This window comes from Sphingomonas montana, from assembly GCF_001956315.1.
GTDB classification, from domain to species: Bacteria; Pseudomonadota; Alphaproteobacteria; order Sphingomonadales; family Sphingomonadaceae; genus Sphingomonas_R; species Sphingomonas_R montana.
In genome coordinates, this window is record NZ_MOLY01000029.1 from 1 (window position 1) to 57,671 (window position 57,671).

The 57,671-nt window shown below is 66.1% G+C and carries 50 protein-coding genes and 1 riboswitch (1 of these 51 running past the window's edge); of the genes, 30 read left to right on the forward strand and 20 right to left on the reverse strand.

All coding sequences use genetic code 11. The annotated features are described in order from the left end of the window. Positions 1-1,082 precede the first annotated feature (1,082 nt). From cobO to cobS, 8 genes are all read left to right on the forward strand, one after another. Positions 1,083-1,718 carry a cob(I)yrinic acid a,c-diamide adenosyltransferase gene (gene cobO, locus BKY59_RS08140; RefSeq protein WP_276205490.1) on the forward strand — a complete coding sequence of 212 codons (636 nt, stop codon included), beginning with the start codon at positions 1,083-1,085 and terminating at the stop codon, positions 1,716-1,718. Between the two features lie 5 nt (positions 1,719-1,723). Continuing rightward, on the forward strand, positions 1,724-3,022 hold the full coding sequence (locus BKY59_RS08145) for a cobyrinic acid a,c-diamide synthase CobB (RefSeq protein WP_129586294.1): 1,299 nt from the start codon (positions 1,724-1,726) through the stop codon (positions 3,020-3,022). Positions 3,023-3,066: 44 nt separating this feature from the next. Next, positions 3,067-3,297, forward strand: a riboswitch (cobalamin riboswitch). Positions 3,298-3,431: 134 nt separating this feature from the next. Then, the gene (locus tag BKY59_RS08150) at positions 3,432-5,411 is read left to right on the forward strand and encodes a TonB-dependent receptor plug domain-containing protein (protein WP_076070494.1); all 1,980 of its coding nucleotides are present in this window, start codon (positions 3,432-3,434) and stop codon (positions 5,409-5,411) included. Between the two features lie 11 nt (positions 5,412-5,422). Further along, positions 5,423-5,986, forward strand: a complete 564-nt coding sequence (locus BKY59_RS08155; RefSeq protein ID WP_129586295.1) for a hypothetical protein — start codon at positions 5,423-5,425, stop codon at positions 5,984-5,986. Between the two features lie 13 nt (positions 5,987-5,999). After that, positions 6,000-6,407 carry a DUF1636 domain-containing protein gene (locus BKY59_RS08160; RefSeq protein ID WP_076070498.1) on the forward strand — a complete coding sequence of 136 codons (408 nt, stop codon included), beginning with the start codon at positions 6,000-6,002 and terminating at the stop codon, positions 6,405-6,407. Then, positions 6,404-7,417: a nicotinate-nucleotide--dimethylbenzimidazole phosphoribosyltransferase gene (cobT, locus tag BKY59_RS08165; protein ID WP_076070499.1), complete on the forward strand. Its 1,014-nt coding sequence runs from the start codon at positions 6,404-6,406 to the stop codon at positions 7,415-7,417. Before BKY59_RS08160 ends, cobT begins: the two co-directional genes overlap by 4 nt. A 23-nt stretch (positions 7,418-7,440) precedes the next feature. Continuing rightward, positions 7,441-7,974, forward strand: coding sequence for a histidine phosphatase family protein (locus BKY59_RS08170; RefSeq protein ID WP_076070501.1), 534 nt, complete (start codon positions 7,441-7,443; stop codon positions 7,972-7,974). Next, positions 7,971-8,684: an adenosylcobinamide-GDP ribazoletransferase gene (cobS, locus tag BKY59_RS08175; RefSeq protein WP_076070503.1), complete on the forward strand. Its 714-nt coding sequence runs from the start codon at positions 7,971-7,973 to the stop codon at positions 8,682-8,684. The genes BKY59_RS08170 and cobS overlap by 4 nt, the downstream gene beginning before the upstream one ends. On the opposite strand, the gene BKY59_RS08180 is transcribed toward cobS, so the two are convergent. Genes BKY59_RS08180 through BKY59_RS08190 form a run of 3 tightly spaced genes read right to left on the reverse strand, consistent with a single transcriptional unit; the run spans position 8,661 to position 11,882 of the window. Beyond that, the gene (locus tag BKY59_RS08180; protein WP_076070505.1) at positions 8,661-10,124 is read right to left on the reverse strand and encodes a cobyric acid synthase; all 1,464 of its coding nucleotides are present in this window, start codon (positions 10,122-10,124) and stop codon (positions 8,661-8,663) included. The genes cobS and BKY59_RS08180 overlap by 24 nt on opposite strands. Beyond that, a complete protein-coding gene (gene cbiB, locus BKY59_RS08185; protein ID WP_076070507.1) occupies positions 10,112-11,047 on the reverse strand; it encodes an adenosylcobinamide-phosphate synthase CbiB in 936 nt (311 codons plus the stop codon). The genes BKY59_RS08180 and cbiB overlap by 13 nt, the downstream gene beginning before the upstream one ends. Next, positions 11,040-11,882 (reverse strand): aminotransferase class I/II-fold pyridoxal phosphate-dependent enzyme, encoded by an 843-nt coding sequence (locus tag BKY59_RS08190; protein ID WP_240500025.1) that lies wholly within the window; start codon positions 11,880-11,882, stop codon positions 11,040-11,042. The genes cbiB and BKY59_RS08190 overlap by 8 nt, the downstream gene beginning before the upstream one ends. A 126-nt stretch (positions 11,883-12,008) precedes the next feature. Here BKY59_RS08190 and cobU point away from each other — a divergent pair, with 126 nt between their 5' ends. Both cobU and BKY59_RS08200 read left to right on the forward strand, forming a co-directional pair. Further along, on the forward strand, positions 12,009-12,650 hold the full coding sequence (gene cobU, locus BKY59_RS08195) for a bifunctional adenosylcobinamide kinase/adenosylcobinamide-phosphate guanylyltransferase (protein WP_240500026.1): 642 nt from the start codon (positions 12,009-12,011) through the stop codon (positions 12,648-12,650). A 303-nt stretch (positions 12,651-12,953) separates the two neighbouring features. Then, positions 12,954-14,567 (forward strand): DUF5597 domain-containing protein, encoded by a 1,614-nt coding sequence (locus tag BKY59_RS08200; RefSeq protein WP_076070512.1) that lies wholly within the window; start codon positions 12,954-12,956, stop codon positions 14,565-14,567. 106 nt (positions 14,568-14,673) lie between these two features. Here BKY59_RS08200 and BKY59_RS08205 read toward each other — a convergent pair whose 3' ends face one another. The 3 genes from BKY59_RS08205 to BKY59_RS08215 all read right to left on the reverse strand — a co-directional run bounded on the left by BKY59_RS08205 (position 14,674) and on the right by BKY59_RS08215 (position 17,932). After that, the gene (locus BKY59_RS08205) at positions 14,674-16,296 is read right to left on the reverse strand and encodes an alpha-L-fucosidase (RefSeq protein ID WP_076070514.1); all 1,623 of its coding nucleotides are present in this window, start codon (positions 16,294-16,296) and stop codon (positions 14,674-14,676) included. Continuing rightward, positions 16,293-17,075, reverse strand: coding sequence for an SGNH/GDSL hydrolase family protein (locus tag BKY59_RS08210; protein ID WP_076070516.1), 783 nt, complete (start codon positions 17,073-17,075; stop codon positions 16,293-16,295). The genes BKY59_RS08205 and BKY59_RS08210 overlap by 4 nt, the downstream gene beginning before the upstream one ends. Before the next feature lie 62 nt (positions 17,076-17,137). Further along, on the reverse strand, positions 17,138-17,932 hold the full coding sequence (locus tag BKY59_RS08215) for an IclR family transcriptional regulator (RefSeq protein WP_076070517.1): 795 nt from the start codon (positions 17,930-17,932) through the stop codon (positions 17,138-17,140). Positions 17,933-18,139: 207 nt separating this feature from the next. Between BKY59_RS08215 and BKY59_RS08220 the strand changes: the two genes are divergently transcribed. The 9 genes from BKY59_RS08220 to BKY59_RS18220 all read left to right on the forward strand — a co-directional run bounded on the left by BKY59_RS08220 (position 18,140) and on the right by BKY59_RS18220 (position 27,087). After that, positions 18,140-20,944, forward strand: coding sequence for a TonB-dependent receptor (locus BKY59_RS08220; protein WP_240500027.1), 2,805 nt, complete (start codon positions 18,140-18,142; stop codon positions 20,942-20,944). 83 nt (positions 20,945-21,027) lie between these two features. Beyond that, entirely contained in the window at positions 21,028-22,254 is a 1,227-nt protein-coding gene (locus BKY59_RS08225; RefSeq protein WP_076070620.1) for a sugar MFS transporter, read from the forward strand. Then, positions 22,251-23,051, forward strand: coding sequence for an amidohydrolase family protein (locus BKY59_RS08230; RefSeq protein ID WP_076070521.1), 801 nt, complete (start codon positions 22,251-22,253; stop codon positions 23,049-23,051). Before BKY59_RS08225 ends, BKY59_RS08230 begins: the two co-directional genes overlap by 4 nt. Next, entirely contained in the window at positions 23,048-24,313 is a 1,266-nt protein-coding gene (locus tag BKY59_RS08235) for an aldo/keto reductase (RefSeq protein ID WP_076070523.1), read from the forward strand. The genes BKY59_RS08230 and BKY59_RS08235 overlap by 4 nt, the downstream gene beginning before the upstream one ends. Continuing rightward, positions 24,310-25,518 carry a UxaA family hydrolase gene (locus BKY59_RS08240; protein WP_076070525.1) on the forward strand — a complete coding sequence of 403 codons (1,209 nt, stop codon included), beginning with the start codon at positions 24,310-24,312 and terminating at the stop codon, positions 25,516-25,518. Before BKY59_RS08235 ends, BKY59_RS08240 begins: the two co-directional genes overlap by 4 nt. Next, positions 25,515-26,246: an SDR family oxidoreductase gene (locus tag BKY59_RS08245; RefSeq protein ID WP_076070527.1), complete on the forward strand. Its 732-nt coding sequence runs from the start codon at positions 25,515-25,517 to the stop codon at positions 26,244-26,246. The genes BKY59_RS08240 and BKY59_RS08245 overlap by 4 nt, the downstream gene beginning before the upstream one ends. 1 nt (position 26,247) lies before the next feature. Further along, on the forward strand, positions 26,248-26,592 hold the full coding sequence (locus BKY59_RS08250) for an L-rhamnose mutarotase (protein ID WP_076070529.1): 345 nt from the start codon (positions 26,248-26,250) through the stop codon (positions 26,590-26,592). Between the two features lie 77 nt (positions 26,593-26,669). Beyond that, a complete protein-coding gene (locus tag BKY59_RS08255; protein ID WP_076070531.1) occupies positions 26,670-26,906 on the forward strand; it encodes a DUF3617 domain-containing protein in 237 nt (78 codons plus the stop codon). Positions 26,907-26,952: 46 nt separating this feature from the next. Continuing rightward, on the forward strand, positions 26,953-27,087 hold the full coding sequence (locus BKY59_RS18220) for a hypothetical protein (RefSeq protein ID WP_276205491.1): 135 nt from the start codon (positions 26,953-26,955) through the stop codon (positions 27,085-27,087). 521 nt (positions 27,088-27,608) lie between these two features. Here BKY59_RS18220 and BKY59_RS08260 read toward each other — a convergent pair. From BKY59_RS08260 to BKY59_RS08275, 4 genes are all read right to left on the reverse strand, one after another. After that, positions 27,609-29,048 (reverse strand): TolC family protein, encoded by a 1,440-nt coding sequence (locus tag BKY59_RS08260; protein ID WP_076070533.1) that lies wholly within the window; start codon positions 29,046-29,048, stop codon positions 27,609-27,611. Further along, positions 29,045-30,076: an efflux RND transporter periplasmic adaptor subunit gene (locus tag BKY59_RS08265; RefSeq protein ID WP_420822086.1), complete on the reverse strand. Its 1,032-nt coding sequence runs from the start codon at positions 30,074-30,076 to the stop codon at positions 29,045-29,047. The genes BKY59_RS08260 and BKY59_RS08265 overlap by 4 nt, the downstream gene beginning before the upstream one ends. Positions 30,077-30,107: 31 nt before the next feature. Then, the gene (locus tag BKY59_RS08270) at positions 30,108-31,799 is read right to left on the reverse strand and encodes an ABC transporter transmembrane domain-containing protein (RefSeq protein ID WP_076070622.1); all 1,692 of its coding nucleotides are present in this window, start codon (positions 31,797-31,799) and stop codon (positions 30,108-30,110) included. 94 nt (positions 31,800-31,893) lie between these two features. Further along, entirely contained in the window at positions 31,894-32,793 is a 900-nt protein-coding gene (locus BKY59_RS08275; protein WP_076070537.1) for a hydrogen peroxide-inducible genes activator, read from the reverse strand. Positions 32,794-33,005: 212 nt separating this feature from the next. Here BKY59_RS08275 and BKY59_RS08280 point away from each other — a divergent pair, with 212 nt between their 5' ends. The 4 genes from BKY59_RS08280 to BKY59_RS08295 all read left to right on the forward strand — a co-directional run bounded on the left by BKY59_RS08280 (position 33,006) and on the right by BKY59_RS08295 (position 38,410). Next, positions 33,006-33,563, forward strand: a complete 558-nt coding sequence (locus BKY59_RS08280) for a DUF2946 family protein (protein WP_240500029.1) — start codon at positions 33,006-33,008, stop codon at positions 33,561-33,563. An 86-nt stretch (positions 33,564-33,649) separates the two neighbouring features. Then, positions 33,650-35,863, forward strand: coding sequence for a TonB-dependent receptor (locus BKY59_RS08285; RefSeq protein WP_076070538.1), 2,214 nt, complete (start codon positions 33,650-33,652; stop codon positions 35,861-35,863). Between the two features lie 2 nt (positions 35,864-35,865). Next, the gene (locus BKY59_RS08290) at positions 35,866-36,987 is read left to right on the forward strand and encodes a PepSY-associated TM helix domain-containing protein (RefSeq protein ID WP_076070540.1); all 1,122 of its coding nucleotides are present in this window, start codon (positions 35,866-35,868) and stop codon (positions 36,985-36,987) included. 205 nt (positions 36,988-37,192) lie between these two features. Beyond that, positions 37,193-38,410: an acyltransferase family protein gene (locus tag BKY59_RS08295; protein ID WP_129586297.1), complete on the forward strand. Its 1,218-nt coding sequence runs from the start codon at positions 37,193-37,195 to the stop codon at positions 38,408-38,410. A gap of 157 nt (positions 38,411-38,567) precedes the next feature. On the opposite strand, the gene BKY59_RS08300 is transcribed toward BKY59_RS08295, so the two are convergent. The 5 genes from BKY59_RS08300 to BKY59_RS08320 all read right to left on the reverse strand — a co-directional run bounded on the left by BKY59_RS08300 (position 38,568) and on the right by BKY59_RS08320 (position 44,264). Beyond that, the gene (locus BKY59_RS08300; protein WP_076070544.1) at positions 38,568-39,737 is read right to left on the reverse strand and encodes a VWA domain-containing protein; all 1,170 of its coding nucleotides are present in this window, start codon (positions 39,735-39,737) and stop codon (positions 38,568-38,570) included. Next, positions 39,734-41,218 (reverse strand): DUF5682 family protein, encoded by a 1,485-nt coding sequence (locus BKY59_RS08305; protein WP_276205494.1) that lies wholly within the window; start codon positions 41,216-41,218, stop codon positions 39,734-39,736. The genes BKY59_RS08300 and BKY59_RS08305 overlap by 4 nt, the downstream gene beginning before the upstream one ends. 354 nt (positions 41,219-41,572) lie before the next feature. Continuing rightward, positions 41,573-42,823 (reverse strand): arsenic transporter, encoded by a 1,251-nt coding sequence (locus BKY59_RS08310; RefSeq protein WP_076070546.1) that lies wholly within the window; start codon positions 42,821-42,823, stop codon positions 41,573-41,575. Further along, entirely contained in the window at positions 42,820-43,017 is a 198-nt protein-coding gene (locus BKY59_RS08315; RefSeq protein WP_076070547.1) for a hypothetical protein, read from the reverse strand. The genes BKY59_RS08310 and BKY59_RS08315 overlap by 4 nt, the downstream gene beginning before the upstream one ends. Beyond that, a complete protein-coding gene (locus BKY59_RS08320) occupies positions 43,014-44,264 on the reverse strand; it encodes an MFS transporter (RefSeq protein WP_083671980.1) in 1,251 nt (416 codons plus the stop codon). The genes BKY59_RS08315 and BKY59_RS08320 overlap by 4 nt, the downstream gene beginning before the upstream one ends. 403 nt (positions 44,265-44,667) lie before the next feature. Between BKY59_RS08320 and BKY59_RS08325 the strand changes: the two genes are divergently transcribed. Beyond that, entirely contained in the window at positions 44,668-45,948 is a 1,281-nt protein-coding gene (locus BKY59_RS08325) for a glycoside hydrolase family 130 protein (protein ID WP_076070549.1), read from the forward strand. Positions 45,949-45,980: 32 nt separating this feature from the next. Here the strand turns inward: BKY59_RS08325 and BKY59_RS08330 are convergent, their stop codons facing one another. The 4 genes from BKY59_RS08330 to BKY59_RS08345 form a co-directional block, all read right to left on the reverse strand. Further along, positions 45,981-46,445: a DUF4174 domain-containing protein gene (locus BKY59_RS08330; protein ID WP_240500030.1), complete on the reverse strand. Its 465-nt coding sequence runs from the start codon at positions 46,443-46,445 to the stop codon at positions 45,981-45,983. 11 nt (positions 46,446-46,456) lie between these two features. After that, positions 46,457-47,245: a sulfite exporter TauE/SafE family protein gene (locus BKY59_RS08335; RefSeq protein ID WP_076070551.1), complete on the reverse strand. Its 789-nt coding sequence runs from the start codon at positions 47,243-47,245 to the stop codon at positions 46,457-46,459. Positions 47,246-47,247: 2 nt separating this feature from the next. Then, a complete protein-coding gene (locus tag BKY59_RS08340; RefSeq protein ID WP_076070553.1) occupies positions 47,248-48,936 on the reverse strand; it encodes a bifunctional protein tyrosine phosphatase family protein/NAD(P)/FAD-dependent oxidoreductase in 1,689 nt (562 codons plus the stop codon). 153 nt (positions 48,937-49,089) lie between these two features. Continuing rightward, entirely contained in the window at positions 49,090-49,959 is an 870-nt protein-coding gene (locus tag BKY59_RS08345; protein WP_240500031.1) for an MBL fold metallo-hydrolase, read from the reverse strand. A gap of 170 nt (positions 49,960-50,129) precedes the next feature. Here BKY59_RS08345 and BKY59_RS08350 point away from each other — a divergent pair, with 170 nt between their 5' ends. From BKY59_RS08350 to BKY59_RS08375, 6 genes are all read left to right on the forward strand, one after another. After that, positions 50,130-50,774 carry a peroxiredoxin gene (locus BKY59_RS08350; RefSeq protein WP_076070556.1) on the forward strand — a complete coding sequence of 215 codons (645 nt, stop codon included), beginning with the start codon at positions 50,130-50,132 and terminating at the stop codon, positions 50,772-50,774. A gap of 3 nt (positions 50,775-50,777) precedes the next feature. Continuing rightward, the gene (locus tag BKY59_RS08355) at positions 50,778-51,164 is read left to right on the forward strand and encodes an ArsR/SmtB family transcription factor (RefSeq protein WP_076070558.1); all 387 of its coding nucleotides are present in this window, start codon (positions 50,778-50,780) and stop codon (positions 51,162-51,164) included. Positions 51,165-51,311: 147 nt separating this feature from the next. Beyond that, positions 51,312-52,295, forward strand: coding sequence for a thioredoxin-disulfide reductase (gene trxB / locus BKY59_RS08360; protein WP_129586298.1), 984 nt, complete (start codon positions 51,312-51,314; stop codon positions 52,293-52,295). Between the two features lie 61 nt (positions 52,296-52,356). Continuing rightward, on the forward strand, positions 52,357-53,763 hold the full coding sequence (locus BKY59_RS08365) for an L-serine ammonia-lyase (RefSeq protein ID WP_076070560.1): 1,407 nt from the start codon (positions 52,357-52,359) through the stop codon (positions 53,761-53,763). Between the two features lie 11 nt (positions 53,764-53,774). Beyond that, a complete protein-coding gene (locus BKY59_RS08370) occupies positions 53,775-55,820 on the forward strand; it encodes a M3 family metallopeptidase (RefSeq protein WP_076070631.1) in 2,046 nt (681 codons plus the stop codon). A 1-nt stretch (position 55,821) separates the two neighbouring features. Further along, the gene (locus tag BKY59_RS08375) at positions 55,822-56,910 is read left to right on the forward strand and encodes a PLP-dependent cysteine synthase family protein (protein ID WP_276205492.1); all 1,089 of its coding nucleotides are present in this window, start codon (positions 55,822-55,824) and stop codon (positions 56,908-56,910) included. A gap of 77 nt (positions 56,911-56,987) precedes the next feature. On the opposite strand, the gene BKY59_RS08380 is transcribed toward BKY59_RS08375, so the two are convergent. Beyond that, on the reverse strand, positions 56,988-57,671 hold the 3' portion of the coding sequence (locus tag BKY59_RS08380) for an arginine N-succinyltransferase (RefSeq protein WP_076070564.1). Its footprint extends 243 nt past the window's final position; only the last 684 of its 927 coding nucleotides appear in the window; its start codon lies beyond the right edge, outside the window — the gene reads right to left on this strand; the stop codon is at positions 56,988-56,990.

Sequence of the window (57,671 nt, forward strand, 5' to 3'; positions counted from 1 at the left end):
CCGCAAAAGCCTCCTCGGTCACCGCCGTGGAGGCTTTCGCGCGTCCAACCTCAGTGCAAAACCACAGGCAAAAGCCAAGGCCTCCACAAGTTTCTGAATGCGGCGCGATATTCTGTGATTTCGTAGGTTTTAACCAAGCTGGCTGTCGACCATCAAATCCACTCCGCGTCCGTTTTTCTTGGTTCTTCCGTGAGAAACTCGATGAGGTTGCGCAGTTCTTCGCGCACGTCGACGAGTTCAATCCCCGGCGCGTTCAGTGCGTTAGTCAATCTTCGACAGTGCATCAGTACGTTTCGGCAAGTTTGGGATGTAGCGCTAGTGCTAGCGCCACGTCGGCTTCGTCAAGCGGGGCATCAAGAGCAACACGCTCGGTCAGCGCTGAAGCAATCTTTACCTTCATATCGAGGCAATCACCGATACCATCAGCTATGTCGATAAGCTGCCTGATGCGACTTGTGAGCTTGGCGTGTACGCTCCGTCGCCACTGATCTTCGGGCAACCTCGCCCTTACGGCGATACTCCTCGACAAAAGTTTCTACGAGCTCGAGAGCAAGCAACCGCTCGCACAGCGTGCCAAGAACGCGGTACTTCAACTATCGCGTGCAGGTGGTCCGCCCGTTGGCGAAGGTGTCGTTGCGCCTCGCCGTGCTGCTGCCCCAACGTTCGGCGCTGACTACGATAAACGACCCGGCACAAACACCGCAGCCGATCAGATTAAACAAAATATGCGTAATCTTTGTGGGGAAGGGACAAACTAACTTACGAGAACACTAGGGAAACTGCTGAGTGTGACGGAATAAAGTCCGACCGGCGGTAGAACTGTTTTTTTTGGGGCAGCCCGGATATTCGTCGTGGAAAGCTACGCAGCCACCAGGCGCTTCGTATTCTTTCAGGGCCACAGCCGTCGGGAAGCGGGCCGCCTTGGCGCGACGAATGTCGTGCAGGTCCTGGTCAACCGCGCGGGTGCGGTGTCGAGCAGGGCCACGCCGGCGATCCGGTCAGGTGCCAGCGAGGCAATCTGTCATCCGCTACGTTGACCATTGCCCGTTGACGTCTCGGAGCGGCTACAGAAAAGGCATTTCGTGGATCGGACCAGACGGATCGCGAAGGGGCAGGCGGTGCAGGACGACGCGAGACATAATGAGCGCATGAAGAAGAAGCAGGTGGCACAGCAGGCTAAGCTGGCGACCAAGACCGTCGAGAAGGGCCTGCTGATCGTCCATACCGGAGCGGGCAAGGGCAAGACGACCGCGGCGCTGGGCATGGTCGCGCGTGCGATGGGCCACGGCATGAAGGTTGGCGTTGTCCAGTTCGTGAAAGGCGCGATGACCACCGGCGAAAAGATCATCTTCGATGCGTTCCCCGATCTGGTCGAATTCAAGCCGATGGGCGAGGGCTTCACCTGGGACACGCAGGACCGCGCCCGGGACGTCGCGACCACGCGGACCGCCTGGGACGAGGTCCGGCGCATGATCGCGGACCCAAGCTATGCGATGGTGGTCGCCGACGAGCTTAACGTCGTGTTGCGCTACGATTATCTGCCGCTGGACGAGGTGCTGGCCGCCGTTTCCGCGCGCGCCGCAATGAAGCATGTCGTGATCACCGGCCGCAACGCGCCGCAAGGGCTGATCGACATCGCCGACCTCGTCACCGAGATGACGGTGGTCAAACATCCGTTCCGGTCCGGCGTGAAGGCGCAGGCCGGAATCGAATTTTGAGCCCGATGCTCGGTCGGGGTCTTCTCGTTGCCGCCGCGCGGTCGGGGGCGGGCAAGACCGTCATCACGGTAGGGCTGCAACGTGCGCTGGCGCGGACCGGGCGGCGCGTGGCCGGGGCCAAGGCAGGTCCCGACTATATCGACCCCGGCTTCCACGCGGCCGCGACCGGGCGATCATCGTTCAACCTCGACGGCTTCGCTCTGGGACCGGAAGGCGTGAAAGGGGCCGCAGCCTCGGTGGCGCGGGGTGTCGATCTGGTCGTCGCGGAAGGCGCGATGGGTCTTTATGACGGACTGACCATCGCGGAACGATCCGGTACCAGTGCGTCGGTTGCAACGATGCTCGGCTGGCCGATAATACTCGTGCTGGACGCGGGGGGCGCCGCGCAGACGGTTGCTGCGGTCGCACATGGGCTTGCGTTATATCCTGCTGCTCCGCCCATCGCGGGGGCGATCGTCAACCGGGTCGCGAGTCCTCGCCACCGTGTGATGATCGAAGCGGGGTTCGCGCGCATCGACGTGCCGCTGCTGGGCGTCGTTGCGGCCGACGATCGCATGACGCTGCCGTCGCGGCACCTGGGGCTGGTGCAGGCGCGTGAGCGCACGGACCTTGCGGAGCGGATCGATGCGATGGCCGATGTGATCGCGGCCGGTTGCGACCTCGATGCGATCGCGGCCGCCGCGGGCGGCACGTTCGACGCACCGCGCGCGCCCGCGACCATTCGGCCACCGGGTCAGCGGATCGCCATCGCCCGCGACGACGCCTTTGCCTTCCTCTACCCGCACATAGTCCAGGGCTGGCGCGATGCTGGGGCCGAACTCACATGGTTCTCCCCGCTTGCCGATGAGGCACCGCCGCGCGGCTGCGATGCCTGTTGGCTTCCCGGGGGATATCCCGAACTTCATGCCGGACGGTTGGCGAGCAATCGCGACTTCCTGGACGGGCTGCGCGCGTTCGCGCTGCATGGGCGGGTCCACGGCGAATGCGGGGGCTATATGGTGTTGGGGCGCGGGCTCGAGGACGCGGATGGACAGCGGCACGCGATGGCCGACCTGCTACCGGTCGAGACCAGCTTTGCCCGCCGCAAGCTGCATCTGGGCTATCGCCGTGCGACGTGGCGCCGCGATCTCGGCTTCGTGTCCGCCGGCACGACGTCCTGGGGCCATGAATATCACTACGCGTCGCAGACCGACGGCGCGCCGGCAACGCTGGCGGACATGGCGGACGGCACCGGGGCCTCGCTCGCGCCCGCCGGTCACGCGGTCGGAAACGTCTCCGGCGGCTTCTTTCACATAATCGCCTGACCAAGCTGCCGTCGCGTGCGTTGACCCGCGCCGCGGCCGCCGGTAAGGCCGGTAGCGCGACAGGTTCCCCGGCGACGGGGATTAATAGGGAACGGGGTGCAAGACCCCGGCTGCCCCTGCAACTGTAAGCGGCGAGCCATTGCGCCACATGCCATTGGGGTCCTCGGATCCTGAGAAGGCGGCGCAAAGGACCTCCAGCGAGGCCATGCCTTGCCGGGGGCCCGAAACGGCATTGACCCGCGAGCCAGGAGACCTGCCCGTCGCGGTCGTCTTTCGTCCCGGCCAGGGTGCGCCGAGCGAACGGGTATCAACCCGAGTGGCGATATCGCCGACCCGCGTGCCGCGGGGCGGAGGTGTTTGCCTCCTGCCCATCGTCGCGCGAGTCCCGATCGTCATGATGGGATGCCCGATGTTGAGATACATACTGCCGATCACAATCGCCGCGACCTCGCCTGCCTTGGCGCAACAGGCACCAAAGCCGGATGCGGCGACCGATCAGGCGAAGACCGGTCATAACCCCGACACGCTGAAGACCGCGCCTGGTGCCATCATCGTCACCGCGACCAGGACGCCGACATCGATCGACCGCGTTGCCGCGGCGGTCACCGTGCTCGACAAGGCCGCAATCGACCGCACCCAGGACCTCGTCGTGGCCGACCTGCTGCTGCGCACGCCCGGGGTCAGCCTGTCGCGCAACGGCGGCTACGGCACCAACACCCTGCTGCGCATCCGCGGGGCCGAACCGGACCAGACCGTGGTCGTGATCGACGGCGTGAAGCTGAACGACCCATCGTCCGCCGGCGGCGGGTATAATTTCGCCAATCTGCTGGTGGGTGATGCGGCGCGGATCGAGGTCCTGCGCGGGCCGCAGTCGGTCCTGTGGGGCAGCCAGGCGATTGGCGGCGTGGTCAACATCGTGACCCCACTGCCCGAGCGCGCGCTGGAGGGGAGCTTCGACGTCGAGAGCGGATCGCGCGAAACGGTCAGCGCGCGCGCGGCGATCGGCGGGAAGAACGGGCCGCTCAGCTGGCGCATCGGCGGACAGGCGTTCGCCACCGACGGCATTTCCGCCATCGCGCCCGCGTTCGGCGGCCGCGAAACCGATGGCTATCGCAACCGGAGCGCGACCGGGCGCGCGATGCTGGACATCATCCAGGGGGTCAGCGCCGAGGTCCGCGGCTATTACTCCAGCGGCCGGACCGAGCTTGATTCGACGACCGCCGATACGCTCGATTATTCGTTCAACCGCGAATTCGTCGGCTATGCCGGTCTGAACGTCGACCTGCTGGACGGGCGTCTGCGCAACCGGTTCGGCTATGGCTACACCGATACGGACCGCGACAATTTCAGCCGGACGCGCGCGCGCCAGCGCAGCTTCGACGCAGCCGGCCGCAACGAGCGGCTGGAGTATCAGGGCAGCTTTGCCATTGCCAAGGGTTGGAACGCGACGTTCGGGATCGAGAACGAACGCTCGCGCTTCCGCAGCGTGTCGCCACCGGCGTCCCTCGCGACCCCCATCCCGGCCCCCGCGATCGGTCGCGCCGAGATCACGGGCACATATGGCGAACTCAACGCGGAACTGATCGACGGACTGACGGTGACCGGCGGCGTTCGTCATGACGATCATAATCGCTACGGATCGCAGACCTTGTTCGCGGGCGGCGCGGCCTGGGTGCTGCCGACCGGCACCGTGCTGCGTGCCAGCTATGCCGAAGGGTTCAAGGCGCCGACCCTGTACCAGCTGTTCTCCGAGTTCGGCGTCCAGTCGCTAGACCCGGAACAGGCCGAAGGTTGGGAGGTCGGAGGCCAGCAGCGGGTGCTCGACGGCGCGGTGTCGTTCGGCGGGACCTATTTCGAGCGGCGGACGACCGACCAGATCATCTTTTCGAGCTGTGCTGCGGGAACCGCCGATCCCCGATGCTTCCAGCCGGGCACGACGATCCGCCGGTCGGGCTTCTACCAGAACATCGCGCGGGCCTTCGCCAAGGGCGTCGAGGCGGTGGGGCAGGTGCGCGTCGGAACGCGTCTGGCCGTCGATGGCAATTATAGCTGGACCGTATCGGAAGATCGTTCGCCGGGGACCGGCTTCGGGTTGTGGCTTCCCCGCCGACCGCGCCATTCGGCCAATGGTTCGATCAGCTACACCCTGCCGTTCGGGCTGACCACTGGTGCAGCCTTGCGCTGGTCGGGGCGCGCCTTCGACAATGCGGCCAACACGATCCGGCTCGACTCGTACACGTTGGTCGATTTTCGCGCGGAGCTGGTTGTCTCGCCGGAAGTCCGCGTGTTCGCCCGCGTCGAGAATGCCTTCGACAAGCGATACCAGACCGCGTTTCGGTACAACACGCTGGGACGCAGCGCGTATGCCGGTCTGCGCGGACGTTTCTGATGGAGGACAGCATGGCCAAGACGATGACCAACCCGCTTTCGGGCGACCAGACCTCGGGCCTCTGGGTCCTGCTCCTGACGGTGGCAAGCACCGTTACGACGCTGGCGTTCGCGTGCGCGACGCCGTTTCCCGCGCTCGCCGCCATCGCTGCGGTCTATCTCCGGCCCCGCGCCGCCGTTCCGCTGATGATCGCCGCCTGGGTGGTCAGCCAGGTCATCGGCTTCGGCTTCAAGGGCTATCCGCAGGATGCCGACACGCTGCTGACCGGGTGCGCGATCGGCGGGGCGGCCGTCGCTTCGGCACTCGCCGCGCTCCTTGCGGCGAAGGCGACGACAGGGCGTTCGACACCCATCAGACTGGCGGCCACTTATGTCGCAGGGTTTGTCGCGTTCAAGCTCGCCATCGCGCTCAGCGTGCCGCTGATCGGCCATGCCGATGCGGCACTGTCGGTTGAAATCATGGTGCGCCAGTTCGTCCGCAATGCCGCGATCCTGGTCGGGCTGGTCGCGTTGTACCGGGTCCTGACCGCGGTCGGCGTGCCCGCGGCATCGGCTTCGCGTCCGGTCACCGCATGACAGGCTCGACCCAGTGCTGAAGCCCGCGCAGGACGGCCCGGCGGTGGTCGCGTGCAACAGTTGCCGGCTGTCCGCCACCGCGCGTGAGGATGGCGAGGGTCGGCGCGGCGGCGCGCTTCTGGTCGCAGCGTTGCGTGCGGTCCAGAGCGAACGGGCGGAATATGCAGGCATAGCGGTCCAGGAAATGCCCTGCCTGTTCGCCTGCCAGGAGGCGTGTACCGTTCATTTCCGCGCGCCCGGCAAGGTCGGCTATGTCCTGGGGCGCTTCGCCCCCGACCCGGACTCGGCGCGTGCGATCCTCGACTACATGGTCCATTATGCCGCCAGCGACGAAGGCCAGGTAGCGTATCGCGACTGGCCCGCAGGCGTGAAGGGCCATTTCATCACCCGCACGCCGCCTGCGGGTTTCGTGGTCGAATGAGCGGCTTTGCGTCGGTCGCGGCGTTCGAGGCGGCGCTTCACGACCTGCCGCGTTCCGACGCGGCGGCAAGTGCCGCGGCGGCGGCGCGGCAGGGGGAACTGACCAAGCCACCAGGGTCGCTAGGGCGGCTGGAGGAGATAGCGATATTTCTCGCCGGATGGCAAAGGCGGGCGCGACCCCGCCTGGATCGCGTGCGCGCCGCGATCTTCGCCGGCAACCACGGTATTGTCGTGCATGGCGTCAGCGCCTTTCCCGCTGCGGTAACGGCACAGATGGTCGCGAACTTCCAGAGGGGAGGCGCCGCGATCAATGCACTCGCGGCCAGTGCCGGAGCGGAACTGATCGTGGTGCCGATCGATCTCGATCGACCGACGCAGGATTTCACCGTCGACGCGGCGATGACCGAAGACGAGTGCCTTCATGCGCTCAATCTCGGCGCCGATGTGGTCGAGGAGGGGCTAGAACTGCTTATCCTGGGCGAGATGGGGATTGGCAACTCGACGGCCGCAGCGGCGCTATGCGCGCGCAGTCTTGGCGGATCGGCGGCGGATTGGGTCGGTCCGGGTACCGGACTGGACGCTTCTGGCGTCGCCCGGAAAGCGGCGGTCGTCAACCGTGCGCTGGCCCATCATGCCGCCGCGCCGATGACGGCGTTCGAAACACTGCGGCGTCTGGGCGGGCGCGAGATCGTGGCGATCGCCGGCGCGGTCGTCGCCGCGCGCCATAAGCGCGTACCGGTCGTGATCGATGGCTTCATCTGCACGGCCGCGATTGCACCGCTGGCCGCACAGAACCCGGACATCGTCGGCCACCTGATCGCCGGCCATTGTTCGGCGGAGCCCGCGCATGCCCGTTTGCTCGACCGGCTTCATCTGGAGCCTTTGCTCGCGCTGGGCATGCGGCTCGGCGAGGGCAGCGGCGCGGCGGTGGCGACCGGCGTGATCCGCGCCGCCGTCGCCGCGCACGACGGCATGGCGACGTTCGCCGAAGCGGGGGTGGCCGCGGGTTGAGCGCGCCGATCCTGCTTCACCTCATGCGCCACGGTGAGCCCGAGGCGGCCGGGCGGATGCTGGGACATACCGACAGCCCGGCCACGCCCGCCGGGATCGCGGCATGTCGCGCGAGGGGGCAGGGGCTGGCGTGGGATCGCATCGCGTCATCCGACCTGCGCCGCGCGCGTGCCTGCGCCGAAGCGATTGCCGGCCATGTGGTGTCGGGCGATCCCCGCTGGCGGGAACTCGATTTCGGACAGTGGGACGGGCTCGCCGCCGCCGAGATCGACGCAGGTGCGCTGACCGCCTTCTGGGCCGATCCCGATGCAGGTCCGCCGCCCGGCGGCGAGCGCTGGTCGGCGCTCGTGGCAAGGGTAGGGGAGGTGCTGGCGTCGATCGACGGCACCACGTTGGTCGTCACCCATGCAGGCGCCATTCGCGCGGCGCTGGCGCATCTGTGCGGGTTCGATCACCGTCAGGTGTGGTCGGTCCACCTGCCCTATGCCGCACTCCTGTCGCTGCGCCTGTGGCGTGGCCAGGAGCCGACCGCGCAGATCGTGGCGTTGCACACGTGAAGCGGACGATCGTCGCGTTCAGCTTCCTGACCCGGCTGCCGACGCCGCAGATCGAGGCCGACGCGGATGATTTCGCCGCCGCGATTCGGCGCTATCCGATCGTGGGTCTAGTGATCGGGGCGATCGTTGCGATCGGCGGCTGGGCGACGAGCCAGCTCGATCCATGGTTCGGCGCGTTGGCGGCGCTGGCCTTGTGGGTCGCGATTACCGGTGCCCTGCACCTCGACGGGCTTGGCGACCTGGCCGATGGCCTTGGCGCCCGCCACGCCAACCGCGAACGCTTCCTGGCGGTGATGGCCGATCCGCATATCGGCAGTTTCGGTGTCGTCGCGATCCTGATCCAGCTGATGGCCAAGCTCGTGCTCCTTCATGCGCTTCTTCCGGTCTGGTGGACGGTGATCCTGGTCCCCGCCGCCGCACGGATCGGTCCGCTCGCCTGGGCCAGATGGTTGCCGCCGCTGCGACCCGGCGGCCTCGGCGTTGCCGTGGCAAAGGCGGCCCGATGGCGGGACGTCGCGGGCTGGGGGGCGCTGCTTGCGGCGGGCACCCTCCTGTCACCCGCCCTGCTGGCCGCGCCGATCCTGATCGCCGGGTGGGGGTGGTGGCTCGGCCGCCGCGTCGGCGGGGTGAGCGGTGACTGCCATGGTGCCGGAATCGAGATGGTCGAGACCGGGCTGCTGGTCGCGCTACTTGCCTTCGGCCGTTTCTGACAAGGCCAGCAGACCGTCGATGTCGACATGGCGTTCGAGATGATCCGCGATCATGTCGAGCGCGGCATCGATCGAGGCGCGGTGATCCGGCCCGCTTCCCTCTACCCCGATGCGGCTGAGCCAGGCGCGCCGCTGTCGCGCATCGGCAAACAGTCCGTGGACGTAGCTGCCGCTGACGATCCCGTCGGGGCTGGTGGCACCGTCGATGCGCCCATCGTCGAAATGCGCGACCGGGCGATCGGCATCGGGGCCGGTCGTCACCCCCATGTGCATCTCATATCCGTCGAACGACGCCCCGATCGCCGTTCCCGCGACATGGGTCAGTGTCTTGTCGCCGGTCAGCACGGTATCGACGTCGAGCAGGCCCAGCCCTGCCACGCTGCTTGCCGCCCCTTCGACGCCGTGGGGATCGGCGATCGTGCGCCCGAGCATCTGGTACCCACCGCACAATCCCAGAACCGGACGGCCCCGCCGGCGGTGCGCCGCGATGTCGATATCCCAACCTTGTGCCCGCAGGAAGGCGAGGCCGGCGATCGTCGCCTTGGATCCCGGCAGCACGATCAGCGCCGCGTCCGCCGGGATGACCTCGCCCGGCCGGACCATCACCAGTTCCACACCGGGTTCGAGCTTTAGCGGATCGAGATCGTCGAAGTTGGAGATGCGCGCGGTGACCGGGCAGGCGATGACCACGCGGCCATCCCCGCGCAGAACACGCCGTTCCAGCGCCACGGCGTCCTCGCTCGGCAGTCGCGCCGCCTCGGGCATCCACGGCACGACGCCGTAGCCGCGCCAGCCGCTGCGCGCCGCGATCGCCTGGTACCCGTCGGCGAACAGGGCCGGATCGCCGCGGAACTTGTTGACCAGGAAACCATGGATCATCGCAGCGTCGGCCGGGTCGATTACCGCGCGCGTGCCGACCAGCGACGCGATCACGCCGCCGCGGTCGATGTCGCCGATCAGCACCACGGGAACGCCGGCCGCGCGTGCGAAGCCCATATTGGCGATGTCGGCGCTGCGCAGGTTGATCTCGGCCGGGCTGCCCGCTCCCTCGACCACGACGATGTCGGCGGCCCGCCGCAGCCGCCGATAGCTGCCCAGCACCTCGGTCAGCAGCCCGGCGCGCCCTTCGCGCCAATTGGCGGCGGCGAGCGTCCCGCGGACCTGACCCAGCACCACCAGCTGCGACGTGCGGTCGCCCTGCGGTTTCAGCAGCACCGGGTTCATGTCGACATGCGGTTCGACGCGTGCCGCCATCGCCTGCGTCGCCTGGGCGCGGCCGATCTCGCCACCCGCGGCAGTCACCGCGGCGTTGTTCGACATGTTCTGCGGCTTGAAAGGCCGGACTGCCAGCCCGCGATTGGCGAAGGCGCGGCACAGCCCGGCGACCAGCACCGACTTGCCGACGTCGGAACCGGTGCCCTGCAGCATCAGCGCGCCCATGCGACGGCTCCCGCGATGAACCAGAGCGCCAGGCACGCGCGACGATAGAGCCGCAGCGCGTCACCGATATCGCCCACGCCCGCGTCGGTGCGCCCGCCGCCGATCCAGGGCTTGTCGAGCATCACCGCGTCATAGGTGGCGGGACCGGCGAGTTGCAGGTCGAGGACGCCGGCCATTGCCGCCTCGGGCCAGCCCGCGTTCGGCGACGCATGCTTGCCCGCGTCGCGCCACATCGTTCGCCAGCCGCCGCCGCCGCTCGCGCATAGCAGTACGCCCGACAGCCGCGCGGGGATCAGGTTGACCACATCGTCGGTCCGCGCCGCCGCCCAGCCGAACGCGCGCCAGCGTTCCTCGCGATGACCGATCAGGCTGTCGGCGGTATTGATCGCCTTATAGGCCCACAGGCCGGGCAAGCCCAGGACCAGCAACCAGAACAAGGGCGCGACCACCCCGTCGCAGAAGCTTTCGGCCAGGCTCTCGATCGCCGCGCGCGCGATGCCGGGGCGGTTGAGCGCGGTCACGTCGCGCCCGACGATCATCCCCACCGCGCGTCGTGCGTCCTCGATATCGCCGCTGAGAGCACGCGCGACCGGCGTCACATGATCGTGCAGGCTCCGCTGCGCCAGGCCGGGTGCCGCGAGCAGGGCGACGCCGATCCAGGCCTGGCGACCCAGCGAAGAGACGAGCGCCCACTGCGCCAGCCAGGCGGTGGCGACCGCCAGGCCAACGACGAGAAGGAGGGTCGCTGTCCCCAGCATGCGCCGGCCCGTAAACGACCGCGCGGGCGCGTTCCACCGCCGCTCGCAGGCGTTGATGACTCGCGCGAACGCGCCGACGGGGTGTCCGACGCGCGCATAGACAGCCGCCGGCCAGCCGATGGCCGCATCGATCGCCAGCGCCAGCAGCGCGACCGGCTCAGCCACGGTCAAGCGCGCGGGTCAGTCGGTCCAGCCCCGCCTCGTCGCCCGGCAGACCGAAGCGGAGCCAGCGCGGCGCATAGTCGAACGGTCGCGTCAGGATACCGCAGCGCGCCAGCCTTTCGAACAGCGCGGTGGCGTCGGTTTCCACCAGCCTGAACAGTGGACAGCCACCGATCGGGTCAAGGCCTCGTGCGCGCAGGCGGTCGTCAAGCGCCGCGGACGCGGCGGCGATGCGTGTCCGTGCGGCTTCGATCCAGTCGGTGTCGCGATAGGCAGCGGTCCCGATCGCCAGCGCGGTGTTCGATACCGGCCAGCTTCCCAGTCGGTGTCGCACCGCCGCAATGATCGCGTCCGGCCCGCATGCGAAACCCAGCCGCACGCCGGCAAGGCCGAAGAACTTGCCGAACGATCGGAATACCAGCACGCGATCGTCTGGGCGCAGATGCGGCAGGACGCTGATCGCCGGATCCACGTCCGCGAACGCCTCGTCAACGACGAGCATGCCACCCCGCTCGCCCAGCCGCCTCGCCGCGCCAAGCAGTTGCTCCGGCGCGATCATGCGACCGTCGGGATTGTTCGGGTTGGCGACCAGAACGGTGCCCCCGCGATCGAGCGCGGCGTCCAGTTCTTCCCATGCGATGCAGGCCGCGTCCGCGAACGTCTCGGCATAGGTGCGGTAGGCCGGGCCGACGTGGCGGACCGGGGTCGGCAGGTCGAGGTCGGCCAGCAGCCGCAAGCCGATCTCGGTCCCCGGAAGCGCCGCCACCGCGACGGTCGTCGCGCCAAAGCTCCGCGCCGCGACCGTTTCGAGCGTCGCCAGCATCCTGGCCGACGGCAAGGTGCGCAGATCAACCGAGGCGGCGTCGAGCCCATTCCATGCAAACGGACTGATTCCGGTCGACAAGTCCAGCCAGGGCCTTGGCGCATCGCGGTACAGCCTGGTGGCGGTGTCTACGCGTCCGCCATGATGGGTCAAAGCGGACAACGGGAATGCTCGACTTGGGTCACGACCGCTGCCATCGAGTATCGGTATCGGGCTGGCAAGAGCCAAACGGGAGTAAGCGCGGTGGAGCCTTTTGGGAGAAGCCTGCTGGTGCTTGGCGGGGCGCGTTCCGGCAAGAGCCGATATGCGCAGGATGCCGCCGAGGCGAGCCTGGCGGAGCTGGTCTTCATCGCCACGGGGCAGGCGTTCGACGACGAGATGACGTCGCGCATAGCCCGTCATCAATCGGATCGCGACGCGCGGTGGCGGACGATCGAAGAACCGATCGATCTGGCGGGCGCGATCGCCAGCGAAGATGCGGACGGAAAAACGCTGCTGATCGACTGTCTGACCTTATGGGCGTCCAATCTGCTCCTTACGGACGAGAACGCGGACGTCAGGATCAACGAGCTCGTCAGTTCGATCGGACAAGCCCGGAGCCGACTTATATTCGTGGCCAATGAGGTTGGTCTCGGGATAGTACCCGACAATGCATTGGCCCGGCGATTTCGTGATCTTGCCGGCACCATCAACCAGCGCATTGCCGCAGAATGCACGGGCGTAGTATTCGTGATTTCCGGAATACCGATGTGGGTCAAGCGTCAAGCGGCTACGCCGAACTGATCAGCACCATAAGGCACGTAGAACGCCAGTTTCGAGCGCGCGCCGTTCGCAGAATGCGGGGCCGTTTCCTGTCCGGCCGCTTTGGTGGCGGTCCTGACCGGCGGCAGGGAAGGCGCGCACTGGCGCTCCATCCGGCTCGGCGCCGTCGGCGAGGGTTTGACGTCGCATGGTCGCTCTACCGGGAGAGGGGCGCTTGCCCACCCGACAATTTTACTTATGATATCCTTGTTTACGGGCGCAAACCATGCGCGGTGTACGGACAATTGCGGTGCCGCGACACGGCACCGCCCGGAGAGGAATATTATGCGTATCGCCATTGCCGCCCTGGCCCTGCTCGCGTCCGCTCCTGCGGTCGCGCAAACGACCCCGATCCCGCGGATCGAAAGCCGTGACGGACGCCATGCGCTGATCGTCGATGGCGCGCCGTTCCTGATGTTGGCGGCGCAGGCGAACAATTCGAGCAACTACGTATCGCAGCTGCCCATGGTGTGGCCGATGCTCGACCGGTTGCATGCGAACACGCTGGAGATGCCCGTCGCGTGGCAGCAGATCGAACCTGTCGAGGGCAAGTTCGATTTCACCTTCGTCCAGGCGCTGCTCGACCAGGCGCGGGCGCACGACAAGCGCGTCGTTCTGCTGTGGTTCGGGACCTGGAAGAACACGTCGTTCGCCTACACGCCCGACTGGGTGAAGCTCGACAATAGCCGCTTCCCGCGGATGAAGACGCGCGACGGCAAGGACCATGGTGTCCTCTCGGCGATGTTCCCTGCGACACGCGATGCGGACAGGAAGGCGTTCGTCGCGCTGATGCAATATCTCAAGGCGCACGATCCGCAGAATACGGTCATCATGGTCCAGCCAGAGAACGAGACGGGAAGTTACAGCAACCCGCGCGACTATGGCGCGAAGGCGAACGCACTGTTCGCGCAGGCCGTGCCCGCTCCGCTGGTCAAGGCGCTCGGCAAGGCGCCGGGGACGTGGAGTGCGGTGTTCGGCGCGCAGGCGGATAGGGCGTTCAACACCTGGCACGTCGCCCGCTTCGTCGATGCGATCGCGGCGGCGGGCAAGGCGGTCAAGCCGCTGCCGATGTACGTGAATGCGTCGCTTGCAGGGCCATCGAACGTGCCGGACCCCAACGGCGTGGCAAGCGGCGGGCCGCAACAGGACGTGCTCGACATCTGGAAGGCGGCAGCGCCGTCGATCGACGCCGCGGCGCCCGATATCTACGACCGCAAGGCGAGCAACGTTGTTGCGTATCTGAGCGCCTATGCGCGGCGCGACAATGCGTTGCTGGTGCCCGAGATCGGCAATGCGACCGACTTCGCGCGCTTCTTCTGGCCGGCGCTGGGGCGCGGTGCGATCGGCTATGCGCCGTTCGGCATGGATGACACGGGCTATTCCAACTACCCGCTCGGCGCCAAGGTGCTCGACGAAGAGACAGTCGGAGCGATCGCCCGGAAATACGCGCTGTTCGCACCGATCGCGCGCGAATGGGCGAAGGTTGCGCTCGCGCATCCGACCTGGGGTGTCGCGAAGGGCGACGACGGTGCGGCGCAGTCGACGGTAATGGGCGACTGGTCGATCACCGCCAGCTTTGGCCAGTGGCAGTTCGGGCAGAAGGACTGGACCTGGATCAAGGCCGACAAGCCGGGCTGGGCGGACCAGCCGGTCGGCGGTGCGGTGGTGGCACAGCTGTCGCCGACCGAGTTCCTGGTGGCAGGCGATTATGTCCGGCTGAATTTCGGCGCGAAGGCGGGTGGCCCGGCCAAGGGTATGATGGTGCGGGTCGAGGAGGGGACGCTGACGGACGGCCGCTGGACGACAACGAGCGTCTGGAACGGCGACCAGACCGATTATGGACTCAATATCATCGACCGGCCGGTGCTGCTGAAGGTGACGATGGGGGTATATAAATAGGCGTCCCGCTTCCGTCATGCCGGCCCCGGTTCGGCATTCACCCGTCCCGGAGCGCTGGCGCTCTTGGAACGGCGAATGCTGAACCGGGTTCAGGCTGGCGCGATAGTCAGACCAGCCCGCGGCCCTCGATCCGCACCGCGGGGACGAACCCCGTATCGCGCGGAAGGTCGAGATGCAGGCCGCTCGCATCGCGGCGGTGCTTCACCGTGCCGCCGCCGAGCAGCGTCACGCGTTCGATCTCGCCGCGGGCGCGACCGGTCGCGAGCGACCCGATCGTCGCGGGGCCGCGCGGCGGGGCGAGGAACAGCGCGTAGAGCGCCCCCTTGTTGGTGGTGAAGCGGATGTCCTGCGCGGTGAAGGGTTTCGCCGTGCTCTCGTTCTGCATGCCGACCGCCAGTTTGGTCGGCCCTTCGCCGTAGATCCGCCATGGGCGCGAGCCGAAGATGGCCTCACCGTTCGTCGCGACCCAGGCGGCCATGCCGTCGAGGATCTTCTCTTCCTCCTTATCGATCGAGCCGTCGCCCGGTTGCGGGACGGAAAGCAGCAGGTTGCCGTTCTTGGACACTACGTCGGCAAGGCGCTGCATCACCTCCTCTGCCGTCTTGTAGTTGCGCTCGTTGAGGCGGGCGACGTTGTAGAACCAGTCGCCCAGGCAGGTGTCGGTCTGCCACGGCTCTTCCCAGAGATGATCGGTGAAGCCTTTCTCGACGTCCTGGACGATGCCGAACCGCTCGTGCGGCTTCAGCTGCTTGCCGGTCAGGACAACATCGATCTTGCCGTGCCACTGGATCGAGCGGTTGTAATAGTCGGCCGCCGCCTCGAGTCCGACGGGGCCGAACGGCAGACCGTAATCGTCAAAATAGACGAGGTCGGGCTTGTACTTCGCGATCAGATCCGTCTGGCGAAGCAGCCAGCGGGTGACATAGGCGGGGTCATCCTTCGGGCCGGTTTCGACCCATTGGCCGTTGTTCTTGTCGTGCCAGGCGTTCATCGCCTCGATCGTGTCGATACCGTCGGGCAGCACGGCATGGCCACCGGTGTAGAGTTCCTGCGGGTCGAGGCCCTCCCACCACTGGCCCTTGCCGTCGGCCTTGCGGAGACGGTGCGCGTCGTAGCGGACGCCCTTGCGCGGCCCGACCGGATCGTAGCCATAGGCCGGCTGATACCAGTGCCAGGCGTGCGCCGCGTGGTTGGACACCCCGAATTTCAGGCCGGCGGCGCGCGCGATCTTCTCCCATTCGCCGACGATGTCGCGCTTGGGGCCGACGCGCAGCGAGTTCCAGGCGTGGTAGCGGCTGTCATAGCAGTCGAGATTGTCATGGTGGTTGGCAAGCGCGACGAAATATTTGGCGCCGGCCTTCACATAGCGGTCCATCAGCGCCTGCGGGTCCCAACGCTCGGCCTTCCAGGCGTGCTGCAGGTCCTTCATGCCCGCGACCGACGGATGGCCGTAGGTCTTCAGGTGATGCTCATACATCGGGTGCCCCTGCATATACATGAAGCGGCCATACCAGTCGCCTTGCTCGGGCACCGCCTGCGGGCCCCAATGCGACCACAGCCCGAGCTTCGCGTCGCGGAACCAGTCCGGATAGCGGTAATTGTCGATGAGCGACGGCCAGCTGGCCTGCACGGGACCCTTTGTGCGACCCATGGGGCTGGCCGCATGGGCGGCGGTGGCAAGGCTCAGGGCGGCGGTGCCGGCAAGGAAGCCGCGGCGGTCGTAGGTCATTTTTTCGATCCCAGCGTTTTCGCGATCGCAGCGAGCGCGAGGGGTTTCATGATGGCGTAGCCGGCGGGTGTCGGATGCACGCCGTCGCTCGACAGGCCGGGCTTCATACCGCCTTCGGGCGTGGTCAGCGCGGCGTGATAGTCGACATAGGTGTAGCCATGCGCCTTGGCATAGCCGCGCAACCAGGTGTTGAGTGCGGCGATCTGCGGCACGGGACGCTTCGACGGGCTCCACGGGAAGGCGGCGGCGGGCGGGACCGAGGCGAGGATCACCTTGATGCCGTGCGCGTGGGCGAGATCGGCCATGCTGGCGATGTTGCCCTGCACGGTCGTCATCGTCGCGGCGCCGGTGTTTCCAGCGATGTCGTTGGTGCCAGCCATGATGTGCACCGCCTGGGGGTGCAGCAAGATAACGTCGTTGCGGAACCGGATCAGCATCTGCGGCGTGGTCTGGCCGCTAATGCCGCGGTCGACGATCCCGTTCGTGAACAGCGACGCGTCGGCGCCGATCCAGTTGTCGGTGATCGAATCACCCATGAACACCACGCGCACCGGCGTCCGGATCGCGGCGTTCTGCGCGGCGTAGCGGCCGAGCTGGCCGTGATCGCGCGTCAGCATGTGCAGGTTGAACATCCGATAGTCGCCGGTCGGCTTGGGGTGCGTCGGGCATGGGTCGGCGACGATGCCGACCGGGTCGTCGGCGTAGGGATCGCCGGGAACGACCGTCTGCGCGGCGGCAGGCGCCGACAGCAGCATGGCGGCAACGATCAGCAGGCGCATATCAATTCCTTGCAGGCGCGGTGGCGATCGCCTGGGCCATGCCACCGCCGACCGAACGGTGGTCATGCTTCGGTTCCGTGCTGACGTTCGGTGCCCGCCCCGTCGCGCACCACGGGAGCAAGCTGTTCGGCGATGCGGGCGGCAGCGTTGCGCAGGACCTCCTGTGACGCGATCAGCGTCATCCGGCTGACCGGACCGTCGACGAACGGCACCGTCAGCGCCGCACGCGCGACGCCCGACGCCAGGATCGGCACCGACATATCCGTGATTGCGGTCAGCACCGGGCTTGGCGTCGTCCCGCCCTTGTCTGCCACAAGCCCGTCGAGTTGCGCGATCAGCGCTGCCTCGTCGATCTCCGCACCCGTCTGTCGCACCTCTTCGATCATGGCGTGACGCGTCTCCGTCGACTGGAAGGCGAGGAGCACACGCCCAGATGCGGACCGGTGGAGCGGGCGGCGATAGCCGACCCGGACGGCGAAACCCGACAGACCGGGTGCCTCGACCCCGGCAATCACGACCATTTCGGCACCCGACGCGACCGCCATATGGCAGCTCTGCCCGGTCGTCCGCGCGACGTCGTGCATGACGGGCAGCGCAGTCGAGACGAGGTCGCGGACCTGCGGCTGGCCCATGCCGAGCGCGAACAGGCGGTTGGTCAGGCGATAGCCGTCCTCGCCCCGCGCGATGTAGCGAAGTTCTTCAAGCACCTGGAGCATGCGGAATATTTCGCTGACCGAGCGACCAAGCGCGGTCGAGATATCGGACATGTTGAGCGGGCCGGCCGCAGACGCGAGCAGCTCGAGGATTTCGAGCCCCTTTTTCAGCGCCGGCGCCTGATAGCGCGATCTGTCTGCCATTTGCCCTCCTCACCGTCCGTACCACGGCTTCTACGAGCCCGCTGACCTACCGCAAGATGCCAGCAAAAGTTCACACGTGAAAGTGTTTTTCATATTTCATAATTTGGTCCATAGGCCTAGGGATATGGCAAGCGCTCCGGCAGGGGCCGCCAGTCTGGAGAGGATTACGTCATGGTTGGTTCGGCTGCATCGCGTCGCGTTCGGGGAATGCGTTTGGAAACCGGGGCTTCGGTCGCCGCACTGCTGCTGGGCTGGGCCATGCCCGCCACCGCGCAGACGGCACCCGACGCGCCTGTGGCACCCGCCGGGCCTGCGGCAGTGGAGCAGAGCGGTACGGTGGCACCCAGCGCCGATACCGGGGTCGTCGGCGCGCAGGCCGAAGGCGCGGCGCCTGCCGGAGACGAGATCGTCATCACCGGGGTACGCGCCAGTCTCCAGTCGGCACAGAACATCAAGCGCAACTCGGCGCAGATCGTCGATTCGATCGTTGCCGAAGACATCGGCAAACTGCCCGATCGTAATATCGCCGAGGCGCTGCAGCGTATCTCGGGCATTCAGATCCAGCGCAACTACGGCGAAGGCAGCTCGGTCGCGATCCGCGGTCTGTCGCAGGTCCGCACCGAGCTGAACGGCCGTGACATCTTCACCGCCAGCGGCACCGGCAACTCGCTGAGCCTCGAGGACGTGCCGTCCGAGTTGCTTGCCGGTATCGACGTCTACAAGAATCCGTCGGCTGACCTGATCGAAGACCAGCTGAGCGGCACGATCAACTTCCGGACGCGCAAACCGTTCGACTTCGACGGCTTCAAGATCTCGGCCGCGGCGACGAACACCTATTACGACCTTGCACGCAAGAGCCAGCCCACGGGCTCGCTGCTGCTCAGCGATCGGTGGGACACCGGCATCGGCGAGATCGGCGTATTGGTCAGCGCGTCATACCAGAAGACCGTGTTCAGCCAGGACACGATCTCGACCGAGCCGTTCAACCTGCTCGACCCCAACGATCCCGATCCCGTCGTTCGTGCGGCATCGATCGCCTCGCTTGCGACGCTTGGCCGGACCGGTCAGGTCACGACCCTCCCGCGTGGTACGGGGATCGGCCAGGTCAATGGTGGCCGCCGCCGCTTCGGTATCGACGCCTCGGTGCAGTGGCGTCCGACCGATACGCTCGAGTTCACCGGCGAGGTGTTCCGCAACGACTACAAGTTCCGCTACGACGACTTCAGCTATTTCGCGCAGGCCGCGGAGGGCGCGACGAACGTTTCGCCGCTGCCGGGTGCGGCGTTCACCTTCGCGCCGAACGGTGACTTCCAGAGCGGGGCTTTCCGGAATATCCGGGTGGCCGCCAACACCAGCCTGGAAAACCGGCGTTCGACGACCACCGATTATTCGCTGAACGGCAGGTGGCGGCCGACGCCGAACCTGACGATCACCGCCGATGGTCAGTATGTCGATTCCAAGACCCGGCGCACGCGCTCGATCGTCGGCCTGAACGGCAACAGCGACGGCACGTTGACGCAGGACATCACGGGCAGCGTGCCGGCGTTCACGATCACGACGCCGACCGGCCTGACCAACGCGGCGACCTATGGCTCGGCCTTCTATCTGGACAACCTCAACCGCTCGAAGGGCACGGACAAGACCGCGCGGCTGGACGGCGAGTACAAGTTCGACGGCAGCGTGCTGCAGTCGATCAAGGTCGGCGTCCGCTACGCGGATCGCAGCAACCGCTACAGCGATACCGGCTACCGCTACACCGGCCTGAACGCCGTGCCGACGCAGCTGGAATTCGCGGATTTCGGCAATTTCTTCCGCGGTGATGCCGACCTGTTCGGTGACGCGCTGCTGTTCTCGCGTGGCATCACGCAGGATTACGACGCGACACGCGCCGCGCTCGGCATCACGACTCTGCCGAACTTCCTGCCCAGCAGCACGACCACCCAGTCGCAGAAGACCTACACCGGCTACGGTGCCGCGTTCTTCAGGGCCGACGACCTGCCGGTGCCGATCGACGGCAATGTCGGTCTGCGCGTCGTCCAGACCAAGTTGGCGGTCGCGGGCTTCTACCAGCAGACCGATCTGATCACGCCCCCGGGCGGGACGGCGCAGGTCACGGGCCCGACGACCTTCGTCGCCGCCGGCAACACCGACGACTATACGTCGATCCTGCCAAGCGCCAACTTCCGGGCGCATCTCACCGACAAGCTCCAGCTTCGCCTGGCGCTGTCGAAGAATATCTCGCGTCCGGACCTCAACCAGCTGAACCCGAGCCTCAACATCACCGAGCCGGGTCGCGCGCAGATCGCGCAGTTGCAGTATACGTCGGGCGGCAACCCGGACCTGAAGCCGATGAATTCGAAGAATCTCGACGCTTCGGCCGAATGGTATTTCGCACGAACCGGCTCGCTGACCGTGGCCGGTTTCTACAAGGACATTTCGGATTATATCCAGACCGGGATCTCCACCCGTGCGGTCACGTTCACCGACGGCCTGACCGCGAATTACAGCGTCACGTCGTACAGCAACGTCGCCAACGCCAAGGTGAAGGGCGCCGAAGTGGCGTATCAGCAGTTCTTCGACTTCCTGCCGGGTCCGCTTGGCGGCCTCGGCGCGCAGGCCAACTTCACCTTCGTCGACTCCACGGCGCCGAGCCCGGCAACCGAGGGGCCGGTACGCCAGCTGCCGCTGCAGGGTCTGTCCAAGTACAACTACAACGTGATCGGCATCTACGAGCGCGGCATCATCTCCGCACGCGTCGCCTATAACTGGCGCAGCAAGTTCCTGGTGGCGACATCGAGCAACGGATCGGGCAACCTGCCGGTGTTCCAGAAGGCCGCCGGGCAGCTCGATGCGTCGATCACCGCCAACGTGACGCCGAACTTCTCGCTGACGCTGAACGCGGTCAACCTGACCAACACGGTCCGCTCGACCTTCTACGGCATCGAGACCCGTCCGCGCGATGCCATCATGAACGATCGTCAGATCAGCGGCGTGGCGCGGATAACCTTCTAAGCCGATTGCGTTCGCAAAGCCTGCGCGCCAAGTGGTGAGCCGGGCCCGGTGGGTCCGGCTCACATTATCCATCGGAGCCGATGATGCCGGTCGAAGCACGCGAAGAACAGGCGGGGGGGAAAGCAACCCGGGCCGCGATGGTGCTGACCGTCGGACTGTTCTTCCTGTGGGGGGCCGCCAACAACCTCAACGACATCCTCGTCGCGCATTTCCGCCAGGTGTTTTCGCTGAGCGACCTGGAATCCGGGCTGGTCCAGTCAGCCTTCTATCTGGGCTATTTCTGTTTCGCGATTCCGGCGTCGCTCGCCGCGGAACGCTTCGGCTACAAGCGCGCGGTCATCGCCGGGTTGCTGCTGTTCGCGGGCGGCGCGCTGCTGTTCTGGCCGGCGTCGATCGCGGCGAGTTATCCCTTCTTCCTGCTTGGGCTCTTCGTGATCGCAAGCGGGCTCGCCTTCCTCGAAACCGCCGCGAACCCCATGGTCATGGTACTGGGGCCGCCTGAAGGCGCCGAGCGCCGGCTGAACCTGGCGCAGGCGTTCAATCCTCTGGGGTCGATTACGGGCATTGCGCTGGGTGCGGTGCTGATCCTGTCCGGCCCGGGCGGCGAGGCCGATCCGGGTGCGGTGCGGTTGCCCTATCTTGCGATAGCGCTGGTCGTGCTCGCCTGGGCGGCGTTGCTTGCTGTAACGCCGTTTCCGGCGGCGGCGACGGTCGCGACGCGGGGCGCCGGGTCTCCGTTCGCCGGCTACGGCACGCTGCTGCGGCGGCCGCGCTACATGGCCGGTGTCGCAGCGCAGTTCTTCTATGTCGGTGCGCAGGTCGGAATCTGGAGCTATCTGATCCGCTATGTCAGCGCGGCGTTGCCCGCGTTCAGCGAGCAGCATGCCGCCGGGCTGCTGACGCTTTCGCTGGCGCTGTTCATGGGTGGCCGGTTCATCGGTACGGCGCTGCTCGCACGGATCGACGGTGCCCGGCTGATGTTCGCCTTCGCGCTTATCGATGCCGCGCTGGCGCTTGCCGCGGTAGTGTCGGGTGGCTGGTTCGGCGTGGCGGCGCTGGTGCTGTCGAGTTTCTTCATGTCGATCATGTACCCGACGATCTTCGTGCTCTCGCTGCGCGGACTCGGCCCACTGACCAAGCCCGGCGCGTCGCTGATCGTGATGGCGATCATCGGCGGCGCGGTGATCACGGCCCTGATGGGGCTGGTGTCCGACATGTCGGGCGCAATCCGGTGGGCCATGCTCGTGCCGGCGGTCTGCTTCCTGGTGGTCGCGGCGTTCGCGCGGTCGCATCGCGGCGACCGGCCGTGATCGACGCGCATGTCCATGCCTGGCAGATCGACCGGCCCGATTGCGATTGGCCCGGGGCGGACCTGCCTGCGCTGCACCGTGATTTCACGCTCGATCAGTGGCGGGGGCAGTCCGGCGGGGCCCGCGCGATCCTCGTGCAGACCCAGACTTGCGAGTCCGACACGATGTGGCTCCTCGCGCAGGCGGGCGGGGACGTCGCGGGGGTTATCGGCTGGACCGATCTTGCGGCCGACGATGCGCCGGCGGCGATCGACCGGCTCCGCGCGGCGGGACCGTTGCTCGGCATTCGGCCGATGGTGCAGGGGCTTGCCGCCGACTGGTACGATGACCCCGCGCTGGATAGGGGGATTGCGCGCCTTGCGGAACGCGGCCTTGTTCTCGAAGCACTGATCCAGCCAAGGCATCTGCCGTCGCTGGCGCGGCTCGCGGTACGGCATCCAACGCTGAAGATCGTGATCGATCATGCGGCGAAGCCGGCGGTCGGTCGCGATCTCGACACATGGACGATCGCGATGCGGGCTCTGGCCGCGCATCCGCAGGTCGCGTGCAAGCTCTCCGGCCTGTTTACCGAAATCGTCGATGGCGCCGAGGATGCCGTTTTACCCTACATCCAGGCATTGCTCGCAATGTTCGGGCCGGACCGGCTGATATGGGGCAGCGACTGGCCGGTGGTGACGCTTCGCAACAGCTATGCCGCGTGGCTCGGCCTGGCGCGCGAGGCGGTGCCCGCCGGTCAGCACGAGGCGGTATTCGGTGGCAACGCCATACGCATCTACGGGCTGGGACCGAACGCATGATCGCGCTTCCGGCATTCGGCATGGGCACCGCCGCGATCGGCAATCTCTATCGCGTCGTCGGTGAAACCGAAGCACGGGCGACGATCGCTGCGGCGCTGGCTGCGGGGATCCGTTATTTCGATACGGCGCCGCATTACGGCCACGGTCTTGCCGAGCGTCGTCTCGGCGAGACTTTGGCCGAGCTCGATCCCGGTGCCGCGGCGATCGTGTCGACCAAGGTCGGGCGGCTGCTCGAGCCGACGACCGAACGCGGCGAGCGGCACGGCTTCGTCGATGCCGACCCGTTCGAACCGGTGTTCGACTATTCCGCCGACGGCATCCGTCGGTCGGTCGACGCTAGCCGCCTGCGACTGCGGCGCGATCGGATCGACATTCTGCTCGCGCATGATCTCGGCGTGCAGACGCATGGCGACGCGCATAGGCGGCACCTGAGCGACTTTCTCGACGGTGGCTACGACGCGATGGTCACCCTGCGCAACGCGGGCGAAGTCGGCGCGATCGGCATCGGCGTCAACGAGATCGCGATCTGCAACGATCTGCTCGATCGTGTCGACCTCGACGTGATCCTGCTCGCCGGGCGCTACACGCTGCTTGACCGCAGCGCAGCCGCACTGCTCGACCGCTGCCACGAGCGCGGCGTTCGCGTGATCGTCGGCGGGCCGTACAACAGCGGCATCCTTGCGCGCGATCCGACCGAGGTTGACCCGGGGAAGGCGCATTACGACTATGCGGCACCCTCCGCCGACATCGTCGATCGGACGCTGGCGCTTGCCGGCATATGCGCGCGGTTCGGTGTCGCACTGCCGGCGGCCGCGCTGCAGTTTCCGCTTCGGCACGCTGCCGTCGCCTGCGTGGTCGCCGGCGTTGCGGGCGAGACCGAAGTCAACGACCTGGTGGCGCGTGCCGCCGTACCAATACCGAAGGAATTGTGGATGGCGCTGGGTGACAAAGAGGCGCGTGCAGCGCCGGAACAGTTGATCCTGCTGCATCCCGACGACAACGTCCTGATCTGCGTCTCGCCGATCGCGGCGGGGGACATCCTGACCGTCTCCGGCGGGACGATCCCCTCGCGCGAGGGGATCACGGTCGGTCACAAGGTCGCGCGCGCGCATCTGAAGGCGGGCGACCAGGTCATCAAATACGGCGCGCCGATCGGGTCGATGACCGCGGACGCCGCCACCGGCGAATGGGTCCACATGCACAATATGAAGAGCGATTACATCGCCAGCCACACGCGCAGCACGATAAGCGAGCCATCATGATCGACGCTTACCAACGGCAGGATGGCCGCAAGGGAATCCGCAACGTCGTCGCGGTCGCGTATCTCGTCGAGTGCGCGCACCATGTCGCGCGACGGATCGTCGACAAGGCAGACGATGCCGACGTGCATCTGATCGGGTTTCCTGGCTGTTACCCCAATGCCTATGCCGCCAAGATCATGGAACAGGTGGCGACGCACCCCAATGTCGGCGGCGTCGTGCTGGTCTCGCTGGGCTGCGAAAGTTTCAATCGGGAGCGGCTGGCGGCGACGGTGCGCGCGAGCGGTCGGCCCTGCGAGCTGCTGGTGATCCAGGAAACCGGCGGCACCGCGGCGACGATCGCGGCGGGGTGCGCGGCGGTGGACCGCGTCCGGGCGGAGGCGGCCCTGGTCGAGCGCGTGCCGATGGACGTCGGCGAGCTGGTCATCGGCACCATCTGTGGGGGATCGGACGGAACCAGCGGCATCACTGCCAACCCCGCGGTGGGCCGCGCGTTCGACCGCTTCGTCGGCGAGGGTGCGACCTGCATTTTCGAGGAGACGGGCGAACTGGTCGGCTGCGAAGGCATCATGGCCGACCGCGCCGCGACCCCAGAACTCGGTCAGGTGATCGTCGACGCCGTTCACAAGGCGGAGGCGTATTACACCGTCATGGGTTTCGGCAGCTTCGCGCCCGGCAACGCCGAAGGCGGGCTGACGACGCAGGAAGAGAAATCGATGGGCGCCTATTCCAAATCGGGGTCTTCGGTCATCAGCGGCGTGATCAAGCCCGGCGACGTGCCGCCCACGGGCGGGCTGTATCTGCTCGACGTCGTGCCCGACGGCGAACCGCGCTTCGGCTTTCCCAACATCTCGGACAATGCCGAGATTGTCGAGATGATCGCGTGCGGGTGCCACCTCACGCTGTTCACGACCGGTCGCGGGTCCGTGGTCGGATCGGCGATCTCGCCGGTCATCAAGGTGTGCGCCAATCCCGAGACCGGCCGTCGGCTTGCCGCGGACATGGACATCAACGCCGGCCGCATTCTCGAGGGGGAGGCGACGCTCGACGAGGTTGGCAACGAGATCGTCGATGCCGTGCTCGCGGTCGCAGGCGGACGACGCAGCGTTTCCGAGACGCTCGGCCACCGCGAATTCATCCTGACCTACAAGGCATTCGAGCCGATCGGCCCGGCCTGCCTGCCCACGAGACAACGGAGTTTTGCATGACGGGACGGCTAGAGGGCAAGGTGGCGCTCGTCACCGCGGCGGCACGCGGCATCGGGCGTGCGACCGCCGAACTGTTCGTGCGCGAAGGCGCGCGCGTGATCGCCACCGATCGTGATGTGCAGGCGCTCGAGGGGATCGAAAGCGCCGAGCTGCGTGGGCTGGATGTTACCGACTCCGCCGCTGTGCGCGCGCTCGTTGCCGAGATCGGTGCGATCGATATCCTCGCGAACATTGCGGGGATCGTCCATGCGGGGACGATCCTCGATTGCACCGACGAGGAATGGGACCAGGCGGTTTCGATCAACATGACCGCGATGTTCCGCACGATCCGGGCGGTCCTGCCGGGCATGCTGGCCAAGGGCGGCGGTGCGATCGTCAACGTCGCATCGATCGCCAGTTCGGTAAAGGGAATCCCCAACCGCTTCGCATATGGCGCGACTAAGGCGGGCGTGATCGGCCTGACCAAGGCGGTTGCCGCCGATTTCGTCGGGCAGGGGATCCGCTGCAACGCGATCTGCCCCGGCACGATCGACACGCCATCGCTGCAGCAGCGCCTGCACGACACCGGCGACTATACGGCAGCGCAGGCAGCATTCATCGCGCGCCAGCCGATGGGCCGGCTGGGGCGCGCCGACGAGATCGCCAAGCTGGCGCTGTATCTGGGAAGCGACGATTCCTCGTTCACGACCGGCGCGGTACATGTGATCGATGGCGGCTGGATCAACTGAGGTGCGCCACGTCCTGCTCATCGATGTGGTGGACGAACCCGCGGCGATCGCGCGCTACGAGGCGTGGCACGCCGCCGGCGCTTTGCCGCGCGCGATCGGCGCAAGCATCCGCGGGGCGGGGATCGTTGCGATGGACATTTACCGGACCGGCGATCGGCTGGTCATGGTGATGGACACCGACCCGTCGTTCGATCCCGCGGCAAAGGCGGCCGCCGACGCCGCCAACCCCGCCGTACAGGCCTGGGAAGCGCAAATGGACACCGTCCAGCGACCGCTTCCCTGGGCCCAGCCCGGTGCGAAATGGGTCGCGGCCGCGCCGATCTTTTCGCTCGGTCAGAACCCCTGATCGCCAAGGCCCGCGGGATTGCAATATCGTATCCGAAGTTGCGAGAACGTGACGGGTCGGCGCGCTATGATTTCGAGATGGGCGGCGGCAGGATGGACGGTACCTTGGTCTGCAAGAACATGCCCGGCATGCCGTCCGGCGAGATGCGCGCCTCGATGTCGGGCAAGTTCGCCAGCACTAGCTATGATGTCGTGAGCGAGGCGACGATCGACATGCCGGCGATGGGCGGTGCTCAAAAGGGCGGCAAGTTCATTACGAAGACCCAAGTTCCCGGCAAACGTCTTGGTGCCTGCGACGCGCCGAAGGCGGGTTGATGTCCTGAGAGCGGTCGATCTTGGACATTTACGGCCCATCCTATGCGTGGTCGGGTTCGCGCTGATCGCATCGTGGTTCGTCACGGTGGTCTTCACGCCCTATACGGGCGTGGACATGCTGCCCGGCATCAAGCCCATCGAAGGTGACCATGCCGCGATCCACCGGACGTGCGATAAATAGGGATGCGGCCTGATCGGCTGGGCGGTCGGCAGCCAACTGCTGCTCGCCACGCTGGCTTCATTCATGAGCGTCGGCCCGGGAATGGCGCGGGTGAAGGGCCAGTTCTTTTCCGCCTCCGACCGGCTCGCTCCTTAACGGTTTGGCGATACCATGCTGACCGGTAGCGAGGGTCAGCGCGTACTGGTTAGCCAGCCCGGCAAGCTCGAAGTCCGCATGGAGGATCCGATACGGACTTGCCACCGATCTAAGTGTTGTAGTTTGCGATTATGCCGCCAAATACCAAACATTGCATAGACCCGCCGTCGGAGAGACTACGCAAGGAATTCAAGAACTTCTGTGGTCTCGACCTAAGCAAACGTCAAAACAAAAGAAGTGCAACGTCAAATATCGTCTTACGACTTAAATGCTCTAAATCTTAGTTAGGACATAATCTGCGCAGAGGTCATGTTTTAGTCCGTTTCGATTGGCCCGACGTAGGGTTTTCTATCCTTTCATCCAACGCAGGTACGCGCTCGTGCCTTTTACCTCACCAGACGAAGTGACGCGCGATCGGCGGTGGCGGCGGCGAGTTCGGCGCGGGCGGAGGCGATCCGGGCCTGCGCGTCGATAAGCCGGACGCGGGCGTCGGTCGCGGTCTCTTCGCGTTGATTGACCAGGAAGAAGTCACCCGATCCGAGTTCGAAGCGGCGTCGCTCGGCGGCTGCAAGGCGGTCGGCCAGACGGCGTTCCTCGTCCGCGATCGCGGCCAGGCGCTCGCTCGCATCGACCGCGATGACGATACCGTCGACCTCCACGGCGATCTGGTCGCGCAGGAAGCGGCTGCGCTGGTTCAGCGCATCGATCTCGGCACGCGCTTCGGCGATCCGGCCCTTGGCCGCGCGGTTCTGCAACGGCACGCTGAAGCGGAAACCGATCGTCGCCTCGAGCGGCGTACGCGTCGGGCCGCCCAGGCCGACCGCGCCGAGGTCCTTGCCGACGTCGCCGCGCAGATCGAGCCGCGGCGAAAGTTCGTTCTCGGCCAGCATGAGCCGCGCGGTCGACTGGTCGATCCGCGTCAGGATCGCGCGGTAGTCCGGCCGCGCGACGGGCGCTGCGATCGGCGAGGCGGTCGCGAGGCCAGCGAGCGGCGTCGCGTCGGGCGGGAGCCGATCGGCCGAGACGAGCAGCGGTGCGCCATCGCCATCCCGCAGATACAGCGACAGCGCATTGGCGGCGGTCGCGAGATCCTGCTCCGCCCGGACGACCAATGCGCGACGCCGAACGAGATTCTGGTCGTTCTCGGTCAGCAATATCCCGGGCCGGGCACCGAGTTCGACCAGCCGGCCGATTGCGCCGCGACGACGCTCGGCAAGGTCCAGCAGTTCGCGGTAGGCGCGCAATCGCAATCCGGCCGCGACCCAGGTCTGATAGGCGTCGACCGCGCGCCGCTGCACACCGATCGCGACCATTTCGCCTTCGAACTTCGCGACGTCGATATCGCCGCCGGCCAGCGTCCGGCGCGTGCGGCGTTCGTCGATGACCCGGTCGCGGAGCAGCGCGAACAGCGCACCGACCTTCGCCTCGCCGGCGCGATTGGTATAGGCCTGATCTTCGTAGACCGGGAACGTGCCCCGCGATGCGCGGTAGTTGCCGTAGACATAGCCGCCGTTGCCGGTCAGCGGGCGGGTCGCGCGCCCTTCGATCACGGTGCCGTCATAATAGCCGGCGATCCGCGACTTGCTGTCGGTATCGAACACGGTGTCGAACGCCCCCTCGGCCGACAGCGAACGGCCTTCCGCCTGCCGGACGCGCGCCAGAGCCTCGACGATCTGCGGCGCGGACCGAGCCGAGGAGCGCAGCACCTCGTCCAGCGTGAGCGGGCTCGCCTCGGGCGAACGCACGGCCGGCGTGCTCGCCGGTCCCTGTGCGACGACGGGGAGGGGGGAGAGGGCGACGAGCGAACCGAGCAGGAGGCGGATCATTTCTTCGCTCCCTCGTCTTCGGTCGCCTTCGGTGCCGCCGCCTTCGCATCCTCCTTGGCCGGCGCGGCCGGACGGCGCCCGAACTCCAGCGGGAAATCGTTGAGCTGACGCCAGAGTTCGTAGCCGACCAGCACCGTCTCGCCCTGCACCCAACCGCGCACCTTGCCGCCGGGGCGGGCAAATTCGCGGGCGGGCCAGGCCGGTTTGCCCGGGTGCGGCTCGACCAGGATGCGGAACAGCCCGTCGGGCGTGGCATTGGGATCAATCGTGCGGACACGGCCGTCGAACATGCCTTGCGCGACGGACGGCCAGCCGCTGAACTGGATCGCCGGCCAGCCTTCGAATTCCAGCCGGACCGGTCGGCCGGCGCGCAGCAGCGGCACGTCGCGGCCGTCGATGAACAGTTCGACCGCGCGTTCGACGCGTTCGGGGGCGATAACGGCCAACACCGTGCCCGGCGAGACCATCGCGCCGCCGGTCGCCGCGTTCAGTTGCTGGACACGACCGTCGCGGGGCGCGCGGACCATCTGGGCGGACTGGCGGTTGAGCTGAATGTCGATCCGGTTGAGCTTCGCCCGCGCCTCGGCGAGTTTGGCACCCGCATCGGCGACCTTGATCTGGGTCTGCTCGTAATCGCGCCGTGCGGCCAGTCCTTCGGCGAACAGCTGCGCGGTACGCGACACGTCGATCCCGGCGACGGCCCGGCTCTGCTGCACGGCCGCGATCTCCGCCTGCACCTGCGCCCGTTCGGCCGCCAGGCGCGACAACAGGTCGGGGTCGAGATCGACCACGCGCGCGATCGGATCGCCCTTGGCGACATGCTGGCCGTCATGGACATACCAGCGCTCGACCCGGCCGGGTACGAACGCGGTGACCTGCTGCTGCCGGTCGTCCGGGTCGAGAGCCACGACCTGGCCGGTGCCGCTCGCGGTCTGCACCCAGGGGACCAGCGCCATGATCGCACCCGCCGTCGAAACGCCGATCAGCAGCATCCACGCCAGCGCGGTCGCGACGCGGGGTGGTCGCATGGCCGCCAGGGTGGTGAAATGTACCGAGTGATCAGACCGTGACGGCATCGTTCGCCTCCTTCCGCATGGCGGCGATCAACGCCTCGCGCGTGTCGAACCGTCCCTGTCGACGCAGGTCGAGCTGGAACCAGCCATCGAGGCTGATGTCCTCGGGCCGGCCGGTGCACAGCAGGGTGGTGGTCTGTGCGGCCTTCAACTGGCGCAGCACGTCGGCAAGCCGATCGGCCGGAACCAGATCGAACAGTTGCGACAGCATGAGCACCCGCGGCCGGACCAGCAGCGCCTTCGCCAGCTTCAGGGCGATCACCTCGGCGATCGACAGCGGGAAACCCGATGCAGCCAGCGGCGTATCGAGCCCGAGCGGCAGCCGCGCGATGGTGTTGCGCAGCCCGACCGTCGTCAGCGCGTACAGCACCGTCCCGGGCAGCGAACCCTCGTCGGCCAGCGTCAGATATTCGCGGATCGTGACCTCGACGATGCTCGGGCGGTCGAGCACCATGATCTCGGACCGCAGCCGATAGCTGTCGAACGTCGCCATGTCGGCGTTGCCGACCGTGACGAGCCCGCGCTCCGGAATGATGTGGCGCTTCAGCACCATCGCCAGCAACCGCTCGGCCCCCCCGTCGGACAGCGTGACGAGCTGCTCGCCCGCCGTCAGGCTGAAATCGAAACGCGCCTGCTCGATCTCGACCCCGGACAGCTGGACCGCACCGTCGGCGGGTGCCTGGCCCGCGCGCGCGACCGCCGGCTCCTGCGCCACCGCGAACAGCAGCGACAGCTCCTCCGCACTCGCGATCAGGTCGTACAGCGTGTCGAGATACCAGCCGAGTTGCGAGATGCCGTAGAACACGCCGCTCAGGATCAGTTCGGCGGCGACCAGTTGCCCGATCGACAGTTCCCCGCGGAGGATCAGGTTGCCACCAAGCGCCAGCAGCGCGGCACTGGCAAAGGCGTAGAGCAGCAGGAAGGCGACCGTCTGCGCGAAACTGTAGCGGAAATAGCGGCGATGCCGATCGACATAGGTCGCCGTCACGGCCTCGGATCGGTCCATCGCGAAATCGAGATGCCGGCTTGATTTGTAGAAGCCGTTCGACGCGCCGACGCTCTCCAGCCAGCGCGCGGCGTCGTGCTTGGCATGGCTGAGCGCGACCGCGGACCGGATCGACCCGCGCGACCAGATCAGCCAGATCGCGAGAACGAGCACCACCAGCAGCGCGTTGAACGCCAGGAAGAACGGATGGTAGAAACTGGTGACGACCAGCCCGACCGCGGACTGCAACAGGATCGTGAAGCCGCCGATGATCAGGCTTGGCACCGCCTTCTGCACGACGACGAGGTCGAAGTAGCGGTTGAAGAGGTCGCCCCGGCTCTGATCGGCGAAGAACGGATTCTGCGCGTGGATCGCGCGCGTCGTGACCTCGGACACGACCCGCGCGAAGACGTGCCGCTCGAACAACGCCATGATCCAGAACCGCATCGCGCTGAGCCCGGCGACGAACAGCAGCAGCAGGAGCAGCAGCCCGGCCAGCGTCCAGAGCGGCGCCGGCAGCGCGGTGTTGGCCACATTGTTGATCAGCAGCTGGACCGAGATCGGGGTTGCCAGCGACAGGAGGCTGATCGCGACGCCGTAGACCGCGGCCAGGCGGATGTAGGGCATGTCGGGACCGACGATCTGGCCGAGCCAGCCGCTTGCTTCACGCCATCCGAGCCGTTCGCCTGCCACTTGCATCATCCACCGTCATTGCAACGATGCCCCCAATCGACGATCTGCGTCATTGACACAATATGGCGCGGGCTATGTATCCTATAGGATTGGCCTATGTCGCCACGGCGCGCAGCATCTCCGCGATCAGGTGGTAGGCAGGTGCGCGGCCCGCGCCGACACGCCACAACAGGCCGATCTCGCGGTAATAGCGGCCACCCTTGATCGGCCGCACGACCACGTCGCCGCCGTCGCGGACTTCCTGCCGGACATAGAGTTCGGGCAGCAGCGCGAGGCCCATTCCCATCCCAGCCATCTGGCGGATGGCGTCCAGGCTGGTGCCTTCGTAATCGTTCAGCATGTTTGCCCCGACATCGACCGCAATCGCCGCGACCTGCTCCGCAAGGCGATATTCCGGCACCAGCGTCAGCAGGTTCTGGCCGTGCAGGTCGCCCGCCGCGATCTCCGTTTTCGCGCAGAGTGGGTGATCGGTCGCCATCGCCAGCCAGAGCGCATCGCGGAACAGCCGTTCGGTGTGAAACGCACGGCCGACGACCGGCAGTTGCAGCAGGATCAGGTCATGGTCGCCGGCGGCAAGGCCGTTCGTCAGAAGGGCGGGCAATCCCTCGCGGATGTGCACGCGCAACGTCGGATGTTCGCGGTGCAGACGCGCGACGAGGCTCGGCAACAGATATGCCCCCAGCGTCGGGGACACGCCAAGCCGGATCGTGCCGACCAGCGCGTCCTCGGACGCCGCGCGGATCGCCTCCAGTTCCGTCAGATCGAGCAGGATCCGCTTGGCCCCCTTCAACGCCTCGCGACCGAGCGGGGTCAGGATAGCCGGGCCGCTCCGCTCGACCAACGGCGCCCCGATGACCAGTTCCAGGCTGCGGATCTGCTGCGACAACGAGGGTTGCGATATGCCCAGGCGTTCGGCGGCGCGGGTAAAGCTCGCCGTTTCGGCAAGGGCCGCGAGGTAACTTAGCTGACGGGTCGTGATCCGGGGGCGATGCATCCTGCCAGCTATCGCCTCAAAGGCGGGCGGTCGCAGCTAAATTCGGAGGCAGCCGACCGGCCCGGTCCGCCTGGTCTGTTCGGGAAGGACAGGCCGCTATCAGGAAAATTTGGCAAGGGAGCAATTTGGCTCCTTCCTCGTCTTGAACGCCGATCGACCTCCTCGTCGTCGACCAGAGTTTCCGGTTGTTTCCGGTCGAAAACGGCGTTTGCATGCGCATGCTGTACGGCGACGTTCTGATCGCGCTATTCGTCATGGCCGAGAGCCCGGCTTTCTCAAAGACAATGGTCTTTCGGGAAAGCGGGAGCGAGGCGGAATGTCCAAGTGACACCACCCGCCTCCACGAGTATCCGGTCATCGTGCAGACCATCCGGCGTCTTCTGGCGCAACGCCATCTTGCCGTACTGATCTGTGCGGCTACGCTGTTGCTGAAACTGCTGGTCCCGACCGGCTACATGATTGCCAGCGATCACGGCCGGTTCGCCCTCACGATCTGCTCGGGCACAGCCCCCGCGGCGGCGACGATGGACATGCCCGGGATGCACGGCGACATGCCCGACCACCGCAAGCCGAAGGATCACGGCAAGGCGGAAATGCCCTGTGCGTTTTCCGGACTGTCGGCGGCCATCCTGGGTCCGATCGACCCTATCCAGCTTGCTGCGCTGATCGCCTTCGTACTGGCCATCGGTCTGACGGCGACCGTTCCGCCGGCCCCGTCGCAGCCGGCGTTCCTGCGACCACCCTTGCGCGGCCCACCAATCTACCTCTGACCTGTGATTCCGCGACGCCTTACGCGACGCGTCCATGAACTGCGGCTTGGTGCACGTCACGTGCCCGGCCAGTCGAAGGTATATCCATGATCCGAACGTATTTGCTGGCCGGCGCTGCCGTGCCGTGCCTGCTGCTGGCGTTCCCGGCCGGCGCACAGAGCCGCGACACTAACGACGAACGAACCGACGCGACGATCGTCGTTACCGGCCAGCGTGATCCGCTCAAGCTGAACGACCAGGCCCAAGCCGGCAGCCGGCTCGGCCTGACGATCCGGGAAACACCGGCGAGCATCGAGGTGCTGACACAGAACGAGCTGCAGGTACGGGGCCTGCGTACCGCGCGCGAGACGTTCAACGATGTGGTGGGTGCCATTGCCGGCAACGTGCCGGGCAATCCCGCCGTCGTCTCGTTGCGTGGTTTCGCCGGCAACACCGTCTCGATCCTTCAGGACGGGGTACGGGTGTCGGCGTCGACCGTCGTCCAGCGTGACAGCAACAACTGGCACTATGATCGGATTGAGGTGCTGAAGGGACCGGCGTCGGTCCTGTATGGCGAAGGGGCATTGGCTGGTGTCATCAACAAGGTGACGCGCAAGCCGGTCCTGGGCGAACGCCACCTCGATACGCTGCTGTCGGTCGGCAGCTTCGACACGGTGTTCGCCGCCGGCGGGGTCAACCTGCCGGTATCATCCACGATCGCGGTACGGGCGGACGCCAGCTACCAGCGGTCGGACAGCCTCTACGACGTGGACAACAACGACACCTTCTCGGCCGGGCTGACCGCGAGCGCGCTATGGAAGCCGAGCGACCGCCTGTCGCTGCTCGTCGCGGTCGATCATTTCGAGGATCGCTACGACGCAACCTATCAGGGTCTGCCGCTGATCCCCAGCCAATACGCCCTGCGTCGGACCGATGCGGTAACGAGCGCGAACGGCCTGGTCGCCGATCGTGCCCTGCGACGCCGCAACTACAATCCCCAAGGGGCCTATTCCGGTGCCGACGAGACCACGGTGCGCTCACGGCTCGACTGGTCGATCGGCAGCGGGTGGACCTTCGCGCTCGACCTGACCGGCTATACCGCGAAACGTGCGTTCCTGCTGGCGGACAGCCAGACCTTCGTCGCGCCCACTGCGGTGTTTCCGAACGGCAGCTTCCGCCAGACCTATCAGGATTTCCGGCACGATCACCAGTTCTGGAACGCGCGCGGGGTGATCGGCAACGACAGCGTCATCGCGGGTCTGCAAAACCGTTTCAGCCTGGGGGTCGAGCATAACGACACGGATTTCGCCAGCCTGCGCCAGACCGCGCCCACTTCAGCCTTACCGGCGGTCGACGTGCGCGGCCCAGCGATCGTACCCCTGCCCATGGGGACCGCCATCTTCACCGCCGGCAACGTCACTTTCGACTCCAAGCTCAAACAGACCTCGGTTTTCGCTGAGGACGCGCTCAACCTGACCCCCAAGTGGCTGCTCGTTGGCGGGGTGCGCTGGGACCACATGGAGCTGGACCGGACGACGATCCAGAATGTGGGCGGCGCGGCCGATCGCAACACCCCGACTTTCAACCCCCTATCCTGGCGGGCGGGTACGACATGGGCCGTGACACCGGGCGTGACGCTCTACGCGCAATCCACGACGGCCGTCTCGCCGGTGTCCTCGATCCTGCTGGCCTCGATCGCGAACAGCCGGTTCCGGCTGACCAAGGGCCGCGCCTACGAGGCCGGGTTCAAGGCAAGCGCATGGGGCGGACGGGCAAGCGTCACGGGGGCCGCCTACCGCATCGAACAGCGGGATATCCTGACCCGCGACCCGACCAACCCGGCCTTGGCCGTGCAGGGTGGCCGGCAATCCTCGCAGGGTGTCGAGCTGTCCGGCGTCGTCTCTCCGATGAAGGCGCTGCGCATCTCGGGCGGCATATCCTACACCGATGCGCGATATGACGCGCTGTCCGAACTGGTGGGGGGCGTGCGGATCGACCGGAGCGGTAACCGGCCGATCAACGTCCCCTCCACGACGGTCAATGCTTCGGCGCTCTATACGGTCGCCGAGAAGGTGACGTTGGGTGCCTTCCTGCGCCACGCCAGCGCATTCTATACGGACACGGCGAACACCATCCGGGTCGCGGGCCATACCGTGCTGGATGCCAGCCTGTCGGTGCCAGTTGCCCCGCAGGCGACCCTCACGCTGCGCGGGCGGAACCTGACGGACGCCTTCTATGGTGAATATTCCGGCTATCCGGCCACCAACGTTTATATCGGCGCACCACGATCGTTCGAGGTCGCGCTGGCGACGCGGTTCTGAGCATGGCCGGGCGTCAGCGATCGGCAGCCTCACGCGCGCGTATTCTCGTGCGTCGTGTCCATCTGTGGCTGGGGTTGAGCCTCGGGCTGCTGTTCGCAGTGCTGGGCCTCACCGGGTCGGCGCTGGTCTTCTACACCGGCATCGACACGGTACTTCATCCTGCAATCCAGACCGGGCGCAACGATCCTCCGCTCAAACTGAACGCACCCGCATGGGATCGCGCGCTGGAAACCGGCCGCGCGCGCTGGCACGACGCGGGCGGCAAGTGGACGCTTGAGTTAACGGGTGAGGGTGGTGCCATCCCGGCGCGCTACTATCCGGCACCCGGCCACCACGGCGACCGGATGATGGTCTGGTTCTCGGCCGATGGCACGCGGATCGTCCGTGCCGAACCGTGGGGCGGTTATCTTATGAGCTGGCTCTACCAGCTCCATATGGCACTCCTGGCCGGGGATATCGGCGGTCAGGTGGTAGGCTGGTCCGGGGTGGCGATACTGCTGCTGCTGGTCAGCGGCGTGGTGGCTTGGTGGCCACGCGGAAGCTGGCGCAAGGCGCTCGCCTTCAAGCGCGACGCCGCGCCGATCCGTCGCCTGCGCGATCTCCACAAGTTGTCCGGTCTGTGGAGCATGGTGCTGTTGCTGGTTCTCGCGGCGACCGGCGTGCTGCTCGCGCTACCCGCTGTCACGCAGGCGCTGTTGACGCCTGCGACCATCCCCACGCCGAAGTCGGCGAGTGGGGGCAAGCGCCAAGTCGCGATTGTCCAGGCGCTCGACGCCGCGCACCGGGTCTTGCCGAGCGGTCGCATCGTCTTCATCGATATGCCGAACGCCGGCGATGCACCGATCCGGGTTCGGTTGCAGGTGCCCGGCGATCCGCACCGACGCTTCTCTGGCAGCTACGTGTTTATCGACCAGCTCTCCGGTCATGTTCTGGCCGTGCATGATGTTCGCCGGGCTGGCACCGGAACCACCCTGGCGAGCTGGGTTCGCGCGCTGCACGACGGTACGGTTGGCGGGATGGCAACACGTATCCTGGCGGTGTTGATCGGCTTCGTCCCGACGATCCTCTTTGCTACCGGCGTTCTCCACTGGATGCGACGACATAAGGCTGCCCGCGCTAGCTGATCGAGAGAGGACAGTTTCGGGAGGTTCGCCGCGCTATAAAAAGGGGTCCTGTGCGGGACGCCGAACATGGCGCGAGGGCATTTGCAAGAATCGCAACTGCCCTATCCCGCAGCTCGCTTCCAGTCAGTTCGCCGGATCATCCTATGAATTGGCGTTCATATGTAATAGCTGGTTTCATCAGCGATAAAAAGGTGGAGAGGCTTCGGTGCGGACGATCGATGCGGAAAATTTATCGGTCTCGGGGAACGCCACAAGGCCGCCGTCCATAAGTGAGACGCCGACGACGAATTCGCCAATGCGGTATTACCGACCCGAACTGGACGTTCTTCGCTTTTTGGCGTTCATTTTCGTGTTCATCACGCACCGTAATGACCTTGCGCCAATCGACCAGGTGGCGCACCCCTTCTACCATGCTTTCACGATGACCGGCGTCTATGGCGTGCCGGTTTTCTTCTTGCTGAGCGCCTTCCTGATCAGCGAGTTGCTACAGCGCGAGCGCGATGCGACAGGCCGTATCGACGCTAAGGCATTTTACATTCGTCGCATATTGCGTATCTGGCCGCTGTATTTCCTGGTCTTTTTCGGTCTGATGCTCATCGGCTGGTTGATCCTGCCCGGAGCGGGCGTCGATACGGTCGGGAAGATCGTCGCGTTCATGGCCTTTGCCGGCAATTGGTACATTACATTCAACGGCTGGATCGAATATCCTGTCAATCCGATGTGGAGCCTGTCGGTCGAGGAGCAATTCTACATTGCGATCCCGTTCCTGGCGATGCTTGGACGACGGGCGCTAATGATCGTGAACATCATGGTTCTCGCCGTCGCCTACGCGGTGATCACATGGTATGCGAGCGGTTTCACGCCGACGTCCGAGTTCAGTGGGCAGTGGACCAACAGTTTCGTCCAGTTCCAGTTCTTTGCCGGCGGGATGCTGTTATCGCTCGGCTTGCGCGGGCGACGCCCCGACTGGCCGATGCCGGTCCGAGTCCTGCTGTTCGCGACGGCGATCGGCATGTGGCTGATTGCGTTCAGTGTGTTCGGGATCAAGGCCGATTGGCCGCGTTCCACTATCGGGCAAAGCTTGGCAGGCTGGTCGCTGTTGCTGGGTGGCGCCGCGCTGATGCTAGTCAGCATGCTGGGAATGCCGGAACGATACCTGCCTCGTACCCTCATTCATTTTGGGCGGATATCGTATGGTATGTATCTCATCCATATCTTCTTCTTCTGGATCGTCTACGACAAGGCGCGGCCGTGGCTGAGCCGCCTGACTGAGCAGGCCGGCATCCCCGGATGGCGGGACAATATCGGGATGGCCTTGGCATTCGCAGCGACGGTCACTGTCGCCGGACTACTCTACCGCTACTATGAAATGCCGTTCCTCAGGCTCAAGCGGCGGTTCACGAGAGTTCCGTCTCGCGATTGATCCGTTGCCAGGAACAGTAGAAAACTACCGTCTTACACTTCGCAATTCGACCTGCCGCCGGACGTCCATTCTTTCCCGAGAGCGAACCATAGCGGAACAGTGGCACCCATCGAATGCCTGCGTTTGAACGCGGGAACTGCCGATCCCGCATATGCACTTAACCTGACCGGATCAGCTTGATGTCCTGGTCCGCCGCCCAGGCGGCGATGTCTTCTCGCCGCAGTGCCGTCGCCATCAGGTCCGGAAACTGATCGGGAGTGCAGGCGAAAACCGGCACGCCGAGCGCGGCGACCTTGCCCGAAAGTGCCGGATCATAGGCCGGCCGCCCGGTATCGGTCAGCGCCAGCAGCACGATCACGTTGACGCCGATCGCCTTCAACCGCGCAAGTCGGTCGACGAGCGCATGCGCGTCGCCGCCTTCGTAGAGATCGGTGATCAGGATCAGGTGCGCCTTGGACGGCCGCTCGATCCGGTCCTCGCAATAGGCGACCGCACGGTTGATATCGGTGCCGCCGCCCAGCTGGATGCCGAACAGCACTTCGACCGGATCGGCCAGTTCCTCGGTAAGATCGACGATCGCGGTGTCGAAGCAGACGAGCTTGGTCGCGACCACCGGGAGCGATGCCATCACCGCCGCGAAGATCGAGGCATAGACGACCGAAGGCGGCATCGATCCCGACTGGTCCACGCACAGCACGACTTCGTCGAGATCGACGATGCGGCGCTGCTGGCGCATGAAGCCGATCAGTTTCTCGGGCACGATCGTGCGATGCTCGGCCTGATAGTGGCGCAGGTTGGCCTGGATCGTCCGTGGCCAGTCGATGTCGGCGAAGCGCGGGCGGAAGGTGCGCTTGGAGCGATCGAGCGCGCCGCGGATCGCCTCGGCTGTCTTGCGTTCCAGCCGCTCCATCAGCTCGGCAACGACCTTGGCGATGACGATCCGCGCCGTCTCGCGCGTCTTTTCCGGCATCACGCTGCGAAGCGCGACCAGATCGGCGACCAGATTGACGTCGGCCTCGACGGTGGCGAGGAATTCGGGTTCAAGCAGCATCTGGCGCAATCCCTTGCGCTCGAACGCGTCCCTCTGGATCACCTGCACCACCGGCGCGGGGAAGAATTCGCGGATATTGCCCAGCCATTTGGCGACGCGCGGCGCCGATCCGCCCAGTCCGCCCTTGCCTTTCTTCGCGCCGTCGTCGCCATCGCCATAGAGTGCGGTCAGTGCTTCGGACATGCGGCGATCGCTGTCGGAAAGCGGTGTTTCGCCGTCTTCCGGTTCGGCGCCGAGCGCGAGCGTCCAGCGACGGCTGCGTTCGTTGTCGCTCATCGGGCCGCTCCCTTCTCGAGCAGGTCGAGCACGCGGACCTGATGCGCGGGCCACAGGTCCGCCGCGCCGGGGAGCAGGCGATAGCCGGTCGGGCCCGACTTACCGCGCCCGAACACCGCGTCGAGCAGCCGCCGCCGTTCGCTGCGGTCCAGCACCGAGAAGACACGGCGGAACAGCGGCAGATTGGTGGTGAAGCTGTCCTCATCGAGCGAAGCCAGCCAGTGGTCCACGGCGTCGCGCAATGGCGCGTCATGGATCAGCCGCTGACCCGCCCCTTCGAGAAAACCTTCGAAGAAACCCGCGGCATCGGCGACCGGGGTGCCCGGCGAGAGCATGCGCCCGAGCAGGATCGCCGCGGCCTCCGCCTCCAGCAGTTCGGCTTCGTAGAGCAGGCGCGCGGCGGCGCCCGCGATGATCCGCGTCGCCTGGGTATCGTCCAGCAGCTTGCCGAGCGCACCGTGCCATTCCGCCATTACCTCCGGATCGAGCCTGGCAAGCTGGATCGCAGTCTCCGCACCCATGATCTGCCCGCGCAGCTTGTCTGCGGCCTGGGCATCGAGGTTTCGCGCGGCGTAGGGCAGGGCGAGCGCGGCCTGCACGACGATGCGCGGCATCAGCGCCGCCAGATGCTCGGCGGTCCCCGCCCGCGCCTCGCCATAGCGGAGGATGTCGGCCATCGGCGGGAGGGCCGCGAGCAATGTCCCGCAATCGCTGGTGAGGGCGGCCTTTTCCTCCAGCGCGGCGATGCCGATCCCGGTCGCCTGCGGCAGGTCCGCGATCATCGCGTCGCGGGTCAGCGCCGCCAATGCGCCGAGATCGGGCTCGGTCTGCATCGCCTCGACGATCCGTCCGCCGGCCGCCTCTGCGATGGTCGCGCCATAGACGAGATTTTCGACCAGCCGCACCGCGAACTCCGGCTCCCAGCAGAGCTGCCAGTTTTTGCGAAAGGTGCCGCGGCTGCGTCCCGCATCGGCCAGCCGGCCCCACGGCACGTCCAGCGCGGTCAGGCGATGCAGCAGGGTCGAGCGCGCCAACCCGCTCTCGCTGCGCAGGTCGAGCGTCAGCGCGCGTTCCAGCGCCTCGGGCTTGAGCCGTGTCGCCTTTTGCTGGCGCTGAAGGTCCTCGAGCAGTGGCGCGAGCGGAGTCGATGCCGGAATGGCACCGACATCGGCGCCGATCAGCAATTCCGCAGCGACATCGTCCCACATCGCGCGCTCGCCGTTGCACAGGCAGGCGATGGCGCTGTCGCGCAGTTCCTCGAAGCCGGGTGCCGGCCGCCCCCGCAATGCCGCCAGCGCGCGGGAGAGCCGCTGGGCCTCGATCGCGGAAGCGGTCGATACGAAATGGCCGCGCTCGCGCAGTACCCGGCAGATCCGCGCCAGCCAGGCGGAATCGCGCGTCTCGTGATCGCCCGATTGCCAGAGATGCGCGTACCAGCCCGGCGCGGCCACGCCCGCGCCATATCCGCTCGCGCGTGCCAGCCGGGGCTATCAGCTCCGTCTCCGTAAATGCGTCAATAGACGATATGCCGTTGCCGCCGCCAGTGATCGGCAGGGGGTCGCAGGCTCCCCTGCCGCAACATGCGACGCATGATGCCGCCCCACTGGTTTCACCCGGCGATCCCATCGAATTTCGGGCGATGGCCATCAGCGAATGCCCGTCCGATCATTCTTGGAAAGCTGCCGACGCATCGCTTGGATCGATCGCCTGATACCATTCCCTGGAATCCATATGAACAAGCGGTCGGAACCGGGAAGCCGAAGACGGTCCGCGAGTATCGCCAATCTGGGTCAATGTTTTCAGTTCTGTGGGTCATTTCGTCTCGAGTGCTACTGTCATCCAAGCAGAAGGCGCGTGCCGAGTGCCGCGGCGAGCGTCAGAGGCATGGCCACCGCGCCGACCTTGAAAAAGCGCCAGAATCCGACATCCCCGCCCTCGCGGCGGATTGCCTGCAGCCACAGGATGGTCGCCAGGCTTCCGGTGATCGACAGGTTCGGACCCAGATCGATGCCGATCAGCAGCCCGTCGACGACCAGCCGTGGCGGCTGCGCCTGTGCCACTGCGGTGCTTGCGACGAGCCCGGCGGGAAGATTGTTCATCAGGTTCGACGCCACCGCCAGGGTCGCCCCCGACACTAGCGACGCCTGGACCGGATCGGCCGACGCTATGCGTAGCGCTTGCGCGACCCAGCCGATCACCCCGGTCAAATCGAACGCTTCGACCAGCACAAACAGTCCCGCGACGAGCGGCAGCACGCTCCACGAAATGTCCTTCAGCAGCGGCAGCGGCGATGACCGCGCAATCGCGCAGACCGCCAGCGTTGTCGTGATCCCCGCGATCATGGTCGGCAAGCCAAGTTCCATGTCGAGCGCGGACACAATCAGCAGGAGGATCGCGGTGGCGACGATGCCGACGAACGCCGCTTTGCCAGCGGTCGTCAGAGGCGTGCGCGCGACGTCGCTGAGGCAGGTGCCGGCAAGCCGTTTGCGCTCGACCCAGCGCAGCACGAGGAATGTGACGAGGATCGATGCCAGCGACGGCAGCCCGAACGAGGCGAACCATTGTCCGAGCGGCGGCATATGCCCCCCGTACAGCACGAGGTTGGCAGGGTTGGATATCGGCAGCACAAAGCTGGCGGCATTGGCGATCAGCGCGCAGGCGAACAGCAGCGGCATCGGATCGGCCCTCGCCTTCCGTGCGGCGGCATAGACCGCGGGCGTCAGCACCACCGCGGTCGCGTCGTTAGAGAGGAAGGTCGTCGTGAAGATTCCGGTCACATAGACCAAGGCGAACAGTCGTGCGGGCGAGCCCCGGGAATGGATCACCGCGGTCGCCGCGACCCAGTCGAACAATCCTTCCGCGCGCGCTACCTCGCTCAGCAGCATCATGCCGATCAGGAAGAGATAAACGTCCATTCCCCTGGCGACCGCGCCGACCGCGGCGGCGAAGGGCATCAGCCCGAACAGCAGCAGCAGTACCGCACCTGCGACCGCCCAGATCGCTTCGGGCCAACGGAATGGTCGTGCGATTACCGCGGCGATGGATGCGGCGCAGATCCCCCAGGTGGCACCGGTCGCCAGGATCACCAGCGCTTGCCGTTCTCGTCGGGACCGAGCTGGCAACCAGGAATGCCGGACGCGGGCCGGGCGCCGATGCCGTAGATGTCGCGGCCCGGCGCGATCGGCAGGCCAACCCGGGGAATGTCGGCCTCGCCACGAACGAGGACGTCGATGACGTCGCGTTCGTTATGGGCCCAGCTCGGCGACGACGTGCCCGTCACCTGCGCGTTTCCGGCATGGCGACGAGATACAGGACGAAGCCCGCAGCGGCGATCCCCGCGAGCGTCAGGAAGCCGGCAGTATAGCCCGCCCACACGATGATTGCCCCGGCGAGCGTTGCCGACAGCGCGGCACCCAATCCGAACACCGCCGAGACGACGCCCTGGCTAACGTTGAAGCGCCCGCTACCCTGAGTCAGGTCGGCGACGATCACCGGGAACAGCGCACCGAAGATGCCCGCACCGATCCCGTCCAGCGCCTGAACCCCGACCAGCCACCATGGATCGTTCGAGACGGTATAGAGCGCACCCCGCGCGGCGAGGAAGGCGAATGCGACAAGGAAGATCGGCTTGGTGCCCCAGCGTTCCGTATTGCGCCCGACGACGATCGCGACCGGCACCATGACCAGCTGCGCCGCGACGATGCAGGCGGCCGTGAGCGAGGTCGCCTTATCGGTGCCGACGGTGCGGCTGAGCAGCTGGCTGACCGAGGTCAGCATCGCCGCGTTCGACAGGTGGAACGTGAACGCAACCGCCGCGAAGATCATCAGCGCGCGGTTCTCCAGCAGCGTCTTCCAACCGCTCGGCTCCTCGCAGCCTTCTGCGGGCTCGCAGTCGAGGCCGCGCGCGACGGCATTGTCGATGTCCTTCTCATCGATCCGCATCGACACGATGACGCTCGCGATGGTCAGCCCCGCCATTAGCCAGAACACGACCACCGGGCCGAACTTCCACGCCAGCACGCCGGCAAGTGCTGCCGAGACCGCGTTGCCTGCATGATTGAACGCCTCGTTACGGCCGACGCGCTTGGCGAACATCTTTGGCCCGACGAGCCCCAGCGAGATTGCCAAGATCGCAGGGGCAAACAGCGCACCAGCCGCCGCCGCGATCGACTGGGTAATTGTCACCATCGTGAAGCCGGAGACGACCGGCAGCGACAGACTGCTCAACGTCACCAGCAATGCGGCCACGATCACGATCCGCGGCTTGTTCTTCGCGCGATCGATCAGCCCGCCCGCCGGCGTCTGCGAGAGCAGCCCGACTATCCCGGCGATGGTCAATACCATCCCCACGGTCGCCTCGTTCCAGCCATGCGAAGGCCCGCGCACGACCAGCAGGTAAATGGCGAGATAGGGACCTAGCCCGTCGCGGACGTCGGCCAGAAAGAAGTTCAGCGCATCCAGCGTGCGCGTTGCCGGCGGGTGGTCGGGAAAGCTCGCTCGGCCCGGGGTAGCTGCCACAGGGGCCATTCACGTTCTCCAGGATAGACTTGAGCGGATGAACTCCGCAGTCGCTTTAGAGCGGTCGAGCGACGCGAGGCTGAACGGAATTGTTCAGTTTCGGTTTCCTGATTGTTACGAAATGTTTCCGCGCGAAGTGAAGGGCGGTCCTGCCTGAACAAGTGTCCGCTTAAGGACGCGTCGTTATCTTACACAGATGTCGACAAATGAGTCGGTGTTGCCGTGAGCCGGATCAACGGTGGGCGGGGCGGAGGATGGCACCGAACTGAAAAGGTCGTTGTCCGGCAACGTCTCGACGATGGCGTCCGGCTCGGTGTCACCTTCGATCAATCTTTGCGAGGAATATCGGCTGGTACGGATCGAACCGGTCTGCGCTGCGCTTTGCCGTCGAGTTGATAGCGAGGGCCGAGAAATGGAAGCTGCGGACGTGTTCAAGACGCTTGATCTGGAGTTGAAACCGGACCCGGCGCGTACCGTCATCCGGCCTTTCAGCTTCAATTATCCCGATGCCTTTGCCGAGGGACGGCCGACCCGGTCGGAAGCGGTCGCGGCACGCCTGATGGCGCAACCGGCCGAGATGCGCCAGCGGATGCTGGAGCTACTCCATGATGCAATGCAGTCGCGCCACCGGAACGTCGATCAGGTGTTCCTGCGGCGCTTCGAGCAGGTAAAGGACGAGTTGGGCGTCGTGGTCGAGGCGGAGTGCGACCGGCTGCTGATCGGCGCCTATTTCAGCCAGGAGTATGCCTTCGAGAGCGCCGCGCTGTTCAACCCGTCGATCGTGCCGGTCCTGGATCAGGAACCAAACGACGACAGCATCGCCTTCCTTCTGTCGTTGCGCGGCGTAGGGGAGGGGCATATCTCCTCGGTCACCTTCCGGTCGGGGACGTGGGACGGCGAGGAAGGCCTGGTGATCGATCCGGCCAGCTCGCAAGGCGTGCCGCCGCGGATCGAGCAGGACGACGATGCCGGCTGGGTTCGGCTGCGGTCCGACGACAGCGAGGACGTTTCGGAGACGGTGATCTTCCCGACCTTGCCGAGCCAGCGGCAGGGGGTCGAGGATCTGCGCCTCGTTCGCTTTACCGATGATGACGGCACGCAGAGCATGATCGGCACGTACACGGCATTCGATGGGCGCGATGCGCGTGCGGAACTGCTGCGCGGCATCGACCTGCGAACCTACGAGATGCAGGCACTGACGGGCGCGATGTCGTCGTACAAGGGGATGGCGCTCTTCCCCCGGCGGATCGACGGGCAGTTCGTGATGCTGGGCCGGCAGGATAACGAGAATATCTGGCTGCTACGGTCCGATAACATGCGGCATTGGGACACGGGCAAGATCATCATGGGCCCGCAGTACCCATGGGAGTTTGTCCAAATGGGCAATTGCGGGTCGCCGATCGAGATCGACGAGGGCTGGCTCGTGTTCACCCACGGCGTCGGGCTGGTCCGGGGGTATTGCGTCGGCGCCTGCCTGCTCGACAAGGCCGATCCGAGCAAGGTGCTGGGGCGGACCCCCTCGCCGCTGCTGTTTCCGAGCGGGGAACAGCGTGGCGGCTATGTTCCAAACGTGACGTACAGCTGCGGCGCATTGCTCCACAAGCGGCGGATTCTGCTGCCCTATGCGATTGCCGATGAGTATTCGGCGTTCGCGGTCGGCAGCGTGGACGATATCCTGTCCGTGATGCGCTAGAGAAAGGAGCCGCAGGTGGCGCTCCAGTCGCGCTAGCGTTCGCCAGACCGCCGCATCGGCATGGCGTCGATCGTTTTCTCGAGAATAGCGGCGGGGATCGGCGAGGTTCGGCTGAGCTTGACGCCGCCGTCCTTGCCGATGAGGACGACCATGAAGCCGGCGGCCGAGAGACCGTAACGTTTGCGGATCGTGGGTGCCGGATCGTTCGTGCCCGACACCGTGTCGCCCACGATCTCGACGACAGCGAGATCGCGTTCGGCCGCACTCCGCTTCCATTTTGCCAGGATCCGGCGCTGTTCCTCGAGGGCCGGATCGCCCGAGCCGGGGGTGCTGACGAGCAACACGCGCTTTTCCCATCGCATCGACGACAGGCTGGTGGAGGCCGCAGCCATCAGGGACATGGTGGTGAACAACTTCAGGGTAAGCATCCGTCCCCAACGCGCGGCATCGTCTGCCGTTTCGTCGTGGATCGGCTTGTCCCCGAGCGCTTCGCGCAAGCAAGAGCCTGTCAGGATAAGGCAAGGGCTGCAGCGCTCTTCCAGATCATGTAACCTGCCACGGAAAAGATCAGCACGGCAAAGACGGTTGTGAGCTGCCCACTGCCCGACAGCCGTCGTGCGGCGACCGTACCCCCCAGTCCGCCGGCGATACCACCGGTGATGAAGACGCCCGCCAGCGTCCAGTTGACCAGTCCCGACAACCCATAGTTGAACGCGGTCGTCAGCCCGAAGGCGGTGACCGCGACCAGGCTGGTGCCGACGGCGTTGATGATCGGCATACTGGTCGAGGCGATCAACCCCGGCACGATCAGGAACCCGCCGCCGATGCCGAAAAAGCCGGAGAAGACACCGGTTGCCATTCCAAGTCCAACCACCTTGGGAGCGTTGGCGCGGTTACATTGTGCGCCCGGAATGCCGAGCGCGCGACGACCGCGTAGCATGAGCACGCCCACGACGATCATGACGATCGCGAACAGGAAGAGCAGTTTATGCCCATCGAACGCCTTGCCGGCGGTCGAACCGCACAGCGCGCCGATCACGCCTGCGCCTGCATAAATCAGCCCGCAGCGCCATTTCACGGTTCCGGCGCGGGCATGTCCGATCAGTCCGGTGGCAGCGTTTGCGGCGACCGCCAGCGCCGATGTGCCGATGGCGACGTGCGGATTGGCGACGCCGACAAGATACACCATCAACGGCACCGCCAGGATCGAACCGCCGCCGCCGACCAGCGCGAGGGTGAAACCGACCAGCGATCCTGACAGCGCGCCCAGGGCATATTGTAACGGTTCGAGCGACATCGTCAGGCGGTCTGCCGTACACCGGCAGCCAGCGGCTGGGGTGCGACGAGCCATTCATGCCCCTTGAGCATACCGTTCCAGTAGATCCAGGGCAGGGCCGCAGACTTCAGGAGCCAGGGCAGCCGCTGCGGCTGCTTCCCGTCGATCAGCCACTTCGGAAAGCTCGGCAGGAGCTTGCCGCCGTAGCCGAACTCGGCGAGCACGATCCTGCCCTTCTCGACCGTGAGCGGGCACGAACCGTAACCGTCATAGCCGGCGACAAGAGGCTCGCCGGCCAGGGTCGCCAGCAGGTTGACGGCGACGACCGGAGCCTGCTTGCGGACGGCCGCGGCGGTCTTGGCGTTCGGCGTCGACCCGGCGTCGCCCAGCCCGAAAACGTTCGGATAACGAACATGGCGCAGGGTCATGGGGTCCATGTCGACATAGCCGGCAGCATCGGCCAGCGCGCTGTCGGCGATGAACGTCGGCGGTTTCTGCGGCGGCGTGACATGGAGCATGTCGAAGCGGCGCGTGACCTCGCCTGCCTTCTCGCGGAACGTGGCCGTCCGCGTCGGGCCGTCCACGGCAACCAGGGTCGATCCGAAGTTCAGGTCGATGGCGTAGCGATCGACGTAGGACATCAGCGCCGGGACGTAGTCCTTGACCCCGAACAGCACAGGACCGGCATTGTGAAAGCCGACGTCGATCGTCTCGAGCACGCCGCGTTTGGCCCATTCGTCGCACGAGAGGTACATCGCCTTCTGCGGTGCGCCGGCGCATTTGATCGGCATCGGTGGCTGCGTGAAGAGCGCGACACCGTCCCGGAGCTGCTGCACCAGCTGCCAGGTATAGGGCGCGGTGTCGTAGCCATAGTTGGACGTCACCCCGTTACGACCGAGCGTTGCCGAAAGGCCGGCTATCCCATCCCAGTCGAGCTGGATCCCGGGTGTCACGACCAAGGCACGATACCGCAGAACGGTGCCCGCAGCGGTCGTCACACTGTCCTGGTCGGGTTCAAACGTCGCGACGGCGTCCTTCACCCACGTCACGCCCTTCGGCATCACGGAAGCCATGGTTCGTCGCGTAGATTTCGCGTCGAAGACGCCAGCCCCCACCATCGTCCAGCCCGGCTGATAGAAATGGTCGGTGCGGGGCTCGACGATGGCGATCCGCAACGCGGCGTCACGCCTCAGGAGGGAGGTAGCCGTCGAAATGCCGCCGGCGCCGCCCCCAACGATGACGACGTCGTAGCGCATGATGCCGCTGCCGGTCGGTGCGCCGGATGTCCTGGCCCCCGTCTTCGCGCCGAGCCGCGCGCGAAGAGACGAGAGATCATAGCCTGCCCGCTGTGCGATCTTCAGGATCTCGGCGGTCGGGCGGCGTCCGGCCTGGCCAAGTGCCCACAACGTCGTCGAACGTGTCCCACTCCGGCAGAAGGCCAGCGTGTCGCCATCCGTTGTGCGAAGCGCCTCGATAAAGGCCGCAACCGACCGATCGTCGAAGGTGCCGCTTGCGATGGGAATATGGCGATAGGCGACGCCGCGCGCGCGGGCGCGCTCTGCCAGCTCGGCCGAGGTCGGCTGGCCGGGTTCCTCGCCGTCAGGCCGGTTGTTGATGATCAGGCGGACACCGGCGTCTGCGGCCCGATCGATGTCGCAAGGAGAAAGCTGGCCCGCTACCAGCAGACGATCGTCTAGCGTCTTCGGGTTCATCGAACCTCTCCTGTTTGGGTCGTCAGAGGCGGGAAGGGGGCGAGCGCCTGTCGGTCGGCCTTGTCGACAGACGACCGCGCACTTGACCGAGGCGGTGCCTCCGATCCTCGGCATCGGTCGATACTTGCGGCGGCATCCGCCTTCCGGTGCGCGCTACAGCGCATTCAGCGGGATCCTGAGATACCGTGTACCGTTCGTTTCCGGTTCCGGCAGATGACCGGCCCGCATGTTGATCTGGATGGACGGAAGGATCAGCTTTGGCATCGACAGGGTTGCGTCGCGTGCGGTGCGCATTGCGACGAACGCCTCCTCGTCGATCCCGGCATGGACATGGACGTTGGCGTCGCTTTGCAGCCCGATCGTGGTTTCCCACATGAAGCGGTCCCGGCCGGGCGCCTTGTAGTCGTGGCACAGGAAGACCCGCATCGCGCGCGGGAGATCCATCAGGCGGCGGATCGAGCGGTAGAGCAGCCGGGCATCGCCGCCCGGAAAGTCGCAACGCGCGGTGCCGTAGTCGGGCATGAACAGCGTGTCGCCGGTGAATAGCGCGTCGCCGATCACATAGGCCAGATCGGCGGGCGTGTGGCCGGGCACGTGCAACGCTACGGCTTCGATCGATCCGACCGCGAAGCGATCGCCGTCGTTGAAAAGTCGGTCGAACTGCGAGCCGTCGCGTTTGAAGTCACCTCCTTCGTTGAAGATGTTGCCGAACACATCCTGCACCGTGACGATCTCGCGTCCGATGGCCAGTTTCCCGCCCAGCCGCTTCTGAAGATACGGCGCGGCCGAAAGGTGATCGGCATGCACATGCGTCTCGAGCAGCCATTCGACGCGTAGCTTCTCAGCCTCGACGTAGGCGATAAGGCTATCGGCCGAGGCGGTATCGGTACGACCGGCGGCGGCATCGAAGTTCAGGACGCTGTCGATGATCGCGGCTGCCCGCGTGCGGGGATCATGGACGACGTAGCTGATGGTGTTCGTCGGCTCGTCGAACAGGGCATGCACGATGGGCGTTGGCATCATGCCTTGAAGCACCTGGTTTGCAACCTCCGTGGACGCCTGCAGCGGTTCGTCAGGCGGGACCATGGCGACTCGACCCTTAAATGGTTGCACATATCGTGTAATCAAGGGAGGATGTTGCGTCAACGGAAGCGAGCGGCGACAAGGGTGGTCTCCGCACAAAGGGTCCCCGCGTGTCTTCAGAACCGTTACCGGCTTGCTCTCCCCTGCGTCTGGGTGAGGAGGCGCCTGACTTCACAGCGCGTTCTACCCGCGGCGTCGTGTCGCTCTCGGACTTCCGCGGTCGCTGGTTGGTGCTGTTTTCGCATCCGGCGGACTTCACGCCGGTGTGCACCAGCGAGTTCGTGTCGATCGCCCGTGCAGGCGATCGCTTCGCGGCTCTCGACTGCGCGTTGATGGCCCTGTCGGTCGACAGCCTCTTCTCGCATCTGGCCTGGATCCGTGCGATCAAGGACAGGTTCGACGTCGTCGTCGAGTTTCCGATTATCGAGGATCCGACGTTGGAGATCGCGCGCGCCTATGGGATGGTCGCGCCGAACGCGATGGATGCGAGCGCGGTCCGCACAAGCTACTATCTCGACCCGGATGGCATATTGCGCGCATCGACCTGCTACCCGGCCAGTGTCGGACGGTCGGTCGAGGAAATGCTGCGGTTGGTCACGGCCTTGCAACGGGTTCAGGATGGCGGCGTTCTGGCACCCGAAGGCTGGACCGCGGGAGACGACCTTCTCGCCGTTCCAAGCCACGATCTGGCCGACGTCCTGGCCGCCGAATCCGGAAGCGACTGGTTCTATCGGCCCATTCGGGACCGGAGTTAAGTCATGGCAGATTCAGGGTCACTCGATCTCGATCTCGATCTCGATGCCGCGGCCGACCTGCTGCGTGCGCTGGCGCACGGCACGCGTTTGGCACTGCTGCGTGTCCTGATCCACGGCGAACGCTCGGTCGGCGAAATCGAACAGGCGACCGGGGTAGGTCAGCCCGGGCTAAGCCAGCAGCTCGGCGTCCTGCGCAAGGCGGACCTCGTGCACACCCGGAAGGACGCGAAGCTGGTCATCTACCGGTTGAATCGCGATCGCCTTGCCGAGATGCGCGTCCTGTTCGCCGGCTTTGCCGGGACGCCGGTGCCGCGCGACCAGGCGATCGTCGCCCGGATGCGGGATGGGGGGGGCGCCGCGATGTTTGCGCGCGTGTCACCCAGAAACTGAGGGCTGACCGAACCATCGCGTCGATCCGTGTAGGCGGTCGCCTTCAACATTCCTGGCCCCACTCGCGGGCTGTTGTTCAATACACGCTTTACGTAATCGAGAAATCTGGTATCAACCGTAACCATCGGGTTGTTGGGAGGGTTTGCGGTGACGGAATCGGTTCATGCCAAGGTTCTGATCATCGGCTCGGGACCTGCGGGCTATACCGCCGCAGTCTATGCCGCGCGGGCGGCGCTCGACCCCGTCCAGATCGAGGGCATGCAGCCGGGCGGGCAGCTGACCATCACGACGGATGTGGAAAACTGGCCGGGCGACATCCGGGTTACCGGCCCCGAACTGATGGCCCGCATGGCCGAGCAGGCGAAGGCCGTTGGGACCGCGCTTGTCTCCGACATGATCATGGAGGTCGACCTCACGCAGCGGCCGTTCCTGGCGGTCGGTGATTCGGGACGACGCTACACCGGGGACACCATCATCATCGCGACGGGCGCCTCCGCGCGCTGGCTTGGGCTCGAAAGCGAGACACGATATCTGGGGGGCGGCGTCTCGGCGTGCGCCACCTGCGATGGCTTCTTCTATCGCGGCCGGACGGTCGCGGTCGTAGGCGGCGGAAACACCGCCGTTGAGGAGGCGCTGTTCCTTACGAACTTTGCCGAGAAGGTCTACCTGATCCATCGCCGCGACAGCCTGCGCGCGGACCGGACCAATCAGGCGCGGCTGCATGCCAACCCGAAGATCGAGATGGTCTGGAACGCCGAGGTCGCCGAGGTGCTCGGCAATGGCAAGACCGTCACCGGCGTCGCCGTGCGAAGTACGGTTGATGGCGGGCTCAGCGAAATCTCCGTCGACGGTCTCTTCGTCGCGATCGGGCACGATCCCGCGACGTCCCTGTTTGCCGGGCAGCTGCGCATGGACGACGAAGGCTACATCCTCGTTGCACAGGGTTCGACCGGGACCAGCGTTCCGGGAGTCTTCGCGGCCGGCGACGTGCAGGACAAGGTGTTCCGGCAGGCCATCACGTCCGCTGGAATGGGTTGCATGGCGGCCTTGGAAGCGGAACGGTATCTGGCGGGGCACAACGCGCACGCGATCGCGGCCGAAGGCGCGGATGACCGGGCGTTGCTGGTATGATTGCCAGCACGCAAGGCGCCGCCAACCCGAGGGGATGGCGTGAAGGATCGCGTGTAGACCCATGACCGACCTGATCCGCGATCGGCAAGTCGGCCGGCAGCGTGCCCGGCCCGACTGCAAGGTGGCTCTGAGCGTCGTCGATCTCTTTACGATCGGGATCGGTCCGTCGAGTTCGCACACCGTTGGACCGATGCGTGCGGCATTCGCCTTCGCCGAACTCGTGATCGATGCCGAACCGGCTTCGATCCAGGTTGACCTCTATGGATCCCTGGCGCTGACAGGGCGCGGTCACGCAACCGACAATGCGGTGATGCTGGGACTTGGCGGCGCGGAACCCGAGACGATCGAGCCCGACCTGATCCCGGATCGTCTGGCCGCGATTCGATCGACCGGTCGCCTCATGCTGGCGGGACAATGCGAGATCCGGTTCGAGGAGAGCCAGCACCTGCTGTTTCACCCAAAAACCTTTCTAGCCGGTCACCCCAACGCGCTTATGTTCACCGCTTTGCTGAAGAACGGACGGCATATCGACCGGACGTATTTCTCGATCGGCGGTGGCGCGATCGTCGAGGCCGGACGGGGGCCGCCGAAGACCAACATCGCGTTGCCGCGGCCATTCTCCAGCGCGGCCGAACTGCTTGCCACGGGCGAGGCGACGGGGCTGTCCATCCCCGACATCGTCCGGGACAACGAGCGGGCGTGGCGGTCAGATGCGGATACCAACCGGTTCGTCGCTGCCGTACGCGAAGCGATGTTCGCCTCGATCGATCGCGGGTGTCGACAGGGCGGCATACTGCCCGGCGGGCTGAAGGTGCCGCGCCGGGCGAAGGCGCTGCATCAGGGGCTCGAGGGGCGCGACACGGCCGCCGATCCTTCCGCGGTGTTCGAATGGGTCAGCCTCTACGCGCTTGCGGTGAACGAGGAGAATGCGGCGGGCGGGCGCGTCGTGACCGCGCCGACCAACGGCGCCGCCGGCGTGCTGCCGGCGGTTCTCAAATTCTACGAGACATTTACGGCAGAGCCCACCCAAAAGGGTTCGCATGACTTTCTGCTGACCGCGGCGGCGATCGGGTTTCTGTACAAGAAGCGGGCGTCCATCTCGGCGGCGGAAATGGGATGTCAGGGTGAGGTCGGGGTGGCCTGTTCGATGGCCGCCGGAGCGCTGGTCGCCGCTTTGGGCGGTACCAACGCGCAAATCGAGAACGCGGCCGAGATCGGCATGGAACATAATCTGGGGCTGACCTGCGACCCGATCGGTGGGCTGGTCCAGATACCGTGCATCGAACGCAATACGATGGGCGCGATCAAGGCGATCAATGCGGCCTATCTGGCATTGCGCGGCGACGGCCGCCACATCGTGAGCCTCGACCAGGTGATCGAGACGATGCGCCAGACCGGCGAGGACATGCGCTCGCAATATAAGGAAACCTCGCTTGGCGGCCTGGCCGTCAATGTCGTCGAATGCTGAAGGAAGCTGTCATGACCGTTGCTGCCCAGAACCTGCTCGATCCGATGGCCTTGCCGCCGTTCGCCGACCTGACCTCCGACGCGATCCCGCCCGCCCTGGACGCGGCGATCGACCGGCACCGGGCGGTGGTGGCAACGCTCGTGGCCGAACGGCCGACGACGTTCGCCGAGGTTTGGCTGCCGCTGGAGCGGGCCACCAACGCGATCGATGCGTTGTGGTCCGGCGTGTCGCATCTGCAGGGGGTCGCCGATACGCCCGAACTGCGCGCCGCCCACGCCGAAGCACAGAAGCGGATTGTCGAGAACAACGTTCAGGTTTCGCAGAACCGCGACCTGTACGACGTCCTGGTCGCCTTGTCCGTATCCCCCGACTTCGCTTCGCTGGGCGACGCCGACAGGATCGCGGTCGAAAACGCCATTCGCGACTTCACCCTGTCGGGCGTGGCGCTGGATCCGGCGGAGCGGGACCGGTTCAAGGCAAACTCCATCGAGTTGTCGGCATTGGCCAACGCGTTCGGCAGCGCGGTGCTCGACGCGACGCAGGCGTGGGGTGAGACGATAACCGATCCGCGGATCCTGTCGGGCGTGTCCGACGTGGATCTGGCGATGTTTCGCGAGGCGGCCGCCGCCGTGGGCGAGGACGGCTGGCGGGTGACGTTGCAGCAGCCTAGTGTCGCTGCGATCCTGACCTTCGCCGAAAATCGCGATCTGCGCGCGCGTGTCTACCATGCCTATCACACACGCGCCTCGGACCAGGGGCCCCATGCGGGGCAGTTCGATAATTCGGACCGGATCGCACGCATCCTCGAACTGCGTCACGAAGCGGCAGAGCTGTTGGGTTTCACCGACCCGGTCGCATGGTCCTTCGCGACCAAGATGGCCCCAAATGGTGCCGAAGTGCTGGCGTTCCTGCGCGATCTCGGAGCGCGGGCGAAGCCGGCGGCCGAGCGCGACGTGGCCGAGATGCGCGCCTTCGCTGCGGCCGAACTCGGTATCGCCGACTTCAGTCCCTGGGATGCGGGTTATGTCGCCGACCGCCTGCGTCGGGCGCGCTACGATGTCGATGAGCAGACGGTCCGCGGTTATTTCCCGGTCGATCGGGTCACTGCCGGATGGCAGACGTTGCTGGACCGGCTGTTCGGCATCCGTCTTATCGAGCGCAACGACGTTTCGCTGTATCATGCGGATGCCCGGTATTTCGACGTGGTCGATGATGGCGGCACGACCTTTGCCGGCCTCTACCTCGACCTTCATGCCCGTGCGGGCAAGCGCGGCGGGGCCTGGATGGATCAGGCGCGACCACGGCTGGCGGACGGCGATGCGGTCCGCGTGCCGGTGGCCTATCTGGTCTGCAATTTCGCGCCCAACAGCGAGGACAGCCCGGCCTTGCTGAGTCACAGCGACGTGACCACGCTGTTGCACGAGACCGGGCACTGCCTGCACCATCTGTTCACGCGGGTCGATCGCCCCAGCATCGCCGGAACCAACGGCTTCGAATGGGACGCAATCGAACTGCCGAGTCAGTTGATGGAGGATTTCGCGTGGGATCGCGATGTCCTGACCGACATGTCCGGGCATCATGTGACGGGCGATCGGCTGCCGGCCGAGCTGTTCGAAAAAATGATCGCCGCCCGCCGGTTCCAGGCGGGCATGTTCATCGTCCGCCAGGTGGAGTTCGGACTGTTCGACCTGTTGCTCCACCTCGGCACGATGGGCAGCGATCCTGTCGAGGTCATCAAGGCGGTGCGCGAAGAGGTGGCGGTGATCCATCCGCCGGAGTGGCACCGTTTTCCGCACGGTTTCAGTCACATCTTCGCCGGCGGCTATGCGGCGGGCTACTATGGCTACCTATGGGCCGAACAGCTTGCGGCGGACGGCTTCGCGGCGTTCGTGGAGGCCGGCGTGGTGGACCGGGCGACCGGGGACCGCCTGCGCAAGGAAGTTCTGTCGCGCGGGGCGACCCGACCGGCGGCCGACAGTTTCCGCGCGTTCCGCGGGCGGGATGCCGATCCCACCGCCATGCTGTTCCGTCACGGCCTGATCCGCGAGGATGCCTGAGGTGAGCCTGATCCGACAATGCGGATGGGCCACCGCCCGCGCCTGGCAGAACGAGGCCGTTCGTCGCATCGAAGCGGACTTCAACCGGTCCGCCGACACGCATCTCATCCGCCTGGATCTGCCGCGCTATCCGGACATCACTCTCTACTTGAAGGACGAGAGCAGTCACCCGACCGGCAGCCTGAAACACCGGCTGGCGCGCTCGCTTTTCCTCTACGCGCTCTGCAACGCATGGATCGGACCGGATACCTGCGTCATTGAGTCCTCGTCCGGCTCGACGGCGGTGTCCGAGGCGTATTTCGCGAAGATGCTCGGCCTGCGCTTCATCGCGGTGGTGCCGGCGACCACCGCGTCGCCCAAGCTGGATGCGATCCGGTTTCATGGTGGCGAGATCCACATGGTCGACGACCCGCGCGAGATCTATGCCACGTCGCACCGGCTCGCTGCAGAGACGGGCGGTCATTATCTCGACCAGTTCACCTATGCCGAACGGGCGACCGACTGGCGCGGCAACAACAACATAGCCGAGTCGATCTTCGCGCAGATGGTCGAGGAGGAGCACCCGGTGCCGAGGTGGATCGTCTGTGGCGCAGGGACCGGAGGCACGTCCGCCACCATCGGGCGCTTCATCCGCTACCTGCGGCATCCGACCCGGTTGTGCGTCGCCGACCCTGTCCATTCCGTTTTCCACCGCCATTTCGACGACAGGACGGTGACCTCCCTGCCGGAAGGATGCGCATCAAGGATCGAGGGTATCGGTCGGCCGCGGGTCGAGCCGAGCTTCGTACCCAGCGTGATCGACCGGATGATCGCCGTCGACGACGCCGACAGCATCGGCGCCATGCATGCGCTTTCGGACGCGTTGGGACGCCGGGTCGGCGGATCGACCGGCACCAACTTGTGGGCGTGCGCGCAACTGGTCGCGGAGATGGCGGCGGCGGGCGAGCGCGGCAGCATCGTCACGCTGCTCTGCGACGGGGGCGATCGCTACGGTTGCACCTATTATGACGAGGCCTGGCTGACCGAGCGAACGGTCGACTGGCGGAAACAGGCCGCCCGGATCGCAACCTTCCTCAGCGCGGAAGACTAGTCGGTCAGGCCGTGGCCGATCCGGGTTTCCTGGAAATATTGCGATCTTCGGCACCGGCGGGGGGTGCGTAGTCGGTGTCAGGATGCGCCTTCGATAGTCGCCACGAACGTCGGGCCATGACCCTGTGCCGAAATATATCGACCGGGACCGTCGGCGATGACGGTCCGGCCGTCAGGCGTGCTGATGCAGTCTCGTATCGCCGCTATCTGGTCGGTGCGTGCACTGACCGTAGGCCCGCCGTCGAAGATGTCGACATAGCCGTCCCACGAGAAGCCTTCCTGCTCCAGAAGGCGCAGCGCGGCGCGGGAGTCGTCGTGGGGACGGCCGATCGCATCGCGGGCATCGGCCGGCAGCAACGAGGTGTAAATCGGATAGCGCGGCATCAGGTCGGCGATGAACTGGTTTCCGTGCAGCGCATTGTGCAGGTCCGCGGCTTCGAAATCGCTCCCGAAAAACGGTTCGCCGACGGCTTTCCAGAAAGGCGATGCGCCGTTCGCGGCATATCCGCGAAGATCGGCGATCGTCCGGTCGGCAAAGGCGGCGCGGTGCCTCGCGATCAGCAGATACCGGCTGCGCGCGAGCAGGCGGCCATATCCCGCCACGCGCGCATCGGCATGGACGAATAGCCCCCCGACCTCCGACGCGCCGTCATAGTCGTTCACCAGAAACAGTAATTGGGTCGAGAAACTTCGGGGCGGATGACTGGAGGCGTGGGTCACCCGCCCGAGCTTGTAGCTGTAGAAGGGCAGGCGGGCGCCGAG

Coding starts and splice junctions, on each gene's coding strand:
- BKY59_RS08145 (WP_129586294.1), top strand. CDS start 1,724: ATGCTCGGTCGGGGTCTTCTCGTTGCCGCCGCGCGGTCGGGGGCGGGC.
- BKY59_RS08150 (WP_076070494.1), top strand. CDS start 3,432: ATGTTGAGATACATACTGCCGATCACAATCGCCGCGACCTCGCCTGCC.
- BKY59_RS08155 (WP_129586295.1), top strand. CDS start 5,423: ATGGCCAAGACGATGACCAACCCGCTTTCGGGCGACCAGACCTCGGGC.
- cobT (WP_076070499.1), top strand. CDS start 6,404: ATGAGCGGCTTTGCGTCGGTCGCGGCGTTCGAGGCGGCGCTTCACGAC.
- BKY59_RS08170 (WP_076070501.1), top strand. CDS start 7,441: ATGCGCCACGGTGAGCCCGAGGCGGCCGGGCGGATGCTGGGACATACC.
- BKY59_RS08180 (WP_076070505.1), bottom strand. CDS start 10,124: ATGGGCGCGCTGATGCTGCAGGGCACCGGTTCCGACGTCGGCAAGTCG.
- cobU (WP_240500026.1), top strand. CDS start 12,009: ATGATGGGTCAAAGCGGACAACGGGAATGCTCGACTTGGGTCACGACC.
- BKY59_RS08200 (WP_076070512.1), top strand. CDS start 12,954: ATGCGTATCGCCATTGCCGCCCTGGCCCTGCTCGCGTCCGCTCCTGCG.
- BKY59_RS08205 (WP_076070514.1), bottom strand. CDS start 16,296: ATGACCTACGACCGCCGCGGCTTCCTTGCCGGCACCGCCGCCCTGAGC.
- BKY59_RS08210 (WP_076070516.1), bottom strand. CDS start 17,075: ATGCGCCTGCTGATCGTTGCCGCCATGCTGCTGTCGGCGCCTGCCGCC.
- BKY59_RS08215 (WP_076070517.1), bottom strand. CDS start 17,932: ATGGCAGACAGATCGCGCTATCAGGCGCCGGCGCTGAAAAAGGGGCTC.
- BKY59_RS08220 (WP_240500027.1), top strand. CDS start 18,140: ATGCGTTTGGAAACCGGGGCTTCGGTCGCCGCACTGCTGCTGGGCTGG.
- BKY59_RS08225 (WP_076070620.1), top strand. CDS start 21,028: ATGCCGGTCGAAGCACGCGAAGAACAGGCGGGGGGGAAAGCAACCCGG.
- BKY59_RS08235 (WP_076070523.1), top strand. CDS start 23,048: ATGATCGCGCTTCCGGCATTCGGCATGGGCACCGCCGCGATCGGCAAT.
- BKY59_RS08240 (WP_076070525.1), top strand. CDS start 24,310: ATGATCGACGCTTACCAACGGCAGGATGGCCGCAAGGGAATCCGCAAC.
- BKY59_RS08245 (WP_076070527.1), top strand. CDS start 25,515: ATGACGGGACGGCTAGAGGGCAAGGTGGCGCTCGTCACCGCGGCGGCA.
- BKY59_RS08255 (WP_076070531.1), top strand. CDS start 26,670: ATGGGCGGCGGCAGGATGGACGGTACCTTGGTCTGCAAGAACATGCCC.
- BKY59_RS08260 (WP_076070533.1), bottom strand. CDS start 29,048: ATGATCCGCCTCCTGCTCGGTTCGCTCGTCGCCCTCTCCCCCCTCCCC.
- BKY59_RS08265 (WP_420822086.1), bottom strand. CDS start 30,076: ATGCGACCACCCCGCGTCGCGACCGCGCTGGCGTGGATGCTGCTGATC.
- BKY59_RS08275 (WP_076070537.1), bottom strand. CDS start 32,793: ATGCATCGCCCCCGGATCACGACCCGTCAGCTAAGTTACCTCGCGGCC.
- BKY59_RS08280 (WP_240500029.1), top strand. CDS start 33,006: ATGCGCATGCTGTACGGCGACGTTCTGATCGCGCTATTCGTCATGGCC.
- BKY59_RS08285 (WP_076070538.1), top strand. CDS start 33,650: ATGATCCGAACGTATTTGCTGGCCGGCGCTGCCGTGCCGTGCCTGCTG.
- BKY59_RS08290 (WP_076070540.1), top strand. CDS start 35,866: ATGGCCGGGCGTCAGCGATCGGCAGCCTCACGCGCGCGTATTCTCGTG.
- BKY59_RS08300 (WP_076070544.1), bottom strand. CDS start 39,737: ATGAGCGACAACGAACGCAGCCGTCGCTGGACGCTCGCGCTCGGCGCC.
- BKY59_RS08320 (WP_083671980.1), bottom strand. CDS start 44,264: ATGGCCCCTGTGGCAGCTACCCCGGGCCGAGCGAGCTTTCCCGACCAC.
- BKY59_RS08325 (WP_076070549.1), top strand. CDS start 44,668: ATGGAAGCTGCGGACGTGTTCAAGACGCTTGATCTGGAGTTGAAACCG.
- BKY59_RS08335 (WP_076070551.1), bottom strand. CDS start 47,245: ATGTCGCTCGAACCGTTACAATATGCCCTGGGCGCGCTGTCAGGATCG.
- BKY59_RS08340 (WP_076070553.1), bottom strand. CDS start 48,936: ATGAACCCGAAGACGCTAGACGATCGTCTGCTGGTAGCGGGCCAGCTT.
- BKY59_RS08345 (WP_240500031.1), bottom strand. CDS start 49,959: ATGATGCCAACGCCCATCGTGCATGCCCTGTTCGACGAGCCGACGAAC.
- BKY59_RS08355 (WP_076070558.1), top strand. CDS start 50,778: ATGGCAGATTCAGGGTCACTCGATCTCGATCTCGATCTCGATGCCGCG.
- BKY59_RS08365 (WP_076070560.1), top strand. CDS start 52,357: ATGACCGACCTGATCCGCGATCGGCAAGTCGGCCGGCAGCGTGCCCGG.
- BKY59_RS08370 (WP_076070631.1), top strand. CDS start 53,775: ATGACCGTTGCTGCCCAGAACCTGCTCGATCCGATGGCCTTGCCGCCG.